Raw genomic sequence first — 57,671 nt, forward strand, 5'->3', positions numbered from 1 at the left:
CAATTGGGATGAACCAGATCCAGCCGTAGCCGAGGCTCATGACTTGGACGCGGGTGCCGCCGGTGCCGATGTTGAACGCCCAATCGGTGTCGTGCCAGTAGTCCCAGATGGCGATGTTGCGCAGACTGCTGGGCTCGACGATGCCGACGCCCATCTGGCGGCGCAGGAAGCCGGAGCTGCCGCTGGCGTCGATGTAGTAACGACCGGTGATGGTCGAGCCGTCTTCGAGTTTCAGTCCTTCGATGCGGTCGCCTTCGCGCAGGACTTCGACGACGCGGGTTTCTTCGCGGACCTCGACGCCGAGCGATTTGGAGTGGTCGAGCAGAATCTTGTCGTACTGGGAACGGTCGACCTGAAAGGCAGTGCGGGTTCGCTGGCCCTGGTACTTGGCGGGGCGGGGCTCATCCACAAACAGTTCGGGTGGGTAAAGCTGGAAATCCCAGAGATCGCGGGTGTTACCCCAGCGGAACGTCGCGCCGATCTTGATGGGAAAGTTGGCGGCCTCGACCTTGTCCCACACGCCGAGTTCGTTCAGAACGGCATTGATGGGCGGAAGTTGGCTCTCGCCGATGTGGTCACGGGGAAACTTTTCCCTTTCCAACACCAAAACGTTCAATTCTTTCGCGTACTTTTTGAGCAAAGAGGCCGCAGTTGAACCTGCAGGTCCCCCTCCGATGATCACGACGTCGTGCACCCTTCTAATATACAGTTGTTAGAAAAGAATAGGAGGATTTACGCCAGATTTGTCGTGGGTTCGATGGCAAAGCCTTTGCCGTAAACTCGCCGGAAGAGGGGCGTGGCCATGAGGGTGGTGACGATGGCCATGACGACCATGATGGTGTAGAACGTTTGCGTGATGACGCCCTGTTGGAGGCCGATATTGAGGATGATCAGTTCCATCAGGCCGCGCGAATTCATGAGCACGCCGATCATGAGGGCTTGGCGATGGGGTTCGCGGCAGAGTCGTGCGGCGGCGTAGCATCCGCCGAGTTTGCCACCAATGGCGGCGACCAGCACGGCGCCGACGATCAGCCAATGTTCGCCGCTTGTGAGCGCGCCAATTTTGGTGTTGAGGCCGGAAAAAACGAAGAAGAAGGGAAGGAATAGGTTCACAGCCAGAGGCTCGATCCGGGTTTGAACCGCCTTGGCGAGTTGGCCCTTGGGCATGGCGACGCCGATGGTGAACGCGCCAAAGACGGCGTAGACGCCGATGGCGTCGGTGAACCATGCGCCCGCGAACAGGATGAGCACGACCAACCCGAAGGTGGACTGGGAGATGCCCTTCTCGTAGTCTTCGAGGGTTTCGAGGTGGGCGATCAGCTTTCGGATGAGCGTGAGAGCGACGGTCACGAATAGGATTCCGCCGCCGATGGCCCATGCAGCGATGAAGACATCGCCTTTGCTAACGGCGAGCACGATAGCGAGCAGGCTCCAGGCGGCTACGTCGTCCGATGCTCCGGCTCCGATGGCGAGGGTTCCCAGCGGGGTGCCGGAAATTCCCGCCTCGTAAATGATGCGGGCGAGCATGGGAAAGGCGGTGATGCACATCGCCGCGCCGACGTAGATGGCGGCGATGGACGGCTGGATTTGGTGGCCGAACATGTCGGTTCGGTTCTCTAGGAAAAGGAAGTAGACGGCGCACCCGAGGACGAACGGGAGGATGATTCCGGCGAGTGAGACACCTAGGGCCGCGCGTGAACGGGAGCGGATCAGTCCGAGGTCGAGCTCCAGCCCGATGACGAACATGTAGAGGATCAGGCCGATTTGGGCGACGACATAGAGAATGGTCATCGACGGGTGGCGGGTGCCGCCATCCGATTGGGGGAAGAGGTATTGCTGGGTTGACGGAGCGAGGGCACCGAAGACCGAGGGGCCGAGAACCACGCCTGCGATCATCTCCATGGTGACCTGCGATTGACCGAGAAATTTTTGGCCGAGCCAGCCTAGTAGTCGGCACGTCGTGAGGACGACAAGGACCTGTAACATGAATCGGAGCATCATGTCGAGGTCGGACATCCACCTACGTTACATGACGGGCGGCGGTCTTGTCTATCGGTCCTGGTTTGGAAGTGGTCTTGAGGATTTTCCCCTCCCGTCTCCTGACATGGGTCAGGAGACACCCTCCACCATTTTCGCTACGCGAGAAATCGGAGAGGGAATTGGAATCGACTTTCCGATTCCGTTGGCCAAAGAGACATTCGATCGTCTACATCGAACTTGGCAACTCGTCAGGGCGTTCAACTTCCCGCATAGCCTTCGGCTATACGGGCCACCCGGGGTTTGGCGACAGGTGAGGTGGAGATTTGCGCGGGCTATGCACTTGTGAGCGAGACGCTCACTGCTCCGTTTGGCGAGACAAGTCTCGCTCGCGAAAGCGCGGATGAATCCGCGCAGTCCACATGAGCCGATCTCCTTAGATCGCCTTTTTGGTGGGCTGGAAGCCCACCCTCCCAATCGACTCCACCTGCTTGCCGCGGTTGGTGGGCGAGACGCCCACCTTCCCAGGACGACACCATGCTCGCGGTTACTCGAAGGTGATGGTCGTGTCTTTATTGAATCGCACGCCAAATGTCGTGCCTTGCTTAAGCGTCACGTCTTGCGCGTATGTGTTGTTGTGCGACTGCCCGATGAGGAAGCCGATCGCCGCGCCAAGGATGCCGCCCGCGAGCAGGTCACCGCCAGTAATGGCGGCGGCTACGACACCAACCGCCGCCCCGGTCGCCACATAATTGGTCGAGGTGTGTCGGTAGGCGGGAGCCGCCATCAGGCGCCCTTTGTCGTTGGTCACCGACCGCTTATCGATCTTCATCGTGGTGGCTTCGATTGGGAATCGTTCGCCGTTGGCCAGCACGAGCGTGTCGGCGGACAGTTCCAGTTGACCAGCGGTTTTGCCTTGGCGAGCCCGCGCGGCGCTGACGTGCCCCTCGACCTTGGTGCCCTTGGGGAGGCCGAAATAGTCGGGCTGTTTGCCGGTGTCGAGAGTCGCCGTGAATTTGTCGCCGACCTTGGCCGTTTTGGATTCCAGCTTGTTGTCCAGCTTGACCTTGAGGACGCTTCCCTCGGGCTGTTCCGAGGTTTTCGGCATTCCGGCGAAGCAGGTCGATGCGATGATGCCGACTGCGAAGGCGGAAACGATCTTGGACGAATTTGAAAATCGATACACGTTCATGTCTATACCCACGGGCTCCATGGCCTCATCTGTAAGGACAGTTGAATTGGAGAATCTGTTACCGAAGTCCTAGGTCTTCGGGTTCTTTTTGAGTTCGATCCGCTTGCGAACCTCAGCTCGGAAGCGGTCCCATTGATCCCTTGGGGCGTCTCGGTTGGGGTGGCCTTCCATTCCGAATTGTTTAGCGGCGATAATTGTGGCCAAGTCTTGAACGCGGAAAGTAGGAAGGAACGGGTGCAGGTTGAGGAGCGCCAACTCCCCACGTTCTTTTTCCAAGGAAGTTGCCACATCCTGGTCTTCGAAGAACTCTGCCAAAAAGTTGAGAAGCTGTGTTCGATTTCTTTCACCTACGCTCCACCAATTGGTCGAACCAATGAGTTCTAGCCGAAGATCGACGTCGGCGCGTTTGGTTGCCTTGAGAAGCGTCTGCCACGCCGCCGGGGAGCCTGCTTTGCAGGTGAGCAGTCCAAAGGATCCTGCGGACAGTAGCGATTCATCTCCTGGCATAGACTGCGGTAAACGATCGAGTGCGTGAGTAAGCTCGCTCTCAAAGGATCCCTTATCCAACTTGCTCAGTATTTGTAGTGCGAATTGGGATTGGTCGGGATTCTTACTCCTGGCTCCTCGGAGGCATGCTTCAAACGTGACGGGAGACGGCAAAGCGGACTGCACCATGGCTTCCAGAAGTGGCGAGGTTTGGGTCTTTTTGTTCTTCGCTAATATCGCGTTGTAGGTCTGAAGAAGAAGTTCTGGGTAATGCCTTTGGGCGATCAAGAGCGCTGCTTGCGGCAATTGGTCCGAATTGGCCAGAGATGTGCGGCACTTCTCGAAGTCGCTGAGCTTTGACACTTTGCTCCACCATGCTTTTGCCTCGGACTGCCGCTGATCCAAGGTGGGGCTGAAGGGCCAAGTTACAGGGTCCACAAGTTTGAAAAAGTGTTCGGTCAGATTCGTGCAAATCTCTCCAACCGTCACGATGTGCCCCGTCATGTTGACAATGGTTCCCGAGAGCTGTGCCCGCGATAATCGCTCATCGGAGAAGTGCTTGATCAGGTGGGGAACGACCTGATAACCCAGAGATTCCAAGTCTAAAAGTTGTGGGAGGGAATGTTCTCTATCGTCATAATTTCGTTCCAGCGAGAGGCCGTCGTAGGTCATCTCGCTAAGATGATCGATGGCAATCTCGATGGGATCAATACTTGAGTCTTTCGAATGAACCGCCAAGTCAAGGTTCTTGACAATTTTCCAAGCCGGTCGCTGGGTCATCTTCGAATCCTGCGTACCCAGCTGCGTGAGTTCGTTCAAGACCTGAATGCGATCGGTCTTGGGGTCTACCAGTGAGTTGATCCAGTGCTGAAAGGCGAGGTAGTGCATCCTGGTCTGCAGGGAAGACCCTTGGGGAGGCGTCAGTTCATAGGAGCCGGACGGGGGATTTTCAGCAACATTATTGATGATTGCTAATGCGAACGCGTCGTGGTGTCGGATTCTTTCGATGACCGCCACCGCGAGCCCACCGTCCTCTCGAAAGACGCCGCCACGAGACTCGCCAAAAGAGAGATCATCAAGATTGGGCGGCTTTGGGTTGACGATTTGTACTGGGTTAGCTAAGACTTCTCGTATTTGGGCTGTGCCCAACATGAGCGTGGATTCGTCGTATTCGCCCTTAGTACCTTCAAGAAGGTACGCGCATTCCGATCTTTCGCGCCATGGACGGTTGGTTTCCAGAGTCCACACGGCCCTAAATTTGACCAACGGCGCATCGGGCGGTGGCACTGGTAGGTGTAGGCTACGGTACTCGGCGACGAGACCATCCAACTCGGCCAAGGTCACAGGGTGGGACGTTTGGGTGGACGCGATCAGTAAGCTGGCGAATAGGCTTACCATGAGCCCATTATACGAGCAGTTTTTCCGGCAAGACGAATCGGTCAAAATATGATCCGTGCCTGAGACCGAATCGCTGATCCACGCCTATTTCGATGCCTTTAATCGTCACGACTTGGAGGGCATGCTGGCGACCTTGGCCGACGACGTGGCGCACGACATCAACGAAGGTGGACGCGAGGTTGGGATCGAGGCGTTTCGGGCGTTCAAGACGCACATGGACGAGTGCTATCGGGAGCAGATTCGCGACTTGTGCGTGATGGTGAACGGCGATCGCGGAACGGCGGAATTCACGGTCGATGGCTCGTACATCCGGACCGATGGGAGCTTGCCAGCGGCGACGGGGCAAACGTATTCGATTCAGGCGGCGGCGATCTTCGAGGTTGCGGGCGGGAAGATTGCGCGGGTGACGTCGTATTACAATCTGGCGGGCTGGATCAAGGCGATTTCTTAGCGCTTGAAAAACCCTCAGCAGCTCCGCGGACCCATTCGAAAATCGATCCGATTCCTCGCCGCTGAGGGAGCGAAAAAAGGGGCGGGCCTCCCGCCCGCCCGAACGGAATTTAGGGGCTCGTTTGTCGGCGTTTTCGCGCCAGACCAAGGGCAAAAACTCCCAAAATCAACATGCTCGACGGCTCGGGGACGGGTGACCACATGACGGCTTCATCGCGATTCAGCGTGGTGTTATGGGCAAGGCCCACGATATCGCCGGTGGCGGAATCGATCCCGAAGGCGAGCGAGGTGCTGTAGTTGGCGGGCAGGAAGCTGTGGAGATCGATGCCACTTCCGGCAGTGCCGGTCCAAAGGAAAGCGTGGAAGTCCAATGTGGACAGGCTGTTCCAGGCCCAACCGGTTTGCTTATCGCCCGAGATGCCCCAAGCCTGGCTGTAGAGGAAGCCGGAGGGCTGAAGGTCGACGTACGAGCTTGCGGAGCCATTCCAAAGGAGAGCGTGGTTACGGTTCGAGGTGATGGTCCCGTAGCCGCTGCCGACCTGCTGTCCACCCTGGACTCCCGCGCCGAACGTTTCGGTGTAGCCGGTCGGATTGAGGTCGACCACCGACGCGGCCGTCCCTGACCAGAGCAGGGCATGGTTGTGACCGGTTCCATTGGCACCGTATCCGACCTGGTTTGCGCCGGAAGTGGCCCACGCGGCGCTGGACGAAAAGCCGACGGGATTGAGATCGACGGCTGACGCGGCGGTGCCAGACCAAAGCAAGGCGTGGGTTGAGCCGAACATGGTGGTGCCCTCGCCGACCTGGTTCGTCGCCGATGTAGCGCGACCATGGCTCTGGGTGAAACCGCTTGGGTTGAGATCGATCGCACTCGCGGCGGTTCCGCTCCAAAGACGGGCGTGGTCCTGCCCGCTCTGGGTGGAGTAGCCGATTTGATGGCTACCCGAGGTGCCCCAAATCTGACTTTGCGATGCGCCGCTGGGATTGAGGTCGAGGACCGATGACGCCGTGCCGCTCCAGAGAAGGGCGTGCACATTTCCGCCAACGGTTCCAAACCCGGCTTGGTTGGGGCCGGAGATGCCGTGAGCCTCGCTGGCCGAGAATCCGCTGGGCTGGAGAAGGGTGACGGAATACTGCGCATCAGCGGCCGCCGAACCAAAAATCAGGCCAGTCAACGAAACGAATGTTTGAAGGTTTTTTAGCATATCAACTCCAAAGACGAGGTCATTATATTACGATTCTGAATATTACGAAACGGAATATTTTCATTCTAGCAAATTTGACGGGTTGGCGAGTTCTGAACTAGAATGGTTCATGCCCCGCTCACGCCTTTCGCCGATGGAATACACAGTCCTCGGGATCGCGTGGAAGCGTGGCCCCTGCACGACGTACACGCTGATGATGGAGCTTTCGTCTTCAACGTCCACGTTCTACAAGAAGCGGGCGGGGACGACGTACCCGCTGGTCGAGCGGCTGATCAAGAATGGCTATCTTGACCAGTCGTCGGAAACGGGGGCGAGGGGCGAGCGGCTGGTCGAAATCACGGACACAGGCCTTACTGCCGTGAGCGGCTGGCTCACCGGGCCGATCGAGTTTGGCGAGGCGGCGCACACGGTGGACTTCCTACGCCTGCGGACCTTCTATTTGGGGGCGATTCCGCCTGCGGATCGGGTGGCGTTTTTGGACGGATCGATCGAACAGTTGCGGGCTCATGAGGCGTCGTGCCAGGAGGCCATTGTTCGGTATCGGGAGATGGGCGATGAGTTCAGCTCGATGGCTACCGAAGGCGTTCTGTATGAGACCCGGGCGCGGATCGCGTGGTTGACGGATTCGCGCGAGCGCTTCTTGAGCCTGCCGATGGGCAAGCCCAAGAAGTGTTAGGACGGCAAAATCCCGCGCGTTTTATACTGTGTTATGTTTCATGGAAACGTTTCTCCAGAAATTGCGGCGGGTTTATTAAAGCTAAAGGAGCGGATCGACGCGGCGAAGATCCCGCCTTCCAAGCTCGACGAATCGATCAATATCGCCACCTGGAACATCCGTGAGTTTGGCAAGAAACGGCGGTCGGAGGCGGCGATCCATTACATCGCCGAGGTCATCGGCCAGTTCGATTTGGTTGGCATGGTCGAGTTGCGCGACAACCTATCGGACCTGGGGCGTGTCATGGCGATTTTGGGACCTTATTGGAAAGTCGTGTACTCCGACATGATTCCCGATGCGGGGGGAAATCGGGAGCGAATCGCCTACCTTTACGACGAACGGGCGGCACAGTTCAACGGCCTCGCGGCCGAAGCCAACGAGCCTCGGAAGAAGAAGGGCTTTGAGTACATTTCGGAGGAGTCTTTCTGGCGTGCCCCGTATTTGGCTTCGTTCAAATCGGGAAGCTTCGACTTCATGGTCCTCACCACGCATATTCGGTGGGGCGATAGCAATGAGGCTCGGATCGGCGAACTCGGACGGCTGGCGGATTGGATCGAGGCGAAACGGACCCAGACGACGAAAGAAGACAAGGACTTGTTCGTTATGGGAGATTTTAACATTCCTTCGACCAACGACGAGATGTTTGCGGCGATCACGAAGCATGGCCTGGAGATGCCGCACGCACTGCAGAAGATGACGTTTGGGAGCAACCTCGAGAAGAACAAGCGGTACGACCAGATTCTGCACCACCCGATCTACCCCGAAAACTTCACGAACTTTGGCGGTGTGCTGGACTTCTATGTCGATGAAGCGCACATCCCCGAGCTGTTTCCGGGTGGAATGTCGAAGCTGGACTTCACGTTCCAGATGTCCGATCACCTGCCGCTTTGGATTCAGGTGAATACGGACATCGACGGGTTCAAGCTAGAGCAGATTATTCAGAACAGCTAGCGTCGCGGCTCGAAATAGACGCCGATGTCCGCGATGTGCGGGGTGTCCTGGGCGGCTTCGATGGAGAGGCGAATCTTCATCGTGCGGACGGATGGGATCGCGTGCATCTGCACTCGGCTTGGGGTTGAGCCGCTGGCGAGTTCGACCCACTGCCGTCCATCCCATCGCTCGAATTTGTACGACTTGATGCGGCTCTTCTTGTAGTCATCGAATTTGCCCACCGGCTCGACGAGGACGAGGGTGTTGAGGTCGGTCGGACGCTTGAAGGTGATTTCCAGCCAGCCCTCCGAGTAGCCGCTTTCGAGGTACCAGGTGGTGCTGAATTTGCCATCGTTGGCAAAGTCCGGCCCGTAGGTGTCGGGCGAGATGTTGGCGTGGATGATCTGGCCGGTGGCGAGGTTGGGGGTCGTGATGACGAGAGCAGGGTCGACCCTGGGTGCAGGGCCGGGATGATGCCACGCCTCGCCGATTTCCTTCAGGCGAGCGACGACGTTCGGGGCAAGACGGCCCTCGCGGTTGGGCGGCGCGTTGAGGATGAGGTTGCAGTGCCGCTCGTTCTGCGGCTTCAGCCACTCCTCCACGATGCGGTGCGTCGGCTTCAGTTCGGCGTTTTCGTCGCCCTGCTTCCAGAACCAGCCATCGGTGAGGGTGACGCACGATTGAGCGGGGATGGAACTGTCTCCGGGGAGGGCCTGGCCCGCGTTCTGCTCGAACGCTTTGATGTCGGAGTAGTAGAGCGCCGAGTCTGGGTACTGGCTGGCATTGAGTTCGGAGATGAGGCAGTTGGGCTGGAGTCGCTTGACCAGCGCGTAGATTTCGTGGAACGGGACCTCGCTGTAGGGGATGCGGCTCCAGGGGGCGTCCCAGCCGTCAAAGATCAGCACGTCGATCTCGCCGTAGTTGGTCAGGAGTTCGGTTAGCTGGTCTTTGATGAGCTTGATTTTGGCCGGGTTGACGTTGAAGTGGCGGATGTCGTTGCGCAGGTCGAGGATGGAGAAGTAGAGTCCGACGGTGAGTCCGGCGCGGCGGAAGGAGTCGGCGTAGGCCTTGACCACGTCGATCTTCTTGGGCGTCTGGAGGATGCTGGCGACCTTGGTTTTGGTGGGCCAAATACAGAAGCCGTCGTGGTGTTTGGTGGTCAGACAGGCGTAGGTCATGCCGGCGGATTTGGCCGCCGCCGCCCACTGATCGGTGTCCAGATTGGTAGGGTCGAACGCCTTCACGGGGCCGGTTGGGTCGCCCCACTCGCGGTCCTGGAAGGTGGCCATGTTGAAGTGGAGGAACATGCCGAAGCGGAGGTCGACGAATCGTTGCTGAAGCTGATGGAGCGGGGTGTCCTCGTGGTAAGGCGTCATCATCGGCGTGACCTCTTTGGGCGCGAACAAGTGGGTGGGTAGAGCGGCGCTGGCGGCAAGACCGGCGATGGATTGGCAGACTTCTCTCCTGGTAGGCATGGCAACAAACTCTCTTTAGTGTGCGATGGATTTGAGCTTAATCAGATTGGTTCATCTCTTCATTAGTGGTATAAAATCGCAATGTCGATCTTGCTGGATGTTCCGCTGACTGAGCCACCGGAGATCGTGGCGATGGGGCGTAACGCGCACGGCTTTGAACCGGTGGATCGCTACTGTTTGCCAGACCTGTGGAGCCTGCACCTGTACGGCTACGAGGCGCGGGTGCGGGTGGACGAGCGGGAGTTCGAGGTCCGTCCGGGTTCGATCGGCCTGACGCCGCCGGGTTCGACGCTGGAGACGCACTACCGCGGGATTTCGGTGCATATCTACGTGCACTTTCGGGCACACGGCGACTCGCGGTTGCTTCCGATGATGCACGATTTGGGAGATCGATACGACGAGATCTATCGCCGCTTGTACGCCGCCCATCGCTTCCAGGAGCGAGAACCTCGGCGCGTTGCCTCGTGCCTGTGGGACGTGTTGTGGGACCTGACCGACGTTGGCCGGGTTGACGACCACCCGGCGGTTGGACATCCGGCAGTCATGGCCGCGGTCGAGAGGATTTCGAAGCGGCTTTCTGAGCCGATTTCGGTCGAGGCGCTGGCCGAGGAGGTCGGAGTCTCGACCAGCTATCTGGCGAAGTTGTTTCGGGCAACGTATGGCGAGACGGTGGTGGCGTTCATCCGCCGTCAGCGGGTGGAGCGGGCGATCCACTTGCTCCAGCGCTCGACTTTGCCGATCAAGGCGGTGGCGGCTTCGGTGGGCATTCCCGACCTCCAGCACTTCAATAAGCTGATTCGGAGCGAAACGGGGTTGAGTCCGCGGGGTCTTCGCGAGAGCCGAGCCAAATAGTTCGTATTAGAAGTGCCACTCGCCGTGCTTGACGAGCTTTCTTAGGCCATCTAGTGATCCGCAGAGGTTGGCCCGAGGTTGGATGGCGACGTCGGGGACGTCGTCGCGGAAGACGTCGGCCCATGTCTTGAGGCAGTCGTAGCCCATGACCTTTTCGATAGTGGGATCGAGAAGGCCCGCGACCATGACAGCTTGCGAGGCGAGCGGCCCACGACCGATGATCGCCACGTGCTTGCCGTGCTTTCGCATGGCTTCGGCGGCGCGGACGATCTGCCAGCCGCCGGTGAATGCCACCGACCGTCCGGCGTAAACTGGGTAACGAAGGTCGAAGCCAGTCAGTTCGCCCGTCCCCAAGATGTCGAGGAAGAGGGTGTTTGGCGGCATGGCGGGCATGCTCGCCATCTCGGTCGCCTTGCCGTGGTCGGCAACAACAATCGTTGCCCAATCGCTGTTCTTTCCGTCGGAAACGAGGATGCCGGGCGTGATGAGGCCAGGTTCGGATTCGAACGACACGGAACGGGTTTGGGACGTGCCGTTTTCATGCCAATGCATGTCGGTTTTGGGCGGTCGGCCACCGTTGACCGAAATGAATTCCTCCAGCGCGGTCGCCTTTGGCGCGTTCGAGAGAGACTCCATCGAGAGGTCGCGCATGGTGCGCTCGCCGTCGAGCGGAGGATCGAGAACAAGGAGTTGGTGGTCCTGGGGATCGATGGCTTGGAGGGCCGGTTGCGGCACCGGCGAACCGTCGCCTTCACTCTTCAGATACTTATTGAAGAAGCCAATCGACGACTCGCGCATGAGTTGGTTGTAGTCGTGTCCTCCGGCGTAGATTTGGCCGTACACGTCGTCCTGCTTTCCGAACAGCGTCCACGCTTCCTTGAGCTTTTTGACGGTTAGGCGAGTGGCGTCGGGCGGAAATTCGCCGTCCTGCTCGGCTCCCATAATGTACACAGGCTTCGGGGCTTGGATCGCCATGACATCCGACCGATCGCCGATCTGCGACGTGGCGGGGACGTGGTTGCACAGGCATCCGTTGTCGGGGGCAAGCTCCATGCTCGCCATGTACACAACGGGCACGGCGGCCTTGTAGCGATCATCGGCGGCGAACGTGTACAGCGTGGCTAGGCCGCCGCCGGACGCGCCGGTCAAGCCGATCCGCGACATGTCCGTATCGGGGCGCGTCGCCATGTAGTCGAGGGCGCGCATGGCGTCCCACACATAGTATCCGGTGGTGTTTGCGCCTCCTTGCACCAGTTTGAAATCGTTGTGGTTACCTTCGGCTCGCCTCTCGATGAGGCTGTTTCCTTCAAAGCTCCAGCCGGGGCTGTCGATGGCGATGGCGACGTAGCCCTGCAGGGCCTGGAAGGCGCACCGAAGCTGGATGCGGTCTTCGTCTTTCTTGTGGGCCCAGTGGCCATTGACGTTGACGATGACGGGGTAGCGAGCCTTGGCGAAGCGGTCGGGCACGTACACGTGGGCGGTCACATAGAACTTCGGACGACTCTCGAAGACCACCTTTTCGATGTGGTAGCCCGCGCGGGCGATGGTGCCGGTGACGCGCGCATTCAGCGGCGTTCTCGGTGGCATCGGGTCCAAGCCCAGCGACCGCATCAGCTCCTTCTTGCGCTCGACGCGAACTCTTTTGAAGGCGGTGAGGTTGGGCGGAGTTGGCCGCTTGGCCATCTGGATGACTTGGTTGCGGACGAATTTTTGGGCGATCGCCTGCCCTTGGCCTTCGAGGACGTCGTCGTTCATGGTCGGACCTGGGATGGGGGTAAAGCTATCCATACCTTGCTCCTGGGCGATGGCTTCGCCGAGGGTTACAAAAGGTATGTCGTGGGAGTTCATGAGGTCGGGATGGCACGAACTTGTGTACGCGCCGCCCTCGCTGCAACTGTCGATCAGGACGGTGGGCTTTTGCTTGCCGCCAAGGCTGAGGAGTTTAACAAAGTCGATGGCGGCGTTGGGCAGGTGCATGTTCTGCATTAGGCGAGCGGTGGTGATCCAGATTTCGCCCTGACCGTACTTGAGTCGGGCGAGGCCCCCGTTGCCGAAGATGTCCCAGCCGTCGCTGGCGGCGAACCGTTGCCACATCGCGCCAGGGAATGCGGCCCTGACAAGGCCGAGTTGGTCGCCGGGATCGAAGGTGTCGCTTTGTCCGGCCTCGACGCGGAGCGGCTTGGGGAGCCAGTCGAGTTGGAACTTGCCGAAGTCCTGCTGGAGGATCACGAGCTTCATGCCTTTGCTCACTGGCTCGAGCAGTTTTCGCTTGATCGACTTGCTGAACTGGAGGAAGTTCTGCGCCCGCGAGCCGATGAGGATCGCGCCGAATTTGTCGGGGGTGATGATGGACGGCTTGAGGTAGGTCATCGCCTCGCTGGCGTTGTAGATTTGCGGCGTTGGTCCGGGGAGCGAGGGGACGACAAGGTAAGGAGTATTCAAATCCGCGTCTGGAATCTGGATGCCAAGGCCGTCATAGTAGACCTCAGCCGAGATTGCATGGCCGAATCGCTCACGTCGAAAAGTAGCTTCGAAGTGGTCATCTACTTTGACCATGGGTATTCGATGAAAGAATGTTGAGCTTGGCAGTGGCTTGATCTTAAGGAATGCCTTTTCGGCGCTAAAGGTGGGAGAAGTTATACACCGAATCATGCTTCCTTCGACCTTCCAATTCAAACTGGAATTGTCAGGAAAGTACGTTATGTGTTCAATCTCCTTAAGCTTTAGTTCAGGTTTGGTAGGAAAATTTTGGCCACGCTGCGGCTCGGGAAACTTGGCCACCTCGGCCTGAACCTTTTTGAATTCTTCTGCCCAAGTAAAGGTGTTGGTGTGCATGCGAAGGCGCTCTGTAAAAGGCCGGTAGTAGGTATTCGCTGCGATTTGACCATAAGAGGTAAGAGCCCGTTGATACTCCTTAAAGGTTATTAAGCGGTCCTCAAAGTAGGGAGATACAGAACTTGTAGCACCTTTAACTCTAGCCTCGTAGTAGTTAGTCAACGCAAGTTCAAGGCCGAGGGCATTTGCAACCTCTTTAGCACGTGAATTCTTTGGCTTTGGCTGATAATCAGTCAGCCAACCTCCATATCCTGCCGAAAAATATCGAGCGTCGAGCCCATCGGTTGCCTTATTCGCAAGTGCCTCCTGCGGCGACATCGATATCGTTGAGTCAAAACCCTCGGTCGTAAGGAAGGAGTTTGTATCGCCACCCCACTCTAACTCTGGCGCATGATTGCGATGGTCGGGTCCCAGGCTGAATGCCATGTACGCTTCGGGAACCATGATGCTTGCTTCTTTCCACGCATCGACCAATTTGCCATCTTTGTCACCGAGCAATTCCTTCGCCCGAGCATCGAACACGTCGTCCGGCGTTTTGGGGTCGTAGCCCAGTCGCCCCCACGTCATCCAGTACATCTCGTCCCGCTGATGGATCCAGTCGCAGTATTTGTCGGCGGGGTTGGCCAGGTAGTAGTCGGGTTTCTTCGGGTAGTAGGCATCTTCGCCCTCGATGGTGTATCCGCTGGCGGTGCCGATCTTCATCTCGCCGATGGTGCGGCGTACCCACTGCGGGTTGTAGAAAGGAAAGATTCGGTGGGTGCCGTTGGCTCGCACCTGCCACACGATCTTGTACGGCTCGCTGGGCCAGTTGCCGCCGCCCGTCGCGGGATTTCCGGGCCACGTCTTCACGCCTTTCGCGCCGGAATCGCTGAGGTAGTCCTCGTAGGAGTAGCTGTACCAGTTGGCCATGCGCCCGCCGGCGACCATGTAGGGCGCGCCCCACTGCTCGCCGTTGTATTTGATCTCGACGGTGAAATCCTTACTTGCCCTAGCGAGAGGGAGCACTCGTTGTTTGCGGGTGATCCAGCTTCGGGTGACGATGGGAATATGTCGGCCGCTGGCTTTGACGGCCTCGTCGTAGCATCGGAAAAACGACTCGCTCCGCCCGCTTTCGCCGATGCGGTAGCCGATGGCGTCGAGGCCGGGTGCACGGCGGATCATCTGCTCGACGACCTCCTTGGTGTACTTGTAGATGTTCGCCTCGCTGGCGTCGTAGCCCGGATTCGGGTTCTGGGGAATCTTGAGGTTGGCTTCGTAGGCCATCAGGCTGACCCTGATGCCGCGCGCGTGGGCCATGTCGATGACGTGGTTGAGCTGGCGGAGGTCCTGATCCTTGACGCTTTGGGTGACCCCGACCTTGGGGAACGATGGGCTGGTGACGAAGTAGGCGTAGAGATTGGGGGCGTTGGTGACGCTGATGTCCCACGCGCCGTGGATGTCGAGCCAGTTGAGGCGTGCGTGCGCCATCTGGTCCAGCAAGGTGGTCCAATAGTTCTCGTTTTGGAACCACCAGCGGTTGGGGTCAGTCAGGGCGGCGGGGTCGAAGTCGGTGTCGTTCTTGGCGTAGTTCCAGGGGAGGGTGAGGAAGAGGTTCAGGCCACGGTCCTTGAGGAACGGCTGGTTTTTGACGCTGGTCTGCCAGGCCATGTCGCCTTGTTGATGAAGGCGCTCGGCGAATTCGAACGCGCCGTACATCGCGCCGACCGGGTCGCTCCCGACGATGCGGACCTTTCCATTCTTGGCGGCGATCTCGTAGGATTCCTTCTCGCCACCGCTTTTGACCTCAATGGAGACGTTTTGGGCTCGGTCTTTGGCCTCGCGAGCGACCTCGGCGCGAGCGAAGTCGAGCGGGGTCTTGGGTTGAAGCGTGATGAGAAGCGCGGCGGCGAGCATCCTAGGGCGTATGGTAATCCTTTTTCGGGGGGAGGGCAAGGTCTGGCGTCAGGGCGAGTGCGAGTGCGAGCGCAGGGCGTCCAGTTGAAAAACTGCCAAGGTCCAATTGGCCATGCCAGATTAGCGAGTCCGGAGAGTGTTGAAAGCGCGGATCAATCTACGCACTCCCGCATGGGCTAATCTCCATTACTCGGCTTGCCCAACAGCCGCCATCGCTGGCGAACCCAGTTCGAACAAGAACTCGTCTTTGAACCGGAAGCCCCAGCCCGGCGAGGTATGCGGGTAAGCCATCCCGTCCTCGACCCTGATCGGGTGGTCGATCAGCCCGTCCACCCAGTCGAGAATCTCGGCCCCGCGCCCGTTGGGCACCGTCATCAGGAGCGGTACGTGGTACTGCTTGTAGAAGTGCGGCACGATCGGGATGTTGTTCGCCTGGCAGAGGTCGGCGGAGTCACGCCACGCTTCCACGCTTCCCAGGCGGAAGAGGTCGGGTTGCCACAGGTCCACCGCGTCCCGAAGGATCAACTCGCGAAGCGCCACCGTGCTGAATTCGCGTTTGCCGATGGCCAGCGAAATGCCGGTTGTCTGCCCCAATTGGCGATATCCCTCGAAGTCGGTGTGGGGCAACGGCTCCTCGAACCAGGTGATGCGGAGCGGCATCGCCGCCTGCGCCAACTTCGTCGCCGTGCTCACGCTCAGGCCCTGGTTGGCATCCATCATGATGTCCACGTCCGGCCCGACCGCTTCGCGGACGAGGTGCAGACGTTCGATGTCGCGCTCGATGTCGGCCGATCCAACCCGCATCTTCAGGCCATGAAAACCCCGCGCCACCAGGCTTGAAGCCTCAGAAATTAACTCCTCATTGGAATAGGAAAGCCAGCCGCCGCTCGCATAAACCGGCACTCTGTCCCGGTGGACGTTGAACATCTGCCAGACCGGCTTTTCGACGGCCCGCGCCCGTGCATCCCACATCGCGGTATTGATCGCCGCCAGCGCCCATCGATTGATGCCGGTATTGCCGAAATATTCAGCTTGGCTCTCGTAGAACTGGATGAATTCCCTCGTTTGGTGAACGTCCCAACCGACGACCAGGTCGGTGGCATCGCGCAACGCTCCAAGGATCGCGTGAGGCGAATAGTGAAACGCCAGCATGTACGACTCGCCCACGATTCCGCTCTCTAGGTGGATCCGCGTGACGATGAAGGCGATTTCGGGAAATTCGTGGGTGCTGTCGCTAATCGGACGCGACAGCGGCGACACGGCCTTATAAAGACTGACCCCACGTATTCTCATCGGTGCTCACCCAAGCAATAGAATAACTTTATACTAACACGCAAACTGCCATGAGCCACCTCGCAATCGAACCTATTCGCACCGCATTGGTGCTCATCGATTTTCAACACCTGAATGTGAATCGCCCGTTGGTCCCTCTTTCGGGTGCCGAAATCGTGGCGAACGGGGCGCGCTTGGCATCGGCGGTACGAGAATCTGGGGGCACGGTGGTGTACGTTCGCGTGTTGGTGGGCGAGATATTTCGACCGCCGGTGGATGTGGAACGACCACGATTTTCGGAGCTTCCGCCGGACGCCTGCGATATTGTTCCCGAGGCAGGAATGCAGGAGGGCGACTTGCTCGTGACCAAGCGTCAGTGGTGCGCGTTTTACGCCACCGAACTCGACCAGCACCTTCGGCGGCGCAATGTGAAGACGATCCTGTTTGGAGGGATCGCGACCAATTTTGGGGTGGAATCGACAGCGCGCGGGGCGCTCGACCGCGACTACGAAGTGGTGTTTGCATCCGACGCAATGTCCAGCCTCAATGCCGAAATGCATGACTTTTCGATCACCCGGGTTTTCCCCATGATCGGGCGAGTTCGGACCACCGACGAGATTATCGAGGCGCTGAAATGATCGCAGTCGCCCTTGCTCTCACCCTGTGGCAGACGCCGCTTTACGAAAGGGAGGACCGGAAAATCGAAGGGTGGTCGGTTCACATCCGTAAAGAGCTTTTGCGCGACGAAAAGGACCTGACCGAGAAGGCGCTGACGATGATCGGCGACCAACTGAAGAAGATCAAGCAGGTGGTGCCGAAGGCCGCGGTGGCCGAGTTGCAAAAGGTTCCGCTCTGGCTATCGCCAGAGTATCCGGGCATCGTTCCGAGGGCTGAATATCATCCTGGTGCGCAATGGCTGAAGGAGCATGGTCGCGACCCGATCATGGCCAAAGGAATAGAGTTCACCAACATCCGAATCTTTGCCGCTGAGGTGAAGCGGATGCCGATCTTCGTGCTCCACGAACTCGCGCACGCCTACCATGATCGGGTTCTGGGCTTTGATGATCCGCGCATCAAGATGGCATTTGAGCATGCTCAGTCGAGTGGTAAGTACGACCACGTCCTTCGGTCCGACGGCAAAACGGCGAAGGCGTACGCGATGACGAATGAGCGCGAGTACTTCGCCGAGGGCACCGAGTCGTACTTTGGGCGCAATGATTTCTATCCGTTCGACCGCAAGGACCTGAAGGAAGCCGACCCCGAGCTTTTCGGCATCATGCAGGCGGTGTGGACAAAGCCGAAAGGCTAGGCTGCGTCGTATTGCGGGAGTTCGTTGACGGCGCGAAGGTCGAGGGCAAAGGTCGTCCCTTCTGGGCTCGTGCGAAGCAACATGAGGTCTCCGCCCATCAGGTGGGCGAGGTTTCTCGACAACGCAAGTCCCAATCCCGTGCCCTCGGCCGACTGGTCTCCCAATCGCTCGAACGGGGCAAAGAGTCGTGAGACATGCTCGCCGGGGATGCCTTGGCCCGTGTCTTCGATCTCGAGGCGGAACGTCTCGGCGTCGAGCATCGAACATCGAATCGAGATTTCGCCATCTGGTCGGTTGTACTTCACGGCATTTGAAAGTAGGTTTAGCGTCACCTGCAAGAGGCGCTGCTGATCGGCGTGAACCGCCAGGTCTTCGAGTGGCGTTTGACAAAGCCGGAAGGCCACGCCGCGCTGGGCGGCGATGGGGCGGACCATCGAGACGGCATGCTCAATGACGGGCTTGACGAGCACCGGCTCAACTTCGACGCTCAGCTTTCCAGATTCGATCTTGGCCAAATCGAGGATTTCGTTCACGAGGTCGAGTAGATGCTGGCCACCCTTCAAAATCGCCTCGGCGCTGTCGACCGTCTTGGGATCGGGCGCTCGCATCTGCAAGAGTTGGGCGAAGCCGATAACGGCATTCAACGGCGTACGAAGTTCGTGGCTCATGTGCGACAGGAATTCGCTCTTGGCCGCGTTGGCCTGTTTGGCCTCCTCGATAGCCTGCGTGAGTTCGAGAGTCCGAATTCGGACCGCCTCCTCAAGGTTCTCGTTCAGTTGGCCCAATTCGGCGCGCTTGGCCACGTTTGCTTTCAGTACCTTGCGAAAGGCGTCGGCCAAATCCGACAGTTCGTCGTTGCCTTTCAGGTGTACCAGGTCCGGTTCTTGCGAGTTTCCGATCGACCAAGTAAGCCGACGAAGCCGTCGAACAATGAAGAAGTCGATGACAAAGAAGAACGCGGCGCTCAGGACTAGCGTACCAATCACCAGCCATCGGAAAAGTTCATGGAAGGTTTCGATTCCCTGGGCGTGAAAGTTGCGCTGAACGGCGATGCGCTGGACCCAGATGGGTTGTCCATGCTCGTCTTTAACCGTGTAGTAAGCATAGGCGACGTCGGGCGAAACGTAGGTCAGCGTGTAGGGTGTATCGCCAGCGGTATCGCTGACCGACTTCTTAAAATTGGGCCGAACCAGAGCCTCGGCAATGGATACGTCCGTGATCTGAACCTTCAGACTCTGCGAAATCTTGGCGAAATCGGTGGAGGTCATGTACTGGCCCCAGACCAGCCAGCCCACGCTCTTGCCGGTGCCATTCGTCTTGGTGATCGGGCGGATCGTGACGTTGAGGGGGAAACCTTGGTGCTTGAGGGTGAGGGCTTTGCGGGCCGCAAACTTCTGAAGGCCGGCGGGCGACGTTAGGTCCAACTCCGAAATCAGTTGGTCTACGGTCGGCTTTGGCACGCCAGCTATTCGTGGGGCTGCCGACGCACTCACGATCTTTCCGTCGTTGCGGACATAGATCATCAAGTCGATTTTGTTCGAGGCGACCTCGCTTGGTCCCAGGTTCGTCTTGGCGAACGTGGCATTGCCGTCCTGAACGTACTGGTAAGAATCGTCCCAGCAGGACCAGTCGAAAAGGCGTTCGTAGAGGAGTGTTCTCAGTTGTTTGTCGGCGTTGGCTACCCGTTCGACGTTGAGGCGAACGTCATTTGCTTCCATCCGGGCATAGCTACCCATCAGGATGTTCCGAGAGCAGGTGTAGATGGTCGTTCCCAACAGAATAAGCGACACGACAACCGCAAGCAAAACCTTAGCCCGTATGCCTAACCGCAATCGCATTTCCGTCCCTAGAAGCCGAATGAATCCGCACTACAGAACGTTCTCGTGCAGAATTCGATGGGTTAATTGTTGGTTCCCGAATGGTCATTCCCCACAAAGAATGGTTTAAGGTTCAAAACCTAGTATTAGATCAATCGCAGCAGGTGGAGCGATAGGATCAGCGCGTACCCAAGAAAGACAAAGGTGAAGAGGCAATTGAGCAAAATGTGGCCGATTTGCATAAATGGACCTCGCGGCCAATCCTCCGTGCGGAAGTAGAACGCATCGGTCACCAGACGGAATCCCCAGAATAGGCAGATGACGGTGGAGATCGCCACTCCGGCTCGTGTGCCGTGGAGGATGTCGTCGCGGAGGACCAGGGTTAGCACGCCCCAAGCGACGATGGTGAAGACGATGAACGACCCGTATGTCCACATCAGCTTTTGATTGAATGGGCCAAGCCGAGGAAGCTCTTCGCGCCAGCGGAGGCGGCCCGGTACTTGGAAGCTGGCGAGCAGCACGAGCAACTGGGCGACGCCGAGGCCGATGATGAGGATCGAAACGGCTCGCTCGACGCCAATCGCGATGAGGCGATCATGCGTCCATTGGACGAACGGAACGATGATTGCGGCGCGGAAGGCCTGATGGAAGAGCAAGGGAAGCGGCCCAAGCACTACCGCCGCGACCCAAAGCGGACCCCGGAACGGGAGGCGACGTTCGATCAGAACCAAGAGACCTTGCAAGGCGAAGTAGGCCAGCGGCCCACCCCAGCCCGCTCCTGCCGGATAGCTGATGGCGAGTTCGTGGAGGATGCCGGAAATGAGAAACGTGCCGAAGATTGCGCCGCGTACGCCGACGGTTCGGGTGAGGAACGGAGTGAAGAAGATTCGATTCATTTCGACGAATGGCCGGTTCCATCGACGGGACCAAAAGTCGAGAAGTGAGGTCGAGCGCCACGGCGCGTCGAATAGCGGACGAACCTTCCAGCCGAAGGCCCTTGCGACTTCGGTCAGGGCATCTGAAAAGCCAAGATGAACCGCAAGGAGAATGGCGGCGATGGCCAACCAACCGAATGAAAAGTTCGGGGCGAGCCCGGCTAGAAGGAGGAACCCACCGACCCCGACAAATAACCGAACCATGCCAAAGCCAAACCGTCGACCGTCCTCGACGAAAGGCACTCGCGCGGCCAAGAAGGGCCGCGCATCGATACCGGGCCAGGCCAATAGGTACGCGAGCTTGCCCAGCCAAGGTCCGGTTCGAAGTTCATCGCGGGGATGGAGCAGAAGTGCGGCGACCTTGAATGCGAACAGCAAAACCAGGCTGGTCAGTGCGAGTCGAGCTGATGGGCCGAGAGCGTTTCGGCTAGCTATCGCGGCTCCAACCACCAAGCACGGAAGGGCAAAAGCGAGACCGGATCGCGCGGACCTCGAACGGATGGAAAAGGCGAAAAACCATGCCGAAAGAAGTGTTGCTAGCGATCCGGTCGCGAGGATCGGCCATTGAAGCTCGAGTCCCATACTGATGGTGTACCACAGAAATGGACAAAAGTTATAGAAATTTCAATAATTTCTGAAATCTAGCCCTTTTCAGCTTGTTCGAAGGCTTCGTGGAAGCTGACGAGCGTACTGTCGGCGACGTCCGAGACCGCGATGTAGGTCATGCCTTCGTGCTTCCATTCGTTGAAATGGTAGCCATTGAGGCCGCCGGTGTCCACCGTTCGATTGGAATTGAAAACATAGAGGTTCACAACGTGCTTCTGGTACCCGTAAACGTAGACGGGCACGGTCTGACGGTCCACGTAGTCCAGCCGTCCGCCCTTCAACTCGAAGCCTTTGTCCTTCAGGTCGTACGGGGTAGGCGAGTAGTCGATCTTCCCGATGAACCACGGCTTGACCGTGTGACGGTCGCTGGACACCACATCAATGAGATGGTTACCCTGGAGTGACCGGGTGTGACTGGCGATGAGATCGTCGGCAAACCCTGGCGAAGCGGGGAGCGTCAATCGTCCCACATAGAACGCGGCGAGCATTCCAGCGAAGGCGACCACCGGCCATGGGTTCCACGAAATTCGCGGTCGCGGCCGGACCGACTGGCGCAAAGAATCGGGTGCCGAAAGGCGAACGCCGTTTATTAGGCCGGAAAGCGAGCTCAATTCAGCTAACGCCTCTGAACAGCCCGCGCAGGTTTCCAGGTGCTGCTCAATCGCGCGTGACTCGGTCAGCCCAAGTTCGCCGTCGTGATACGCGCTGAGCAAGGGTCGTACGTCGTCGCAGGTCATGTGCTTGCCTCCAATCGTTGCTTCAGTTGGGCGATAAGTTGCGCCCGCGCCCGCGATAGCCTCGACATCACCGTGCCGATCGGAACCTCCAGCACGGTCGCAATCTCGTGGTAGTTCATCTCTTCAAACTCCCGCAGGACCAGGATTTCGCGGTACTCCATCGGCAGTCGCCCCAACTCCTCCCGAACCATTTCGTGACTGGCCGCGCGGAGGGCGGCATTGTCGGGCCGATTCGTCTGTTCGCTCTCATGCTGATCTAGGTCCTCGGTCGCCATTGGCTCTGGCATTCTCTTTCGTTTTTCGAGATGCCGCAGGCAGGTGTTCTTCACGATCTTAAAAAACCACGCCCGGCTATCCTCTCCGCGAAACGATCCGAACGACTTGTAGGCTTTCAACACCGCCTCCTGTACTGCGTCTTCGGCATCCTGCGGATTCCCCATATAGGAATGCGCCAAGTTGTAGGCGCCATCGAGGCGTCTCATGATTTGCCACTCGAAGAGTTGGTCATGGCTCCGCATAGGTCGGATTGGCTTGAGGCTACCCACTCATGCCATCGGGGGCCTCAAGAGACGACCACTTTGCCCACCATGTGGGCATGGAGCGAGCAGTAATATTCGAAGGTTCCGCCCTTGCGGAAGGCGAACTCGAACGTGTCGCCGGTATCCAGAACCTTCGACCGAAAGAGTCCATCCTTATGAACCACGGTATGAGGGATGTCATCCCGGTTGGTCCAAACCACCCCCGATCCGGCGGTTACCCCAAGGGAGGTTGGGCTGAAAGTGAAATTTTCGATGGAGACGGAGTTCGACGCAGCATCGGTGTCCTTCAGCGTCGAATCGACGATGGCAAGATGGCTGTCGTGCTCCATGTAGTGAACCGAAGTCAGACCAAGGAGTCCTCGAAGCTCGCTGGCGGGCACGATCATCGGGCCAGGACCCTTGGCTTGACCGGGTTTGGGCTGGGGAAAAGCGGTAGAGCAGGCGGTATGGAAAGTCATGTTGCCCTCCACTTTCTGCATCGTTTGGTGGATGTGGCCGTTAAGGACCGTGACCGATCCGAATCGCTTCAGCAGTTCGAGAGCGCGGGTGCCGTCGTCGGTCCCCCATCCCCATTCGGGATAGACGGTCCAAAGCGGTACGTGGGCGAATACGACGATTGGCGTGCTCGACGAGAGACTCTGAACATCTTTGGCTAGCCAATCCAGTTGGGCTTCGCCCAACTGGCCCATGCCGCCCGGCTTCAAGTTCATTACGTTCACCAAGGCGATGAAATGGACACCGTGATGGTCAAAGCTGTACCAACCGTCGCCAAGCGCCTTTTTGCCGTACCGCTCGCGGTAGTTCTTGCCGTTGTCGACCAAAATGTCGTGCTCGCCGGGAACAAAGAATCGCTCGCCGACGCGGACGTCCTTCAATATCTGGTCGAGGGCGTCGAACTCCTCGTCCTTCGATAGGTGCGAAAGGTCGCCGGTGTGAATCAGAAGATCGGGTTTGGCGTCTGCGCCATTGATTTTGCCGACGGCGGCCTGAAGCGTGCCGAGGACGTCCTTGTTGGCGTCCTTGCTGAAGCCGATGTGGCTGTCGCTGATCTGGACAAACGAGAAGGAAGACTCGGCCATCATCGCGCCCGCCGCCTTGGCGACGTTCTGATCGAGGGCGATCTGGGAGAGATTGAAAGACCGGGGAATTCCGCCGACCATGCCGAATAGCACGCCCGAACCCGCCCATGCCATGCACTTGAGAAAGCCTCGCCGGTCGATGTCGTCGTCCTGGCGAACGGCCTCAAAAATTTCGTTCATGCTCTTCCAATCCGCATGGGGTCGGGTTTATTCCCATTGCGCGAAATTCCCGGCAAAAGTTCGAGGCTCCGGGACGCGAGATTTGTCAAAAACGGGACTCAATTAGGTTCAAACCCCGGGACCAAAGGGTGGGGGTGGGAAACAGCCCGCTGCTCGCGAGAGTCAAAAGGAGAAAGGCTAGAAGCCTAGGAGGAAAACCCATGAACAGCTTGAAAATGATGAAAACAGGGAAGGTCCTTGGCCTTGCTACTCTCGCCGCGATGGCCGCAGTTGGCCAGGCGAGCAACATCTACGTTTCCGTGGATGGACAGCGAGTCAACTTTGAAGGAACAGAGCCGACGATGATGGATAACCACGTGATGGTTCCGCTTCGAGGCGTGTTTGAAAAAATGGGTGCGACTGTCGATTGGGACGGTGCCGACCGCACCGTCATGGCTCAACGAGCCAACACCCGCGTCGAACTTCGCATCAACAGCACCGAGGCTTACGTCAATGGTAAGGCTGTGGCCGTCAACTATCCGGCGGTCATGGTCGGCGGTTCGACCCTGGTGCCAATTCGATTCATCAGCGAATCGCTGGGCGCCTACGTCGACTGGGACGAAGCTTCCAACACCGTCATGATCGACACGACCGGCAACGGCAATGGGGCGATCAATACGGCGGGCGAAAAGTTCTCGGAGCCGTCTTATGTTCTTTCCGTTCAGCCGAAAGGCAGCGTGCTGCCGCTGAAGTTGGACAACCGAATCTCGTCGGACGACGCCAAGAAAGGTGACAAGTTTACGGCGACGGTCGATACCAACGGTGGCAATGACTACTTCGGCCTGCCAGAAGGCACTCGCGTCGAGGGTCATGTCAACTTTGCGCAGGCGAAGAAGGGCGATACTCCGGGCGTGCTCGGACTCGACTTCGACTCGATCATCATGCAGGATGGACGACACATTCCGATCCAGGCTTCGCTGATCGGCCTCGATAAGAAGAGCGTCACGAACGAAGACGGACGCTTGATCGCCAACAAGAACGACACCAAAGACGACATGAAATATGTCGGAACCGGTGCAGGCGCAGGTGCGCTGATCGCGCTGGTCACGAAAGGCAATGTCGTCACGAGCAGTCTGATCGGTGGCGCCCTTGGTTACCTGTACCAAAAGTATGTCGGTAGCAAGCAGGATGTCAACAACGTGGTCCTCGACCGTGGAACGCCGATCGGTATGCGATTCGACCAGGAAGAACGAATCAAGGTTTACAACAACTAACCAACCGGTCGATCATGCGAAATGCTCCTCCCATGTATGGGGGGAGCATCGCTTTTTGTCAGGGTAAAAAGCCGAACCAGCCCGGTTCATTGACGCGAAGCAGGCCGAAGAAGTTGGAGAGGCTTCGTGAGTGAGCCATCTCTTTGTCGTGGGCCACGGCCGCCTCGCCCAAAAGGATTCCGGCCTCCTCCTTTGCACTGACCGACTGATGCGACTTCTCGCGCCACTCCCACATCTTTTCGATTTCGCCGCTGGCGACCCAGAACCCGCCGCACTTCTCACACGTGTCGAGGATGATCGGCGAGTTGTACATGTAGTGGTACTGCACCAGCCGAATGTCGCAGTCGGGACAGAGCATCCGCGATTGCCCTTGCTTGGTTTGGGAGACGTGGTCGGTCGTCAGATGGTCAAGTTCGTGGAGAGACTCGGGCTTCGCGGCGAGGATTTTTCGCAGTTCGTCGGCTTCGAACCATGTTCCGCCGCACTCGGGGCAGACACTCAGGTTGAATCCATCGACGGTTTTCACCGTCATTTCACTGAGGCAATTCGGGCACTTTCGACTCATCACGTAATCCTTCGGTAACGTGACTATATCACTTGGCCGCAAAAAACGGGCGCATCCGTCGCGGGTGCGCCCGAATTGCATGTTGGGCTATACGTTAAACATCTTAGCGATCATCGGGCCGAAGATCGGCGGCTCGTAGTTCTCGCCTCGGCTAGCGGCCATTCCACCCATAATGTTGATCACAAGCGCGAATATGATGACTACCGGAAGAATAATCAAGCCGATGAGGACTGCCATTAAGATTCCCGAAATAATCGAACAAATTGTCATGGCGATTTCAAATCCGAGGGCCATCGCCGCGTGTCGCTTGGCGAACGGCTTGTCGTTCGAGATCAGGAAGATGATCAGTGGAGCAAGTAGGCCAAAAATGATGGATAGGAACCACGCGAGCATCGCGTAGGTCTTCTCGTCTTGGGTCACCATACCGCCTGCTCGAGGATAAGCGGCTGTTGGCGCGGACATAGGTGGCGTCGGAGCAGATTCGGTCGGTGCGGAAGTTGCTTCGGTTGCAGGCGTCGAAGTGGGTTCCGGAGTCGGCTCCGGGGCATCCGAGTTTGGTGGCATCTCAGACATCTTAACTTTAGGACGCAAGATAAAGCGATTTAGGCGTAAAAAAGTAAGAATCAGGTTAGAGTTGAATTCGGAGAACCTGAGAACGGTCCTGCCAAACTCGCTCGACAACCTTGCCGACGCGCGAAAGCAGATGAAGGACGCGGTCATTATCGCCCACGATTACAGCCCGCCAATCGAGGATTCCGACTTGGCGACAATGGTCGGCCAAGGCTTGAATGAGCGCGGTTCCCACGCCGGTGTTCTGCCAAGAGTCGATCACGACAATGGCGACCTCGCCGACCTTTGGATCGCGAGTATCGCGATAGACCCGCGCAACGCCGACACCCTCGCCCTCCTCGCCATCGTCGTCGATGGCCCGGCAGACATAAGCGATGTGGGTTTTGCCGTCGCACGCGGTCAGAAAGTCGAGTTCGGCATCCGTAAAAGCTCGACGATAGTGGTGGAACCGCTGGTAAAGCGTGGTCGGGCTCATTTTGCCTAAGCCGATCTGCAGATGCTCACGATCGACCGCCGAAATGGGGCGGACTCGGTAGCAACGGCCATCGGACGTGAGGGGCACGATACTCTTACTACGACGCCAAGCCCCCCATGAATCACTTAATGGGCCCCATGTCTCTTACCAGTTAAGCGTGAGCAACATGTCAACCGAACAATTTGAAGTCGTCATCGTGGGTGGAGGCACCGCCGGCGTCGATATGGCCGCCCGACTTCGCCGCCACTTTTCCCCCGCCTCGATCGCCCTCTTGGAGCCGAGCGAGCACCACTATTACCAGCCGCTTTGGACGCTGGTCGGGGGCGGCGAAGCCACGAAGGAGCAGTCGATGCACCTGGAAAAGGATGTTTTGCCCCACGACATCACGTGGATCAAGGAGCGCGCCGCCGAGTTCGTGCCGAGCGAGAATCTGGTCGTTACCGACGGTGGACGCCACCTGACATACCGATTCCTCATCGTAGCTCCAGGAATCAAGATCGACTGGGCGGCTATTCCCGGCCTGCCCGAAGCATTGAAGGATGATCCGCGTGTTTCGTCGAACTACGACTACAACCTGGCCGAGAAGACTTGGCGAGCCGTGCAGAACTTCAAAGGCGGACAAGCGCTCTTCACCCATCCGGCCACACCCGTCAAGTGCGGCGGTGCGCCGCAGAAGATCATGTACTTGGCCGAGGACTACTGGCGCATCCACGGCGTGAGACCGAACGCGAAGGTCGACGGATTCTTCTCGACCGGCGGCATCTTCCCGATTCCAGCGTACGCCAAGACCCTCAACGAGGTTCTCCAGCGCAAGGAGATCACCATGCACTTCCGCCGCGACCTGATCGAGATTCGGCCCGAGACGAGCGAAGCCGTGTTCCGCAACCTCGACGCGCCAGACGAGATCGAAACGGTCCGATACGATTTTATGCACGTGACACCGAAGATGTTCCCGCCCGATGTGGTGGCCAAGAGCCCGTTTGCGGTAGCCGATGGTCCGACCAAGGGCTGGTTTAAGGTGGACGTGAAGACCCTTCAGAACCCGGACTATCCCAGTGTCTTCGCCCTCGGCGACTCGGCCGCGCTTCCGACGAGCAAGACCGGCGCGGCCGTGCGCAAGCAGGCGGTCGTGGTGGAAAAGAACCTGATGTCGGTGATGAAGGGCGAGAGCCTGACCGCTGAGTACAACGGCTACACGTCGTGCCCGATCGTGACCGGCTATGGCAAGCTAGTGCTGGCCGAGTTTGGCTACGACGACAAGATCATGTCCAGCTTCCCGTTCGACACGACCAAGGAGCGTTGGTCGATGTATATGCTGAAGAAGCACGGCCTGCCGGTGATGTACTGGGATCTGATGATGAAGGGTTTAGCGTAGGATTTAGGGCGGAGGGCTCGCTTCGCTAGGGCAAAGGGAGCCTGTGAACGAAGTGAACAGGTGGGAATGGAATTGGCCGCCGTGAAATTGGGAATTCCACTCCCTCCTGTTTGCCTAGGGTCTGCTCACCGCTCCCTCGGCCAGCGAAGGAGAATTGGCTCCCAAGAGCCTAGCGTGGGTAGGATTTCGCTCCATTTTGGGAGTGCGAAAACCTATTTTGGCTTTGTACCTTCGAGGCGAAGAGAAAGATCAGAACCATCCTTCAACTTCCGCAACTGATAGAATAAGGCTGGGTAGTCACAATGTTGTCCACAGCCCTCGTCGCGATCCTCGCCCAGACGTCCAGCGCCCAAGACTTTGCCTTCGGTGCCGACCTGTCTTTTCTGCGCCAAGCGGAGCAGCACGGCACCGTCTTCAAAGACACCGACAAGCCGATGCCCGGCCTGCAGATTTTCCGCAACCATGGCTACAACTGGATCCGCCTTCGCATCTTCGTTGATCCCAAAACCCTTCCGAACTCGCTCGACTACACCATTGCCGAGGCCAAGGACGCCAAGAAGCTGGGCTACAAATTCCTCCTCGATTTTCACTACGCCGACGACTGGGCTGACCCCGGCAAGCAACCGATTCCCGCCGCTTGGCGTGGCCAGACCCATCGCCAGCTCACCCAAACCGTGTTTGACTACACCCGCGACACGATTCAGGCGTTCCGCGAAGCCGACGTTCTGCCCGATATGGTGCAGGTCGGAAACGAAATCATCAGCGGCATGCTGTGGCCGGACGGCAAACTCCCCGACCATTGGGACAACTTCGCGGACCTCGTCAGCGCGGGAGTTCGCGGAGTCGCGGCCGGAAGCGGAGACGGACCCAAGCCCCGCATCATGATCCACATCGACCGAGGCGGCGACATGAAGGGCACGAAGTACTTCTTCGACCATCTCAATGCGTACGGAATCCCGTACGATGTCATCGGCCAATCCTACTATCCGTGGTGGCACGGCTCGCTGATGGACCTTCGCGCGAATCTCGACTTCATGGCCAATACGTACAAGAAGGACATCATGCTAGCCGAAGTCGCGTACAATTGGCGTCCCGGCGAGTACATGCGTCACCCAGGGCCGTTCCCTGAGAGCCCGGAAGGGCAAAGGCAGTTCCTCGATGAGGTGACGCGCCTGGTGCTTGCGACGCCGAACGGCCTTGGCAAAGGCGTGTTTTGGTGGGAACCAGCGGTGGAGGGTCCGTTGCGTCGCCGAGGAATGTTCGGCGATGATGGCAACGCCCTACCGGTCGTCAGCGTCTTCGACAAGTGGACTCGGCACTAGTCTTCGTTCGCGATCGCCCGCGTGACGTGATGGTTAAAGCCCCGCAACACCAGGCGCACGTTCGGGTGCGTGATCCCATCCTCGATTCGGTCGTCGCCAGAAAGCATCTGCACCAGCACGGTTTTCCGAATTTCGTTCGAGCGATTCGGCATCGAGCCGTGGATGGTGAAGTAGTGGAAGAACACGACGTCGCCCGGCTCGGCTTCGATTGGCGTCGCCTCCTCGATCGGGTACTTCGACAGGATTTCTCCGTCCGCGTGCCCGTTCGATTGGTCCAGCCGACCTAGCTTGTGGGTGCCCGGAAAAACCCGCAGACATCCCATCTCGTCCGTCGCTTGGCTCACGTGGATGACTCCCGCGATCATCGAGTCCTTCACACTCGGAAAGTAGTCCCAGTCCTGGTGCATCGGGAACGGCGCGCCGTTTTCCGCCGGTTTTTGGAACAGTTTGGTGTGGTGGAGCACGATGTCGGGGCCTAAAATCGCCTCGGTGACGTCGAGAAAACGCTCTTGAAAGAGCGCCAACGACCAAGCCGCCGAGAATTTCTGCACGTTGTGCGTATGCGTCACGACCGTGTCGGCGACCCCCATCTTATCCATCGCCGCCCCGCCCCATCGCGCATTGGTGTTCTCGCCCGAAGCGTTCAACTGATCGACGATCCGATCGAAGTCGCGCTCAAGCTCGGCCACCTCGGTGGGCGAGAAAACGCCTTTGGCGAGGTAGTAGCCCTTCTCGAAAAATTCCTGACGAATTTCTTCGGCGGACGGTGCGACGATCGTGTTGCTCATGAGAGTAGAATAGATGAGAAATCTAACGCCTAGCCAGGCTAAAAGGCGTCAATATTCGGAGGAAAATGGACACGCCAACTTATCTGCTCACCGTTGAACCTGGCGGCATCTGCATTTTCGACCGGGAACCGACCAATTCTCAGCACAGCCACCCCTATTGGGAGATTTGTTTGGTCCTGCGTGGCACCGGCGAATACATCGAATCTGGCGCGACCTACCCGGTCGGCCCCGGCGTTCTGTTTGCGTCTCCGCCCAACGTGGTTCACGAAATCCGGTCGCCCAAAACGCGCGACCTCGAACTGTTTTTCGTCTCCTTCACGACCAAAGGCTCGCCGGGCGGCATGGGCGACGAGGACGACCTGGTGGTGGAGGCGTTTCTACGCGGGCACGAGGTTTTGCTACCCGACATGTCTAGCCTTCGGCCATTCGTCGATCTCATCCTCGGCACCGCCAGCCAAGGGATGCAGAACAAACTCGCCCGACTCTTCGCGCTGGAAGCCATGGACCGCCTGCGAACCGGTCCAAAGTCGACCACCGAACGGGTTGCCGTCTCGCCCGAAATCCGCCGGGCCTTGGAGTTCATCGACTCTCAATGCGACCGCTCATTGACCATTGGTGAGGTCGCCGACCACGTCTCCCTCTCGGCCCGCTCGATCCATCGCCGGTTCGTCACGCAACTTGGGCACAGCGTCGCGAAGGAGATTCGCCGCCGAAAGATGCGGCGCGCCGCGCACCTGCTCCTCATGGGCTACTCGGTGCAGGAGGTCGCGCACACAGTCGGCATCGAGGACCCCAGCCAGTTTTCTGCCGCCTTCCTGGCCGAAATCGGCTCCCGGCCGAAGAAGTTTCAGCAGACTTATCTACCGGGCAATCTTCGGTAAACCTAGGTTCGCCCTTGCGATTCGAACGTCGGCTTGGTCGACGACATTGTCGCCATTGAGGTCACAATTAGCGCCGCAAAATCGGTCGACATCGTCGCCAAAAATCCACCGATGGGAACCACTACGAACCCCGAGGTAGCTCTTAATCTCCGACACATCCCACTCATCGATCTTGCCATCGCCATTGACGTCGCCGATGATCGGTTTCAGATTCCCAAGGTCCACGGTCTGCTTGACGGAGAAATCCACATTGGTGGTTATTGGTAGCATGCCTTGGCCAGAAACCGTGACCCGATATTTGCCCGAGGGGGTTTGAAACAAGACAATCTCGGCAACACCCTTCCGGGTATCGACTGAGGTCTCCTCAATGTCCTTCTTACCATCGAGGCTGGCCACTCGAAAAGTGACTTCGCGGTCGCCCAGTATTCCGATCGGTCGGCAGGTAAGACTAAAAGGGCTTCCAGCAATCGCGAGGCTCGCCAGGGTCAGAACCATGGTGCCATTATGCCAGAAATGTCCTGTCCTTCCTACTGGTGCGTAAATAACCCGATCATCGCACCACTTGCCAGCACGTGACTCTTCATCGCTGCCACCACGTCCGCCTTCGATGCTCCCGCCGCCAGAGACAGCTTGGTATCCAACGCAAACACGTGAAAGAAATAGTGGTGCGTGCCGGAAGGTGGCTTCGGTCCAAAGTAGCCTTGCTCGCCCGCGCCATTGACTCCCTCCACCGCGCCGGACGGCGCTTTGCCTTCCTCGATGGAGCCGGATGGGTCGATGTTGAACACCACCCAATGCACGAATGGCGAACTGCCGGGCGCGTCCGGGTCATCGACGATGACTACCATGCTCAAAGTGCCGGAAGGCGGCCTTGACCACGAAAGCGAGGGCGACACATTCCCACCTTCCTTGCTAAACTTCGCCGGGATTTCCTGGTTCGCGCTAAACGAGCCCGACGTCACTGTGAGAGTCGCGCCGCCGGTCGGCAGTGGCGGCTCGGCGTGGCCACAACCGATCAGCACGAGGGCCGAAAGGGCCAAGATGGTTTTCATCCTGACCCCATTATGCGACGGAATCCTACGACCGTGTATTGCGTCGTCGCAGCAAGCCCAGCCCGCCGATCGCCAAGACGACGAAGCTCAGTGGCTCCGGCACTACGTCCAGATTGTCCAGCGTAAAGATCGCGTGGGAGTACGCCGTATCGTTCGATAGTGAGCTAGTCTGAGCGTTTGTATCGAGCATGTAGGTGCCCTCCGTCAGGGTTCCGTTATACGAAAAATCGCTTCCGTTCGGAAGGGAAATGGAGGACCATACGTTGCCCCAATTTCCGTTCGTCAGCTTCATGATTCGCACCTCGGCGTGCGGAACGTTGGGCCCCGCCGAGAGCCAATCAGCGTGCCCGGACAGGGAATAGTTCATGCCCGCCGCGCCTACTTCAAAGGTGAGCGACAAGCGATTTGAGCCGCTGGAGTTTGACGCATACGAACCCGAGCCCGGGCCATCGCTGGCACAAACGAACTGTGAGGTCAACGCTCCCGAGATGAAGTCGAAGTTCGACATCGACCCCGAAATGGCATAGCTCTGGCTCACCAGCGCGTTGAGGTCGGCATACCACGGGGACTGCAGATACATGCCCGACTTATGACCGTCCAACGTAAGGGCTGGACTGCTCGATGCCTCCAGCGTGGTCGACAGGAAGTCGTCGACGACCGGCGTCCAATCGAGGCTTTGGCCATAGCCGCCCGAATAGTGCATCGTCGTGTCTCTTGCCGTCAGCATTTGGGCCATCCCCATTTGCGCCATGGCCGCGGATCCAATTAATACAAGGAATAATTTGCTCTGATTCATGTCTGAACTCGGCGCCGACGTACGGCGTCGAGCCTCCGACACTACTCTACAAACCCGACCGTCACAAAACCGTCACAAGTCTACGAAACCCACGTCTGACCCATCTCGACGACGACCCACTCGTCGCCGAATTTCTTGACGATGCCCTGATAGCCGGTCCCGTTCAGCCCGCCGTAGGCGGTCGAGATTTCGACTGTCGCGATGGTCTTGTCCGCATTCCACTGGATCGGCGAGACATTGATCAGGCCGATACCCTGCTCGTAGCACATCCCCAGCGGCAGGGTCCATCGCTCGCTATTTTCGGGAGCCCACATCACCGTGCCGCGCCGTCCCGGCATCTCGAACGACTTCATCCCTTTCGGTCCGTAGAACAGGGCCGGACCCTCGCTATCCGAGTCGTGATATCGCGCCTCGAACGCCGCCGCCAGCACCTTTTCGTCTTCGGTTAGTGTGCGGTTGGCCACGTTCGGCCAAGGGTCCACCCCGTCCAGATCGCCGTCGCCGTCGGTGTCGGCCTTCTGGGGGTCGGTCCCCAGCCGCTTCTCTTCCAGGTCGGTCAGCCCGTCGTGATCCGAGTCCTTCGATAGCTCAGGATTGCCCACTAAGAGCTTCACCCAATCGGTTTTTACGAGTTCCTTAGCCGTCTTGCCCGCGATCTTCGGTTCGGCGGGCGGATTCTTGACCCAACGGCTGATGCCATCCAGCGAAACGCCAGTGAACAGTGGGTTCGTCCACTTTCCGTTCACCTTTTCGGCGAGCCACAGGTCGCCCGCGCTCCCCAACACGCCGCTCGTCAGCAGGCCCCAGGTGCGCCCGCTGGCGTCCTTCTTCTCGGCTTCGGGCTTGGTGGTTGTTCCGAATTCGCCCGCCCCCAGATAGCCGGTCAGGACTCGCTCGCCGATCGGCCGCAGAAGCTCGCGATGGTGACGTTGCTTCAACACTTCCTGCAGGCCCTCTTCGCCGCCGGTTCCCGCTAGGTGCCAGTACGCCTGGATACGCAGTTCACTGTCCGCCTTCGGGTCGCGAAGGGCCTTCAGCATGAACGCGATGGCCCGCGGGTCCTTGCTTTGGATGATGTACGATCGAGCCACGTACGTCGCCGACTCGTACAGCTCGAAGCCCGGCGTTTTGACCCCTTCCAGCTCATTCAAAAAGAACGGAGTGATGACCTCAGGGTCGCCATGTTGAGCCAGCAAACCAAGCAAAAAGGGCTTGGCCGAGCTTTCCTTCGAGGCATTCTTCAGTGTGTCCAGCAGGTCGTTCGTCCGGTTCTTGCCCGTCACCTTTTCCAGCAGGTCGGCGAGATCGTGGTACTTGCTGTAGAGGGCGTACGAGTCGATTTTCTGGTTCTTTTCTGCCACGTCGTACTCGTCGCACACCTTCATCAGTCGATGCAGGACCGGCGGAAACGCGTCGTCACCCAGGCTCATCAGCCGAGTCTTACCCGCGGAATCGAGGTCGTCGAATCTGGCGACCATCTGCTCCGCCAGAGCCTGACGACCCTTCGAGTCGGTCGGTATCGGCGTCTCCTCTCCATGAACGTAGCGAAGCAAGCGGGTGCCATCGAAGCACACCAGCGATTTTCCGTCCGTCCACACCGGCTGAGGCGGCATTGATGCGGGACCGCCTTTGAAAGCGACCTTCCCTTTGAGGTCGCAGATGTAGGCTGTGTTTTCACCCACGATGAACGTCGTTTGGCCCAAAATCGAACCGTATTGGTACCCGCCGCTCATGTTGTGGCTCCCGGTTTCTTTTGACCAAATCACCTTGCCGGTCTTAGCGTCCACCTCGGCCACGTAGCCATGGTCAAGCCCAAGAAAGAGCCCGCCGGTGACGCCTCCATACTCGCCGTAGCCGAATTTCGGGAGTGTCCAAAGAACCTTTCCGGTCTGCAAACTACGGCCCACTGAGCCCAAGTTGGTTTCGATCCAAACCACGCCGACAACTGTGGGCAATGTGCCCTTGAACATATACGATTGTTCCTGAACCCAAACCTGCTTGCCAGTTTTCGGGTTCAATCCCACCACCGAATGGCCCGAGTGAACCGCGAGACCGGTCGGGCTTGCGACAATCGCTCGGGGTGTTTTGTTGTCCAAGGACTGCTTGTCGGCCTTCCACGGCGTCGAGGTCCACCGTGCTTTTCTCGTCGTTAGGTCCACGGCGGAGACGGTGGTCGGCTTGAGGGAAACGTAGAGCGTGTTGCCGGCCAGAGCGATGGCCGAATTGCTGGTTATCGGCCCCATCTGCCATGCAATCTTGCCCGTCTTGAGGTCAAGGGCGTAGAGATGCGACGGCTTGCGGTAACCGCTCGCCGACACCAGCACCTTATCTTTGGCGAGAAGCAGATGCTCGCCCGACTCTTCGTTGGGGAGTTGGGTGCTCCAAAGCCGTGCCATGGTGGGCAGGGAAAAGGCGTTGCACTGGTTGCTGTTCACGGCGATGAAGACGTTGCCAGCGACGATCGTTTCTGGATTGTAACTGCTGGAAAAAACCGGTACCGTCGCCTCGCGCCTGTACGGCGGCATGGGCGGATGAACGGACGACGAGTCGGTGGCGATGAGAAGCCAAATCATACGAAACCCCACCTCATGATAACAAAGGTTAGTGCCTGATGCCATCCAAAGCGTTCAAGCGATGCGTTGAGGATGGCCAAAATTGGGGGCACAGGCGTCTAGTCTGTGAAAGCACGAAGCCATTTGGGAGGGGCGGGCATCTTGCCCGCCAAGAAAGATTTTTGAGGTAAGAGCCTCTGAAATCTGCGCCACGAAGGATTGGATTTTGAGGTGAGGACGCCGGAATGGAGGGGATCTTGGCAGCAACCCCAAATCAAGCCGATCACTACACTAAATCACATTCGAGCGGCCCCAGCTCTTCGATGGTTGAGACCGAAAGAGGCGCGGATGCTCGTGGTAAAGATGCAAATAGACCGGCAAAAAGGTCTCCATATCGTCCGGAAGCGCAACGGTGTCGCCGTTCATCATGTGCGCATAGCAAATTGCATCGATGTTGACGACCATCCGAATTGGAATCGACTGCTCCTTCCACCCGGCGTACCAGGCGATCTCGCCGTTCCGCTCCTCCATGTACCAGCCCTCGCTGAGGTCACACCTTGTTCGAAAGTAGGCGTAACCCAAGAAACAAGCTGATGCGACGAATGGAATCCAAAGTGGCGTTCGCCCGACGGAAAACCCCCAAAACACGAGACCGGCGACGATTGCGCAAGTCCAAATGATGGGCTTTTTGAGCTTGGCGGCGGGATATTCGACGCGTCGCGCCGGAGCCTGGTCCGCCGTGGTACCGCTCGACTTCTGCCTCATCCAATCCTCATTGTACGAGGCCACATATGGTGAAAGTAGATAGAAGGGGCAAGAAGACTGCCCCTCTGGGAGTCGTGAGGGTTACGCAGTTCCCGCCCAGAGGAAATGAACAAAGCGAATCGGGACAGCTCACGGAAAAGTTCGGAGGATGACAGCCCCCTGGGAGTTGCGAGCGTCTCGCTCGCAAAGTAGTCCCCATTCTTAGATAAAGAGGACTTGGCATAACTACGCTACACCTTTGTTGCCAAAGGAGTCGGTGAAGGAAGTGAACTGGGGGAGTATTTCAAAGACCTTAACCCGGACGACGGTAACCTAACCCCACCGTGATCTCCGAATCCGACCACGAAGGGTTCACCTCCTATCGCCTCTCCAACGACGCCGTCGAACTCCTCGTCGTCCCCGAGATCGGCGGAAAAATCGTCTCTCTCAAACGCCCTGATGGCCGCGAGTGGCTGTGGCGCAATCCCCACCTGTCCCAGCAAAAGCCAATCTACGGAGAGAGCTTTGTGCAGCTCCACGATACGGGCGGATGGGACGAATGCTTTCCCACCGTCAACCCTTGCACGCTCGCGAGCGGAGTCCAACTTCCCGACCACGGCGAACTCGTCACCCAAGCCTGGCAAGTCGATCAATCTACCGACCAAAGCATCAGCCTCTCCGTCGAAGGCGTCCGCCTCGACTACCGATTCTCCCGTTCGATCTCTCTCGAAGACGATGGCTTCAGTCTGACCTACCGCATCGAAAACCAGTCCCAACATGACCTCCCATTCCTTTGGTGCGCCCATCCGCTCTTATCCATCGAACCTGGGATGACGATCCATCTCCCCGGCGCTCCAAAGGGCAAACTCACCTACGCAACCGAACGCCACGCCGACGGAACCGAGTTTGTCTGGCCCTACCTCGGCGGTCTCGATCTCTCGGTTCCTGATCCAGAAGCAAGGATCGGACTCAAATCATTCGTCGGACCGCTCGACGAGGGATGGGTCGCGCTCCGAACGCAACAAGAACAATTCACCCTTTCTTTTAACCCCAACAAAATCTCCCATGTCGCCTTCTGGATGAACTATGGCGCATGGTCGGGAAGCGGCAGTGAGCCCTATCGCAACCTCGGCATCGAGCCGTGCATCGGCGCGTTCGACTCGCTCTCCGAAGCGAACCCCGCTCCCGTCATTGCCGACAATGCCAGCCTCGAATGGTCCCTCAAAGTCGCCATCCGTCAGCTATAATGTACACGTGTACTCAACGTACACGCCAAGGTGTATGACCAACGTTGTTCGAGTTCGCCGTGAATCCGTAACCCTGCCCACCTACGAGCCCGCCGCCCCGGATCGCAATCCAATGTTCCTCGAACGGCGCGTCTACCAGGGCAGTAGCGGCAAGGTCTACCCCCTGCCCGTCATTGACCGCATCGCCGAAACCGCCGTCGACCGCGAGTGGGACGCGATCTACCTCGACAACGGCCTGGTCGAAGTCATGCTCCTTCCCCAGATCGGAGGCCGAATCCACGCCATCCGCGACCTCACCAACGGCTACGACGCCGTCTACCGCCAGCACGTCATCAAGCCCGCCCTCGTCGGCCTCGCCGGCCCTTGGATTTCCGGCGGGATTGAGTTCAACTGGCCCCAGCATCACAGACCCTCGACCTACATGCCGACGGAAGTCGCCATTGAAAACCACGAGGATGGATCGGTGACGGTTTGGATGTCCGAACATGAACCGATGAACCGTATGAAGGGCATGCACGGTGTGTGCCTCAAACCAGGAAGCAGTGTCGTCGAGATCAAGGCTCGGCTGTACAACCGCACCCCGTACACCCAAACCTTCCTCTGGTGGGCCAACATTGCCACGCGGGTTCACGAAGCCTACAAATCCTTCTTCCCGCCCGACGCCCACCTCGTCGCTGACCATGCCAAGCGCGCCGTCAGCGCCTATCCCCTTTGCGAGGGCTACTACTACGGTGTTGACTACGGAACCCGCGGCCAAACCGGCGTCCCCGAGGACGAAAAGCCCGCCGAATTTTTGCCGAAACATTGCGGCGGCGACGGGCCCGACTACGCCCCAAACGACCTCTCTTGGTACGCCAACATCCCCGTCCCGACCTCCTATATGTGCATCGGCACCGACAAGGACTTTTTCGGCGGCTACGATTTCTTCGCCGAGGCGGGCCTGATGCACGTCGCCGATCACCACATCTCGCCCGGCAAGAAACAATGGACCTGGGGCAATCACGAATTTGGCTACGCGTGGGATCGAAACCTCACTGACGCCGACGGTCCTTATATCGAGCTCATGGCCGGCGTTTTCACTGACAACCAGCCCGACTTCTCATTCCTCGCGCCCGGCGAGACCAAGGCGTTCAGCCAGTTCCTGTACCCCTACCAAAAGATCGGTCCGGCCCAGTTCGCCACCACCGACGGCGCGATTTCGATCACCCAGACCCAGGTTGGTGTTGCCGTCACGAGCAACCGAACGGCCACCATCAAGGTTCGAACCAATGGCAAGGTTGAAGCCTGGGATGACGTTGTTCTCAGCCCCAATCAGCCCTGGATTCAACCTATTGAAGATGCCGATTGGGTCGGTGTTTATGTGGGTGGGCAAGAGCTTCTCTCGTATGAAGCCAAGCCTGAGCCGGGCCGCTCGCTCGATCCCGCTACTGAGCCGCCCCAACCATCGGAGATCGACTCGGCCGACGAACTTTTCCTCACCGGACTTCACCTCAGCCAGTACCGCCACGCCACCCGAAGCCCCGAACTCTATTGGCGCGAAGCCCTTCGCCGCGATCCGGGCGACCTCCGATGCAACAACGCTATCGGCCTCGTCCACCTCCACAAAGGCGAATTTGGACTCGCGCGCGAGCATTTCCAACGGGCGGTTGAGAGGTCGACGTTCCGCAATCCTAACCCCTACGACGGCGAACCGCTCTACAACCTCGGCCTCGCCCTCCGCTTCCTGGACCGCCCAAATGAGGCCGAAGAAGCCTTTGCCAAAGCCGCCTGGAACCGGGCATGGCAAGCTCCAGCGTTCCTCGCCCTCGCTGAACTCGCGTGTGCCAGACAGGATTGGAAACGGACGGAGGGGTACTTAAAGGAGGTTATCCAACGCCACACTCAGAACCTGAAGGCGCGAAATCTCTTGACGACCGTGCGAAGGAAAATGGGTATCGATGCCACCCCGATTTTGACTCTCGCTGACGATCAACTGGACGTGTGGGCTCGGCACCTGAGCGGTCAGTCGGCTTTCGCCAACAACGGAATTCGACTTGACATCGTGATCGACCTCATGCGGTCCGCACTCTACCCCGAGGCCCTCGACATTCTTGAGAATGCGGACAAAGCCACGACGGACGGGACCGCCCCGATGGTCGCCTATTACGAGGCCGCGGTTCGGACTAAGTTGAACCTCGACCCGACCGACGCCTACCAAAGAGCCCAGAATGCCTGTCCCGACTACTGCTTCCCGTCCCGGCTCGAGGATATCGCTGTTCTGCAAGCCGCACCGAAAACTGACCCCCGTGCCCCGTTTTACCTAGGCAACCTCTTCTACGATCGCAGGCGGTACGACGAAGCCATCGCGTGTTGGGAAAGGTCCGTCGAACTCGACGCGTCCAACTCCATCGCTCACCGAAACCTTGGCATCGCCTACTTCAACGTCCGGCGAGCCGTCGATCAAAGCCTCGATGCCTACGATAAAGCCGTCCTCGCCAATCCTGACGACGCCCGTCTTTGGTACGAGCGCGACCAGCTTTGGAAGCGGGTCGGCAAACCCGACGTTGACCGACTTGCAGCTCTTCGTCAACGCCCCGACATTGTCGAGCGGCGCGACGACCTCACCATCGAATTCTGCACCCTCCTCAACGAGGTCGGCGATGTCAACGAGGCGGCCGCCATCCTTGCGCATCGCCGCTTCCAACCCTGGGAGGGCGGCGAAGGCATGGCCCTTGGCATCCACACCCAAACCCACCTCAAGATCGGACACCGCGCCCTCCAACAGGGCGACGCTGAAATGGCAAAGCGCCATTTCGAGGCCGCGGCATACCCGCCCGAAAATCTGGGCGAAGCCCGGCACCTGCTGGCCAACGCCAGCGATGTTTGGCTCGCGATGGGCGACGCCTGCGTTGCGTTGGATCAACGAGAGGAAGCGGAAAAGTGGTGGCGTCGCGCCGCAGAATTCCGTGGCGATTTCCAAGAAATGGCTGTCCAGCCCTACTCGGAATTCACCTACTTCCAAGCCCATGCGTGGCAACGGCTCGACCAGCCGCAGAAGGCCGTCGCCTTGCTCGAATCGCTTAAGAAATACGCTAAAGACCTGAGCGAATCCGTCGCGAAGATCGACTACTTCGCGACCTCGCTCCCCACGATGTTGCTCTTCGAAGACGACCTTCAGGCCCGCCAAGACGCCCGAGCCAAGCTCCTCGATAGCCTCGCTGACAAGGGCCTCGCCGAGTTAGCCAATCATCCGCTGACTCCGCATCGATGAAGCCGCGATGCGGAGGCTAAAGGTACGGTCGTAACGACCGGGTCGTCCCGATCCTCGGGACTCCTCGGACCTTTGACCGTATCGGATCGTCCAGGGCCTACGCTCTTCTTGATCGCTTTGGCTCTCAAGTCGCGCCTCGGGCCGTTGGCCCTTGGTTTGAACCTGAGCCGAAGGCTGGCAATGGCAACCATAGCTTGAGGAAGCCACTACTAGGCTCTGTCTAGGGATAGCAAAAGAATCGGAAGCTAATTCTTCCCACCCGTCGTCGCGATCCCCTGAATAAACGTCCGCTGGGCGAAGAAAAACAGCACGATGATCGGCAACGTGAACACGATCGAGGCCGCCATTAACTGCGTCCACTGACCGCCGAAAGCACTCATGAACTGCTGAAGCCCATACGCCAGTGTGTACTTCGACGGGTCGTTGATATAGATCAGCGGGCCCATGAAGTCGTTCCACGTCCCAAGGAACTGGAACAGCGCGCAGGTCGCCAGCGCCGGCTTCGCCAGCGGCAGAACGATCCGCCAAAAAATCCGAAACTCGCTCGCTCCATCCAGCCGCGCCGACTCCGCAACCTCCTCCGGCAGGGTCCGAAAGAACTGCGTCAGCAGGAACACGAAGAACGGCGTCCCGAAGAACGCGGGCACCATCAGCGGTAGGTAAGTCCCATACCAACCCAGCTTCCGAAACATCTCGAAAACCGGGATCATCGTCACTTGCCCCGGCAGGGCCATCGTCGCGATCAGCAACGCAAACAGCGGTCGACTCAGCCGAAAATCGATCCGAGCAAACCCGTACGCCACCACTGCGCTCGACAGCACTGCTCCGAGTACGCACACCACACACAATAGCAGCGTGTTCTGCAGGTACAGGTCGAACGGCACCGCGTTCAAAGCCTTCGGATAGTTGTCCCACACCAGCGGATGCGGGATCAAACTGCTCAGACTGAATGTGCTCCCGCTCGCCCCGGTGTACACCTGGCTGTCCGCCTTCAGCGAGGTCGAAACCATCCAGATCAGTGGCAGAGCTGCGAATACCGACATCGCCATTAGCACCAGGTGCGTAAAGAACCGGGACAGCTTACTCATCGTAACCCAACCTCTTGCGCCGCACGATCTCCTCGTCCACCGACGACTGCACCTGCTTCACCGCGTCCTCCGGCGAAATCTTTCCCCGCAAGGCCAAATCCTCCACCTTCTGAACCGTGTCGTTCAGAAAAACCTGATACGCGACCGGCGGCTGAGCCCGGATATTTGGACTCTTGATCGCCTCCACAAACGTGCCGAACTGCGGATGCTCTTTGATGTACTTCTGGTAGATCGGGGCGTTCGCCACAGCGTCGTTCGGCGGTAGCCATCCGCCCCAAACGTAGAACTCGGCCGCGACTTGCGGGTTGGTCATGCCCGACCAATACTTCACAAAGTCCCACGCGCCCGCCTTCTCCTTGGCCGACCGGGGAATGATCATGAAGTTTCCGCTTCCGAGTCCCGCGCCTGCCGATCCGCCCTTTGGCGGTGGCACCAGCGCCGTCGCGTAGTCGAGCTTCGGCGCATACTTCGCGATCTGCTCCACTCGCCACGGACCGTCCATGTCCGCCGCGTACGCGCCGATGATGAACGGCCATCCGCCCGCAAACGACGACGAATTCAGTCCCGATTGGAACCGCGAGACCGCGTCGTACCCGTCCCGTTGCCGCAACGCCACCAGGCTCTGCAAGCACTCCAAATTCTTGGGATTCCCGATCGTCAGTTCGTCCTTGTCGAAGTCGTAGAACCCGCCGCCGAACAGCGCCGACGTCTCCGCCCAGTTGCCGGGCATGAACCCCAGCCGGGTGATGTTCCCGTTGGCGTCCCGCTGGGTCATCTTCTGCGTCACCGCGCAAAGCTCCTCCCATGTCTTGGGAAACTCCTTCACGCCCGCCTCCCGAAAAGCCTCGGGCAAGTAGAAAACACCCTTGACCTGGAGGCCGATCGGGATCCCGTAAGTCTTGCCTTTGTACTGCCCAACCCGCTTCACGATCGGGTATGACTCGCGCTCGAACTTCTCTCGCTCGGCGGGCGACATGATGTCCTCGAATGGCATCAGCATCCCACCCTCGGCCCATGTCGGAATGACCGGATTCCACTGCGCCATCACGTCCGGAGGGTCGCCGCCCATTGCGCCCAGGAGGAACTTGGTGTCGGCCCCGGCTGGCACCGAAAGGGCGATGACTTCGTACTTGGACTGGCTCTTGTTATAGCGATCCACGATCCGGTCGATGACGACCTTCCACTCCGCCGACCACATGTGCCAAAACCGCACCGGAATTCTCCCCGGATACTTGCGTTGGATCGTCTCTCGGCTCTCATTGTGCGGTCGGGCAAACAAAAACGCCCCGCCCAGCACCAAGACCACGACTGCCAATACAGTCCTAATGGGCTTAACCGCCATAGTGGACCCACCTCCGTTGTGACCGGAACAAGAAGCCGGTGAGCGTGATGATCGCGAGGAACAGAATCCACGCCATCGCGCTTGCATATCCCATGTCCGCGTACCGCCAAGCGCGGTCGAACAGGTACAGCGCGTAAAACCGCGTGGAATCCTCCGGCCCGCCGCCCGTCATGATGTACGCCTGCGTAAAGTACTGCATCGCCCCGATCACGCCCATGACCAGGTTGAAAAAGATGACTGGCGAAAGGAGCGGCAAGGTGATCTTGAACAGCTTGCGGATTGGGGAAGCGCCGTCCACAGTCGCCGCCTCATATAAATAGGTGGGAATATCCTTCAGACCCGCCAGGTAGATGACCATGCTGTTGCCCACGCCCCAAAGGCCCATGAACACCAGACTCCATAGAGCCCATTTCGGGTCGCCCAACCACGCCGGACCCGTCACGCCCAGGCGACCCAGAATCCCGTTTACGAGGCCGATCTGCGGGTTCAAAATCCACGAAAAGATCGCCGTCGAGGCCACCGTCGGCACGATGGACGGAATGAAGAACACGGTTCGATAGATCGTGATGCCCCGAACGTTGATGTTCAACAGCAAGGCCAGCGCTACCCCGAGCACGATCCCAAGCGGAACCGAGATCAGCGCGTACTTCAGGGTCACAATCGCCGAGGTCCGAAACACTTCGTCGTGCCGGAGCAGGCTGTCGTAGTTGGCCAACCCCACCCACTTTGGCGGACGAACGATGTCGTACCGTGTGAACGAAAGTTGAATGCTCCGCAGAAAGGGCCACGCCGTGAACAGCAGGAACCCGATCAGCCAAGGCGAAACAAACGCCAACCCCACCAGTTCCCGTCGCGTCTTTGCTTTCATGGGCGTCTCGTCAAGTGGATCAGCGCGCAGTCGCGCGATGCCAACTCTAGATCGAGCTTGCCCGATGCGACGGTGTCTTTGCCCGTCCAAAGGTCATGAAGATTCCACTTTCCCGTCCCCAAGCCGCACCGCGCAAAGTCGATCGTCTTGGTCGCCGGGTTCTTCCGGTCAAAGTTGAATAGCGCGATGTAGGCGCTATGGGAGTTTTCGATCCACACAAAATGATCGCCCGACCCTTCGCCCATGTTGCCGTAAACCGGCCGGAACTGCGGCGTCTTCGCCGCCAGCCGAATCGCTTCCTTATTGCCAAAGATCGTCCGCACTCGAGCGATGGCCGCCGCGTCGGTCAGGTTGTCGCCCTCGATCATCATGCCGCCGCCGATCACCGAAGCCGTGAACCGGGTTCTCGCCTCCTCCATCAGCGTCGGCTCTTCGCCCCGGGCCTGGTACACGCAGGCGCTATCGGGGTCGTCGAAGGCGTACAGCCGCCCCGCCTGCCACCACGCGTAGTTCTGCGAATTTAGGAAGTACTCGCTCGCGCCGATGTTCGAAAACACGTCGCACGAGATCCGTCGGCTGTGCCCGTACCCCTGCGGAAACAGCGGCGCGATGCTCAAACTGATGAAGAATGGCCGCCCAATCTTCGACTGTTTCACTTGGTCCACCAGGTGTTGCATGCCCACTCGGTACGCCGCCGTGCCCGTCGTCGCCTTCGGGTCGTAATGCTTGCCCTCCAACGATCCGTGGGTCAAAAAGTCGAGCTTGATATAGTCGAACCCTTGGTCCACAAAGTCCTTCATATTGGCGTCGATTCGCGCCAACGTGCCTGGGTGCGTGGGGTCCAGCGGCCATCCGCCGTCCAGCTTTGGCAAGAGTTCGCCCTTGGCGTCCTTCAGTTGCAGGTCCTTGAATTTGTATCCGTCGATCGCCTTCCAATCCGGCTCGCCCCAGTTCACGAACGGCGTCCAATAAATGCCCGCCTTCAGCCCCGCCGCGTGGCATTTCTTCACAAAATCCACCCGCTGTTCGCGCGTCAGGTTGTCCCAAAACGAATCGAAGTTGATGTAGGCCGTATCGCCTGTTCGGAGCCAGGGGAGCTCGGTATGGACAAAGTTCAGGGCCGAAACCGCATCATTATAGGTGACCTTGTCCTTGTGCCCCGACCACGAATTCCAGCCCATCGGCACCGGCCCCTTCCATGGCAGTTTGGGCTGAACCATCGCGTTCAAGTCGCCGTATCGCTCTAGGCCAGCGCGCCAATCGTCGGTGGGGCTGACGACGAAACGAGGCGAATGAATCGTTTTGCCCGCCACTTCGCCGTGCGGGTCCCTGTCATGCGTGAATTTGCCCGTCGCCCCCGCGAAAACCGTCAGTCTTCCGGCTCGGTCGAACTGGATCGCCGACTTCCAAATGTCGTGGTCTACGGACCCCACGATCAACCCTTTCCGGGTCGAATCGTCGTAGATTCCGCCGACTTCGTAGCTCCCTTCCGGCTCGACATCCTTCCACCCATCCGACCGATACTTAGCGTAATTGTCGTTATCGTAAGGAGTGAAAAGGCATTGCAGGGGAGCCATGTGCGGCATCGTCGCCGAAGCCGCCACCAACGCCGCGATGTAGTTCGAACGCTGTTCGGACTTGCCCACGATGTCCAGCGAGACAAAAACCTCGTGTCCGTACACCGAGATCGTTTGCCGAAGTTCCGGCTTTCCATCCTTGCGGTGGTGGATGACCAGCCGACGGCCCTTTCCAAACCGATCGCGAATCGAGACCACGTCCACCGTGTGCGTCGTCGCCTCATCCGTTCGGTAGGTTGTGCCGTCGCCCAGTTTCACCTCGCCGTACGCCGACCGAATAGCCGCCCGATTCCCGCTCCAAGCGAGATCGAATCGGCCCGTCGCTCGCGAGACCGATACCGAAACTTGTTCGGTTCGAACGTCGACGTTGTGCTGAGGAGAATGAGTGGCGGCAAGCAAGAGAAAGGGAATCATGGTTGAAGGACTTTGACCTGATCCGCAGCCGGACCGTGGATCTGATGGTGAGTGACTTTGCCATCGCGCCAGGTGACATCGACGGTGAGCCCGCCGCGAACCCGAAGGCCACGAAAGCTCCCTTCTTTCCACGCCGCAGGCAAAGCGGGAAGGAGCCGAATGGTGTCGGCGTCGCCCTGAACGAGCATTTCGGCGATGGCGGCCGTCGCCCCAAAATTAGCGTCGATCTGAAACGGCGGACAGGCAGCGAGCATGTTTGGATACGTTCCCCCACCGCCATCGTAGCGGATTCCTGTATCCAATTCCAAATTCAACTGACGCTTCAACAGCTTCCAGGCGTGGTCGCCCTCCCGAAGTCGAGCCCAAAGCGACGCCTTGTGAGCCAGGCTCCAGCCAACGCCGTCGTCGCCCTTACGCCTCAGCGTCACCTTGGCCGCTTCGGCCAGATCGGGAGTCGCGTCGGGCGAGATTTGGTCGCCTGGATACAAGCCATAAAGGTGGGAAAGGTGGCGATGGTGGACGTCCTCTTCGTCGTAGTCCTCCAGCCACTCCATCACCTGCCCATGCTTGCCAACCCGCGTCGGCGCGAGCTGAGGAAGGGCCGATGCAACCTCATCGGCAAACTCCGAATCTGTGTCCAACACCTTGGCCGCCGCGATCACGTTGGTGAAGACTTCGCGCACGATCTGCGTGTCGCAAGTCGGACCCATGCAGTTCGCAATTGGTTTGCCCGTCTCCGGGTCCAGAAACTTGCTTTCGGGTGAGTTCGAGGGTCCCGTCACCAGCCAGCCGTGCTTGGCGTCCTTGGTGAGGATGTCGAGAAAGAACTGCGCCGCTCCCTTTAGAGTGGGATAGACCTGCTTGAGGTACTCGCGGTCGAGGCTATAGGCGTAATGATTCCAAAGGTGCTGGCACAGCCAGCCGCCGCCCGTCGTAAAAGATCCCCAAGATGAGTATTCGCCGGGCGGTGTGAAGTGCCAAGGGTTGGTGATGACGTGCGCCACCCATCCGCGCGCTTGGTAGTACGCCTGCGCTGTCTTCTCGCCGTTGGGCACCAACTTGGGAATATAGTTCAACAGCGGTTGGTGGCAGTCGCCGAGATTCACCGCCTCAACCGGCCAATAGTTCATCTGAACGTTGATATCGAGGTGGAAATCGCCGTTCCACGGCGTCTGAAGCTCTTCGGCCCATATTCCCTGCAAGTTGGTGGGAAGCGGGCTATCCGGTCGTGAACCCGAAATCAAAAGGTACCGACCGAAGTGGAAAAGGAGAGCCGCCAGCGATGGGTCGCCTTCTCCTTTGATATTGGCTTTCAGCCGCTCGACCGTCGGCTTCATGGCCAGCGGGCCGGAGGGCAGGGAGAGTTCGACCCGACGGAAATACTGTCGGTGGTCCTCGATGCTTTTCGCTTTCAATTCGGCATAGTTGGTCGAGGCAGCCGCCTCAATTTGGGTATCGACCGTGCGCTCAAAATCGGCGTCGTTGAGGCTCGTCCCAGCCGTAAAAATCAACACCGCTTCGTTGGCCCCTTCGACGAAGAGGTTGGTCCCACGTGGGCCGACTCGTCCGCCTTGTGCCACGATCCTCAAGCGACCCTTGAACCCAACGCCGGGGTCGAGCTTGCCTTCAATGACCAAGTCGTTGCCGTCCACCCGAACCGTTGCCGCCGCCTCGCGTTGGAGAGAGGCTGAAAATGAAACCGTTCCTAGTCGATCGGCCGTCAGCCGATACACGAAAGCCTGTTGGGGAACCGAGACGAACGCCTCCCGAGTGAAGTGAACACCGCCGGAACGATACGAAACCGTCGCTACCGCCGAATCCAAGTCGAGAACACGTCGGTAGTCCGAAAAACTGGACCCGGCGAGCTCGATCAAGAGATTCGCAAAAACCTGATAACAGCCGAACAATGGCCCCGCGCCACCTGGCCCCTTGCACGTAAAATGCGCCTGGGTCATTGCTTCGGCCTCCACGTGCCGACCTTCGGCCATCAACTGGCGAATCTGAGCGAGGAAAAGATGGGCATCTTCCCGGTCCGCGTCTTGTGGTCCGCCCGACCACATGCCGGACTCATTGAGGACGACCCGTTCGGTCTTTGGGTCCCCAAAGACCATCGCGCCAAGGCGTCCGTTCCCAAGAACCGACGATTCGAAGAATCGCGTCGCCGGTTCCTGAGCCCAGATGCACTTGGCGGGATCGACCGTTACGTCAACCATTCCAATAACGGTAGGTGAAATAACATCGAACGTTATCGAGTGGCTGGAGGCGCAGGATTGCCGTCCGAAGGTCGGGCCATCGGTGGGGGACCGCTGCCAGGCTGCTTCTTGATGATCTTGTTCGCATCGTAATCCTCATTCGAATTACCGCAGCCCGCGAGGGCCAAGATAGTAGCGCCAACGACTAACAGAGAGACAATTCGCTTCATCCAGTTATTTCCACTCGCCGATTTGGGACATCCAGTACGTGACCGCCGGAGCGCCGGGCCAGTCGCTGCCCGTCACGCGGACTTTGTACATGTCGTACACGTCATCGGCAAACGACTTGAAGCCGTTCATCGTCTTGACGTGGCCGTCAAAGAACGAGAAAGCGACCTGCTTTGCGCCGATGCCGCGAGCGTAGGAGACGTTGTTATTGGCATTGCCGCACCAGTACGAATCGCATCCGTAAGCGAAATAGCGAGAGTAGATGTTCGGGAACGGAGTTCGCGTGCCCATCGTCATCGCCGTGCCGGCAAGGTTCTCCAGCGAGCTGGATTGCCCCGATCCGCCGCGGACGTAGACCGGATAGCCGTCCCACGTGTACGCGCGCTGATAGACCGTTGCGTCTTCGCTCTCAACGTCGGTGTCGCCTTGGTTTTCGTTCTTACCGGCGTCGCAGTTAAGGGCGTAGGCCCGCGGGAATCGGCTGGTTTGGTCACCCGGATAGGTGTTGCCCCCGTCGCTGAAGTTGGCCCAGTTGCCATCGTAGGTCGGCGCGGAATAGATGCCACCGTCGCCCTGCGTGGCGTAGAACGTGCCGTCGGCTTTCGGCTGTCGGCCGCCGTTCTTAATGTACGGAAGAATCGAATCCTTCCACGTCATGCCTTGATACCGTGGGTGGCTCCAGTTCATCTGGTAGACCAACACGAGGGCATCGTCAACATCGCCCTGATACATGATCATGCCGAGCGACATATTTTTGATATTGCTAAGCTCGGAAGTTCTCTTTGCGGCCGCCTTGGCCTGAGCGAATACAGGGAATAGAATGGCTGCAAGAATTGCGATGATGGCTATTACAACGAGAAGCTCGATGAGTGTAAATGCTTTTTTCATATAACTATCTCTTCTTTGAGGCTAGTCCGTCGGGCTTCAGGGCGCCGAGGATTCGCGTACGACGAGTTCGGGGATAAGAATCTTTTGTTGGAGCGGCGCCTTCGGATCTTTCATCTGGGCGTCCAGGAACTTCCAGGCGAGTGAGCACATCTCCTCGATCGGCTGTCGAACCGTGGTGATGGGAACCGGAGCGGTGGCCGTTTCGCGGATGCCGTTAAAGCCGACGATGGCCACATCCTTGCCCACTTGTAGGCCACGCTTTTCCAAGGCGATCGAAGCCGCCAGCGCCATTTCATCGTTCATGCACAGCAGGGCTTCTGGCAGTTGCTTCTGGTCGAGCGTCTCGTCCAGAACCTGCTTGATCGCGCCAAACGTCGTGGTCTGGACGCCGATGGTTTGCGGCTCCAGTCCGGCCTCAGTCATGCAGGCGCAGTAAGCATCGAATCGCGGACCACTGTTGATGAGGTCCGAGGTCCAGGGCGCAACGTAAGCAACGGATTTTCGACCGGTTTCGATCAGGTGGTGCATCGCCTTCTCGGCTCCTTTGTAGAGATCGACACCGACGAAACTTCGCGCTTCCGACCAGTACGCGCCCATGCTCACAAAAGGCATGAGCGGAGCCAAGCTGTCCGCCTGCGTGGCGAACGCCTCCACCGAAGCCGAGTTATCGAAAGCGATGATGCCGTCCACCGGAACGCGGAGGGCTCGGTCGAACGAATGGGCCCAGTTGTACTCTTCATCCACATCCGTAACCGCAAGGGCGCACTCTGTGCCGCGAAGCAGGATTCGCATCAGCTCCAGAACTTCGCCACGATAGGGCGAATACTCCAAGCTCATCCAGAAACCGACCAGTCCGGTTCGACCGCTGATCAGCGCACGCGCCGCCGAGTTGGGAAGGTAGCCGAGTTCCTGCGCCGCCTTCAAAACCCTCTCGCGGGTCTCCGGCGCAATCGCGACGTCGGTGCGGCCACTCAGGACGCGCGACACGGTCGCCCCCGAGATATTGGCCATTCTTGCCACATCGTCCCTCGTTGGGCGTCCAGTCCCCTTCGACTTTACACGTGTACTGTACACGTGATCATCATAACACAAAAACCAAAAATGTTGATGTCATTTTTGTGTTGGGATTTCTAGATCGGGGTGATTTCGAATACGGAACTGGTCAGCTCGACGTACTCGGGGAGTGCCAAAATGTGCCGAAAATCGAGGGTCGCCTCCAGGCCGCTGCCACCCACCGTGTTGATCTCTTTCACTCGGTAGCTTTGCCCTTCGTCCAGCCCTCGCAAGGCCAAGTCCGAAGCCGCAACCGCCGTCGATGCGTACACGAACAGGATCGCCCTTTCGCCCAATCGGAACAGCAAGGAGCACCGCGCTCCATCGTACGGCGACTCCAGCCGATGCAACTCGCCAAACTGCACCACATCCCGAATTCGTTTGTACGTCTCGATCGCCGACTTAGCGAAGCATCGATCGCTCTCCGAAAGCTGAGCGACATCGACGTCCATCCCCAAACTGCCACTCATCGCCACGTCGAAACAGAACTTCAGCGGCCGCTCACCCCATCGGGTCACATGGTTCGCCAATGCCATCGCGGGGAAGAAATGGCTGTATCCCCACTGGATGAAGATTCGCCGCACCGGGTCAGTCATGTCGCTTGGCCAAACCTCGTGCGCGCACCGCATCGAGCGGTAATCCACCCGTCCGCCGCCGCCCGAACACATCATCACCTCCACCTCGGGATGGTCCTCCTTCAGCCGATCCATGATGTGATCCAGCGCCTTCGCGTACTCGATCTGCAGATGCGATTGCCGATTCGCTGGGAGGTACGGCGAACCCGGCTGGGTCACGTACCGATTGCAGTCCCACTTCACGAACGAGATTCCGGGGTACTGCAAGAGGGTCTCGTGCAGAACGTTATAGGCAAAGTCTCGCACTTCGGGGTTCGCCAAGTCGAGGATCATCTGGTTCCTCTGCGGCTCGTACGCCCGACTCGGCTGCTGGATCAGCCAGTCCGGATGCCGTTCGCAAAGCTCGCTGCCGGGGTTCACCATCTCGGGCTCAAACCACAACCCGAACCTTAAGCCCAGTTCCTTCGCCGCATCCGTCAACCGAGAAAGGCCATGCGGAAGCTTCTTCGGGTCCGGCATCCAATCGCCGAGGCCCTGATGGTCTCCATCGCGGGGATATTTGCTTCCGAACCAGCCGTCATCGAGCAGAAAAAGCTCCATGCCGAGGTCCTTCGCGCCCGCAAAAAGCGATTCGATTTTGGCCTCGTCGAATTTGAAATAGGTCGCCTCCCAGTTGTTCAGCAGAATCGGCCGCAACCGGTCACCGTCCCGGATCACCCGCTCCCTCATGTACCGGTGAAGCTTTCGCGAAAGGTCACCCGACCCCTCGCCGCTCCAAGCCCAAATCATCGTCGGCGCGTCGAGCGCCTCGCCCGGTTGGAGATGAAATCGCGATCCGCGCGGGTTGTATCCACAGGTGGCTACCAGGTTGCCTTTTGGCATCTTCTCGAACACGAACTGGAAGCTGCTGGGCCAAGCCAGCGATCCGCCAAAAACCTCGCCTTCGGTTTCATGCAACGGTCCGTTCGATAAGATGAACCACGGCGATGTGAACTGATGGGCGCGCACCATCAGCTTGGAATCCAGAACCTTGATGCCGGCTCCCAGCCGCTCCGTTTCCATGTTCGCCTCGTCTGCCCAGTCGCCCCGAAACTGGGTCAGGTGCCAATCCGCCTTCCCAAAGTCGAACGAGCTTGATGCCATCGACTCGACTACGATCTCGCCAGCCTCGTGGTTCTCGATTCGGACCGAGGTTTCAAAGATGTCGGTCTCAGCGTTGGCTCTGATGGAGAGGGCGACTCGACAATCGTAAACTTCGTCCTTCAGCGTCACCTTCAACTCGTCTTCACCGTACTTCGCGTCAATTACTCGAAGATCGGTCGAGGTGTTGCCATCGGCATGAATGACTGAGATCGCCGGTTCGAAAACCCACCCGTCGCCCGCCGCAGGGTAGGCAAGCGGAAGGGAAGCGCTGTGGTCGATGTTTCCAAATCCCTTTAGCCGCAGTCGACGCTCTTCATCGACGATCAAAGTCAGTTTTGTAGTCGCCGTCGAAACGACGAAAGTACGGCTTTCGCTCAAAGCAATCCCCTCGTGAAACCAGTGCGGGCGGGCAGGCGGGAAAACATCGCCTGATAGTCTACCAATGCTTTTTGATCGGCCCCGGGCCGCAAATTAGCTTACGAGGAGCCATTTCAAGCTCAAAAGTAAGGTGAATTAGCTTCCCAGATATTGCTCTTCGGTGACGGGTTCCAGCCATGTCGCCGTTTTCCCATCTTGGGCGTCCTGAACCGCGATGTGCGACATCGACGTGTTAACAGTCGCGCCATGCCAATGCTTTTCGCCAGGTGCGAATTCGACGATATCGCCAGGGTTAACGGTCTGTTTGACCCCTCCCCAGCTTTGAATCCATCCCATGCCGGCGATGACCAGAAGCGTTTGCCCGACCGGATGCGTATGCCAATGGGTACGAGCGCCGGGATCGAAGCTCACGGTCGCACCGACAAGGTTTGACGGCGAATCACCTTGGAAGGGCATGTTGAGGATCACATGGCCAGTGAAGTATTCCGCCGGGCCGACTTGTGTCGGCTCTGAACCGATGCGAGTTATCGTCATGATGGGCTCAATATATCATTTTATCGGTGCCATATGTGGATCGGATGGTCGAATTGCTTCGAGATTCCTCAACAGAAAACGGGCTCGAACTTCAAGACCCACTTCTATGGCACAGGACAACGAATGTTAAATGATGACTTATCGCACTATTCAGTTCCAAAGTAATGTCATTAGTCGAGAGAACGTTTACCTGATCCGTGGGCTCTGCTATTCGGAAAGGTGATATTTTGAAATCACGGAAATTGTGGGCACTCGGGCCATCGCTTCTCGCTAAGTTTTTTCCCAGATGGTTAGGGAAAAGGTCCTAACGATTTCGAGGACAAAAGGGCTTTTTCAGGGACGGACGCAACTAAGATTTGTGATGAAGTTTGAGGGTCAAAACTTAAACGCTTGAGTTTATTTTCCCGTGCGAATAGGCCATCTTCTAGCCTGAATCTGGGCCATTAAAGTTTTCCACACCCTCGTTAAATTACTTGGTTTGGCCGGGGTCTCAGGCATATAATCCCGACTACTTCGCGACCAAATATGTATCTTTCTTTGATGACATGCTAATGGGCATGTTTTGGGGGCAATTTATTCAATTTGAGTACTTCGCGAAGTACATGGAGATTGCATGCCGACTCTAACTTATCCTGGTGTTTATCCTGTGGAAGTCCCCAGCGGCTTGGCGACCATTGTTGGCGCACCTACGTCTAGGGCGGCCTTCATTGGGCGAGCAGCTAAGGGCCAAACAAATCTCGCCACTTTGATCACCAGCTTCGCCGATTTCGAGCGCTTTTTCGGCGGGCTCGCTTCGTTTAGCTCGATGAGCTTTGCCGTTCGGGATTTCTTCCTCAATGGCGGGTCGGAATGTGTGTGTGTCCGACTGTACAAGGGATCAGGAACGACCATCGTTCCTCTCAAGCTCTTCACGACCATCACCTCTGTCCCGGCGGACTTCACGACCTTGACCGAGTACTCCGTCATCTTCCAGGCAGCGAACGAAGGCCGATGGGCAGAGGGTATTCGAATCACGATTGACAACAACGTCTCGGCCGCTTCGCTCGCCCTATTGGGTGTGGTCCAGAACAAGGCTTTCAACATGACCGTGTTGGACCCGGTTTCCGGCGTTTCGGAGTCCTATTCGAACCTGGTTATGAATTCGACCCATGTCAACTCAGTGATCACGGTTCTGGCTAACCAGTCGGCATTGATTCGGGTTCAATCGAACGCGGCGACGGTTGATGCCGCTACGGTTCCTACCGCTGGTCTTACCGACAAGCTGTCGCTCTGCGAGAGTCTGACCAGTATTACGAAGAACGACGGTTCCATCTCGGAATCGACGCGCACCACTCGCCTTAGCGCGATCGCCACGGCCCAGGCTGGCTACGTGACGGAGCGGGTCGCTAGCGACGGTTCGGACTTGGACATGTCGACCTTCCTCCCGGCCAACGCGCAACGCGACAAGAAGGGTTTATACGCCTTCGAGCAGGTCGATATTTTCAACATCCTCTGCATCCCGCCATACAAGGCAACCAGTTCGGTGCCCAACCAGGATGTGGATGTATCGCTGGTCAGCGTGGCCGCGGACTATTGCGTCCAGCGGTTTGCGTTCCTGATTCTCGATGCGCCGTCGGCGTGGACGATGCCCAACGGTAGCAGTTCGGCCGGCGTGGTGGAAGGCATGAACAATGCAACCGACCAACTCGGCACGCGATCAGACCATGCGGCGGTGTTCTGGCCGAGGCTGAAGCAACCGAACCCGTTTAAGAACAACATGTCCGAGAATTTCTCGGTCGTTGGCGCGGTCGCCGGTGTCTTTGCTCGAACGGACTCCGAAAGAGGCGTCTGGGTCGCTCCAGCGGGGCTTCATGCGGTGTTCAACAACGTTCCCGACCTGGCCTACAACATGACGAACGGTGAGCAGGGTCTGCTCAATCCGATTGCGGTCAATGGTCTACGGATCAAGATTCCCACCGGACGGGTCGTTTTTGGCTGCCGCACGTTGGCGGGCGATGATCGCGTAGTTTCGGACTACAAGCAGGTTCAAGTTCGCAGAGTCGCCCTCTTCTTGGAGCAGAGCATCACCCGCTCGATGGAGTGGGCCGTCCACCAACCCAACGAGGAGGTGACTTGGTCTCAGATTCGCCTCAGCATCGGCGCGTTCATGCGCGATCAGTTCCGCAAAGGCATGTTTGCCGGATCGACTCCGAAGGACGCGTACTACGTGAAATGCGACTCGACGACGACCACCCAGACGGATATCAACAACGGGGTGATGAACGTCGAGGTCGGATTCAAACCCCTTAAGGCCGCCGAATTTATTGTGCTGCGGTTCAAGCAAATGATTGGAGATGTGCAGGTTTAAGCCATGGCAGAATTTACGGTAAATCAGAAGAGGTTCGACCCCTATAAGAACTTCAAATTCCGAATCAAGTGGGATGGAAATTTCGTCGCTGGCGTCAGCAAATGTTCGATGCTGAAGCGCACGACGGAAGTGGTGAAGCACCGCTCTGGCGGGGACCCCAGTACCAGCCGAAAGAGCCCTGGGCGAACCGAATTTGAGGCGGTGACCCTTGAGCGGGGCGTGACCCACGACCGGGCGTTCCAGCAATGGGCGGCCAAGGTGTGGAACTTTGGGGGAGGCCCCGGCGCAGAGTCGTCGCTGGCCGATTTTCGCAAGGATATCACCATTGAGGTTTACAACGAAGCGGGCCAAAAGGTCATCGCCTACAAACTGCTTCGCTGTTGGGTTTCGGAGTACCACGCGCTTCCCGATTTGGATGCGAACGCCAATGCCATCGCCATCGAGTCGATCAAGATCGAAAACGAAGGATTCGAGATGGATACGGATGTAGTGGAACCGTCTGAGCCGACCCTCAGCCTGTAATCGACGCCGATTCGCGCGTATGAAGGAAGCCGCTTTGCTCGACCTATGGGAACGGTCTGCCGGTAAGTCGCCGGTGGAGCGTTCCCTGGTGCTGGCCTCATTCGAGGGGCCGGTCGAGAGCGGCGCGTCTCTGGGGCGGGTGGCTGGCCATGTGCTGGACCTGCGGTCGCGGTTGTTCGGGCGGCGATTTGAACTCATGTCGGCTTGCCCGGAATGTGGTGAGCCGGCAGAGGTCGAATTCTCGGAGGACCAACTGCCGACGCCGACATCCGAGGATCAGACGGTCGAGGTGGCGATGGACGGCTACCGAGTCTTGGCCCGTCCGGCGAACAGCTTGGACGTGGCCTATCTGTTGCGGTTCGATGAAGTGGAGGTAGCCGAACTGGCGCTGCGCAAGCGGTGCACACTGATGGCTGAGTATGAAGGGGTCCCGGTCGAGGTTGAAGAAGTTCCGAACACGATTTGGGCCGCGGTAGAGGACGCGCTCGACGCTTTGGACCCACTGGCGACGGCCGGTGTGAATCTGCAATGTCCAACGTGCAGTACCGAGTGGCGAGCTCAGTTCGATGTGACGGCGATTGTCTACCGAGAGCTTTCGATCCACGCTCGGGGAATCCTCGGCCAGGTGGATGCCCTCGCTCGGGCGTACGGCTGGACGGAGGATGCGGTGCTCGCATTGAGCCCGGCCCGGCGGCGGTCATATCTGGACATGGTGAAGGCATGAGCCGATACTTCCGCGACATCGCAACGCGCGCTCTGGGCCTGGCTCAAATACTTTCTTCAACGGCCTTCTTCTTCCGCGATGAACCGGATACGCCGGACGCGGAGGAATTCGTTGAGGATGACAGCGAGACTGGGCGTCCGGGCGACCGGATCGTCGAGCGGCAGATCGAGCGTGACCACATCATTAAGAGCGAATCTGAGCGAGTCGAAATTCAGCGGACTCATTCCGAGTCGCACTTGCAAACGGAAGCCACGACGAACCTTGAGAGGGAAGTCGTCAATCGGGAGCCGGGCGAGACCGTGATTCGTGAGACGGCACCGGGACCAGAGGTTCGCCATCGGGAGACCCTGCGCGAACTGTTGCGGGAAGCGAACCGAGAAACGGTGGAGCGCATCCACATTCAAACTCAGCGGCTGGAACGGCTGAGCCGGGAAACACAGACCCAGATCGAGCGGACGGCGGAGCGTGAAATCCGCCACGCGGACCGAATCGAGCGGTTACGGACCGAGGTTCGGGCCGAAATGGAGGCGGCGACCATACCGGCACCAGCGCCCGAGTCGGTGGTCAACATCAGCATTGGCCGCATCGAAGTGCGGTCAAACGCCCCGTCTTCGCGCACGACGCCTGCCTCCGAACCAGCACCGAAACGGGCGATTTCGTTGGACGATTATTTGCGTGAGCGCAGCGGAGGCAACCGATGAGCAATCAACTGGCATTCGCGACGGTCAGCTTCGTGCTTCAGCAACGGTTGAACCAGGTGGTGGGGTCGGACGTGTCGTCGGCGACCGCGACCAACACGCGACCAGACGGCACCGGCGCGTCGCCGTTGCCCGCGCCTGGGGTCAACATCTATCTGCTTCAGGCGACTTATAACGGGCCGATGTCGGACCCGTTCTTGCCGACGATGTCGGCGGATGCCACCCGCGTCGCTCGTCCGGTGGGGGCGTTCGACCTGACCTACATGTTCACATTCCACGGCGACGACTCGAAGTGGGAGCCGCAACGCGTGCAGGCCAGCGTCCTGCGCCACATTCACACCAACCCGG

At 58.6% G+C, this 57,671-nt stretch carries 48 protein-coding genes (2 of these 48 only partly in view); 17 read left to right on the forward strand and 31 right to left on the reverse strand.

Annotated features, from left to right (window positions below):
* The 4 genes from GC165_06570 to GC165_06585 all read right to left on the reverse strand — a co-directional run.
* Positions 1-709, reverse strand: partial view of a hypothetical protein gene (locus tag GC165_06570; protein MBI1332526.1) — the 5' portion only. It extends 1,025 nt beyond the left edge of the window; 709 of the gene's 1,734 nt are visible here — the first part of the coding sequence; it begins with the start codon at positions 707-709; the stop codon falls past the left edge of the window.
* A gap of 23 nt (positions 710-732) precedes the next feature.
* Positions 733-2,016 carry a cation:proton antiporter gene (locus tag GC165_06575; GenBank protein ID MBI1332527.1) on the reverse strand — a complete coding sequence of 428 codons (1,284 nt, stop codon included), beginning with the start codon at positions 2,014-2,016 and terminating at the stop codon, positions 733-735.
* 508 nt (positions 2,017-2,524) lie between these two features.
* Positions 2,525-3,190 (reverse strand): hypothetical protein, encoded by a 666-nt coding sequence (locus tag GC165_06580; GenBank protein ID MBI1332528.1) that lies wholly within the window; start codon positions 3,188-3,190, stop codon positions 2,525-2,527.
* A 48-nt stretch (positions 3,191-3,238) separates the two neighbouring features.
* A complete protein-coding gene (locus GC165_06585; GenBank protein ID MBI1332529.1) occupies positions 3,239-5,053 on the reverse strand; it encodes a hypothetical protein in 1,815 nt (604 codons plus the stop codon).
* Between the two features lie 55 nt (positions 5,054-5,108).
* Here GC165_06585 and GC165_06590 point away from each other — a divergent pair, with 55 nt between their 5' ends.
* Positions 5,109-5,504 carry an isopropylmalate/homocitrate/citramalate synthase gene (locus GC165_06590; protein MBI1332530.1) on the forward strand — a complete coding sequence of 132 codons (396 nt, stop codon included), beginning with the start codon at positions 5,109-5,111 and terminating at the stop codon, positions 5,502-5,504.
* Between the two features lie 109 nt (positions 5,505-5,613).
* Here the strand turns inward: GC165_06590 and GC165_06595 are convergent, their stop codons facing one another.
* Positions 5,614-6,708: a PEP-CTERM sorting domain-containing protein gene (locus GC165_06595; protein ID MBI1332531.1), complete on the reverse strand. Its 1,095-nt coding sequence runs from the start codon at positions 6,706-6,708 to the stop codon at positions 5,614-5,616.
* Positions 6,709-6,817: 109 nt separating this feature from the next.
* Here GC165_06595 and GC165_06600 point away from each other — a divergent pair, with 109 nt between their 5' ends.
* On the forward strand, positions 6,818-7,384 hold the full coding sequence (locus GC165_06600) for a hypothetical protein (protein ID MBI1332532.1): 567 nt from the start codon (positions 6,818-6,820) through the stop codon (positions 7,382-7,384).
* Between the two features lie 33 nt (positions 7,385-7,417).
* Positions 7,418-8,374 (forward strand): endonuclease, encoded by a 957-nt coding sequence (locus GC165_06605; GenBank protein ID MBI1332533.1) that lies wholly within the window; start codon positions 7,418-7,420, stop codon positions 8,372-8,374.
* On the opposite strand, the gene GC165_06610 is transcribed toward GC165_06605, so the two are convergent.
* Positions 8,371-9,828, reverse strand: a complete 1,458-nt coding sequence (locus tag GC165_06610; protein ID MBI1332534.1) for an alpha-L-fucosidase — start codon at positions 9,826-9,828, stop codon at positions 8,371-8,373. The genes GC165_06605 and GC165_06610 overlap by 4 nt on opposite strands.
* Before the next feature lie 81 nt (positions 9,829-9,909).
* Here GC165_06610 and GC165_06615 point away from each other — a divergent pair, with 81 nt between their 5' ends.
* Positions 9,910-10,680 (forward strand): helix-turn-helix domain-containing protein, encoded by a 771-nt coding sequence (locus GC165_06615; protein ID MBI1332535.1) that lies wholly within the window; start codon positions 9,910-9,912, stop codon positions 10,678-10,680.
* Positions 10,681-10,686: 6 nt separating this feature from the next.
* Here GC165_06615 and GC165_06620 read toward each other — a convergent pair whose 3' ends face one another.
* Both GC165_06620 and GC165_06625 read right to left on the reverse strand, forming a co-directional pair.
* Entirely contained in the window at positions 10,687-15,408 is a 4,722-nt protein-coding gene (locus GC165_06620) for a prolyl oligopeptidase family serine peptidase (GenBank protein MBI1332536.1), read from the reverse strand.
* Between the two features lie 186 nt (positions 15,409-15,594).
* Positions 15,595-16,701 carry a mandelate racemase/muconate lactonizing enzyme family protein gene (locus tag GC165_06625; protein ID MBI1332537.1) on the reverse strand — a complete coding sequence of 369 codons (1,107 nt, stop codon included), beginning with the start codon at positions 16,699-16,701 and terminating at the stop codon, positions 15,595-15,597.
* A 50-nt stretch (positions 16,702-16,751) separates the two neighbouring features.
* Between GC165_06625 and GC165_06630 the strand changes: the two genes are divergently transcribed.
* Both GC165_06630 and GC165_06635 read left to right on the forward strand, forming a co-directional pair.
* On the forward strand, positions 16,752-17,318 hold the full coding sequence (locus GC165_06630) for an isochorismatase family protein (GenBank protein MBI1332538.1): 567 nt from the start codon (positions 16,752-16,754) through the stop codon (positions 17,316-17,318).
* On the forward strand, positions 17,315-17,989 hold the full coding sequence (locus GC165_06635) for a hypothetical protein (protein MBI1332539.1): 675 nt from the start codon (positions 17,315-17,317) through the stop codon (positions 17,987-17,989). Before GC165_06630 ends, GC165_06635 begins: the two co-directional genes overlap by 4 nt.
* Here the strand turns inward: GC165_06635 and GC165_06640 are convergent.
* The 5 genes from GC165_06640 to GC165_06660 all read right to left on the reverse strand — a co-directional run bounded on the left by GC165_06640 (position 17,986) and on the right by GC165_06660 (position 23,882).
* Entirely contained in the window at positions 17,986-19,827 is a 1,842-nt protein-coding gene (locus tag GC165_06640) for a hypothetical protein (GenBank protein ID MBI1332540.1), read from the reverse strand. The two genes, GC165_06635 and GC165_06640, sit on opposite strands and share 4 nt — an antisense overlap.
* A 125-nt stretch (positions 19,828-19,952) precedes the next feature.
* Positions 19,953-21,323 carry a hypothetical protein gene (locus tag GC165_06645; protein ID MBI1332541.1) on the reverse strand — a complete coding sequence of 457 codons (1,371 nt, stop codon included), beginning with the start codon at positions 21,321-21,323 and terminating at the stop codon, positions 19,953-19,955.
* 59 nt (positions 21,324-21,382) lie between these two features.
* The gene (locus tag GC165_06650) at positions 21,383-22,084 is read right to left on the reverse strand and encodes an anti-sigma factor (GenBank protein MBI1332542.1); all 702 of its coding nucleotides are present in this window, start codon (positions 22,082-22,084) and stop codon (positions 21,383-21,385) included.
* A complete protein-coding gene (locus GC165_06655; GenBank protein MBI1332543.1) occupies positions 22,081-22,602 on the reverse strand; it encodes a sigma-70 family RNA polymerase sigma factor in 522 nt (173 codons plus the stop codon). The genes GC165_06650 and GC165_06655 overlap by 4 nt, the downstream gene beginning before the upstream one ends.
* Positions 22,603-22,646: 44 nt before the next feature.
* Positions 22,647-23,882, reverse strand: coding sequence for a metallophosphoesterase (locus GC165_06660; protein ID MBI1332544.1), 1,236 nt, complete (start codon positions 23,880-23,882; stop codon positions 22,647-22,649).
* Positions 23,883-24,082: 200 nt separating this feature from the next.
* On the opposite strand from GC165_06660, the gene GC165_06665 reads away from it, so the two are divergent.
* Complete coding sequence (locus tag GC165_06665; protein ID MBI1332545.1) at positions 24,083-25,135, forward strand: hypothetical protein; 1,053 nt, start codon at positions 24,083-24,085, stop codon at positions 25,133-25,135.
* A gap of 58 nt (positions 25,136-25,193) precedes the next feature.
* Here GC165_06665 and GC165_06670 read toward each other — a convergent pair whose 3' ends face one another.
* From GC165_06670 to GC165_06680, 3 genes are read right to left on the reverse strand one after another with little or no spacing between them, the layout of a single operon-like run.
* Positions 25,194-25,781, reverse strand: coding sequence for a hypothetical protein (locus GC165_06670; GenBank protein MBI1332546.1), 588 nt, complete (start codon positions 25,779-25,781; stop codon positions 25,194-25,196).
* A 6-nt stretch (positions 25,782-25,787) separates the two neighbouring features.
* The gene (locus tag GC165_06675; protein ID MBI1332547.1) at positions 25,788-26,420 is read right to left on the reverse strand and encodes a DUF4870 domain-containing protein; all 633 of its coding nucleotides are present in this window, start codon (positions 26,418-26,420) and stop codon (positions 25,788-25,790) included.
* Complete coding sequence (locus tag GC165_06680) at positions 26,329-26,832, reverse strand: GNAT family N-acetyltransferase (protein ID MBI1332548.1); 504 nt, start codon at positions 26,830-26,832, stop codon at positions 26,329-26,331. The genes GC165_06675 and GC165_06680 overlap by 92 nt, the downstream gene beginning before the upstream one ends.
* A gap of 79 nt (positions 26,833-26,911) precedes the next feature.
* Here GC165_06680 and GC165_06685 point away from each other — a divergent pair, with 79 nt between their 5' ends.
* On the forward strand, positions 26,912-28,120 hold the full coding sequence (locus tag GC165_06685; protein ID MBI1332549.1) for a pyridine nucleotide-disulfide oxidoreductase: 1,209 nt from the start codon (positions 26,912-26,914) through the stop codon (positions 28,118-28,120).
* A 302-nt stretch (positions 28,121-28,422) separates the two neighbouring features.
* Positions 28,423-29,442, forward strand: coding sequence for an arabinogalactan endo-1,4-beta-galactosidase (locus tag GC165_06690; GenBank protein ID MBI1332550.1), 1,020 nt, complete (start codon positions 28,423-28,425; stop codon positions 29,440-29,442).
* Here the strand turns inward: GC165_06690 and GC165_06695 are convergent.
* Positions 29,439-30,230 (reverse strand): phytanoyl-CoA dioxygenase family protein, encoded by a 792-nt coding sequence (locus GC165_06695; GenBank protein ID MBI1332551.1) that lies wholly within the window; start codon positions 30,228-30,230, stop codon positions 29,439-29,441. The two genes, GC165_06690 and GC165_06695, sit on opposite strands and share 4 nt — an antisense overlap.
* 65 nt (positions 30,231-30,295) lie before the next feature.
* On the opposite strand from GC165_06695, the gene GC165_06700 reads away from it, so the two are divergent.
* Positions 30,296-31,111, forward strand: a complete 816-nt coding sequence (locus GC165_06700) for a helix-turn-helix domain-containing protein (protein MBI1332552.1) — start codon at positions 30,296-30,298, stop codon at positions 31,109-31,111.
* Here the strand turns inward: GC165_06700 and GC165_06705 are convergent.
* The 5 genes from GC165_06705 to GC165_06725 form a co-directional block, all read right to left on the reverse strand.
* Complete coding sequence (locus GC165_06705; GenBank protein ID MBI1332553.1) at positions 31,091-31,606, reverse strand: hypothetical protein; 516 nt, start codon at positions 31,604-31,606, stop codon at positions 31,091-31,093. The two genes, GC165_06700 and GC165_06705, sit on opposite strands and share 21 nt — an antisense overlap.
* A 32-nt stretch (positions 31,607-31,638) precedes the next feature.
* A complete protein-coding gene (locus GC165_06710; GenBank protein ID MBI1332554.1) occupies positions 31,639-32,163 on the reverse strand; it encodes a YbhB/YbcL family Raf kinase inhibitor-like protein in 525 nt (174 codons plus the stop codon).
* Between the two features lie 25 nt (positions 32,164-32,188).
* Positions 32,189-32,890 (reverse strand): hypothetical protein, encoded by a 702-nt coding sequence (locus GC165_06715; protein MBI1332555.1) that lies wholly within the window; start codon positions 32,888-32,890, stop codon positions 32,189-32,191.
* Positions 32,891-33,039: 149 nt separating this feature from the next.
* Positions 33,040-35,577, reverse strand: a complete 2,538-nt coding sequence (locus GC165_06720) for a PQQ-binding-like beta-propeller repeat protein (GenBank protein MBI1332556.1) — start codon at positions 35,575-35,577, stop codon at positions 33,040-33,042.
* Between the two features lie 225 nt (positions 35,578-35,802).
* Positions 35,803-36,276 carry a hypothetical protein gene (locus tag GC165_06725; protein MBI1332557.1) on the reverse strand — a complete coding sequence of 158 codons (474 nt, stop codon included), beginning with the start codon at positions 36,274-36,276 and terminating at the stop codon, positions 35,803-35,805.
* Between the two features lie 323 nt (positions 36,277-36,599).
* Here GC165_06725 and GC165_06730 point away from each other — a divergent pair, with 323 nt between their 5' ends.
* A complete protein-coding gene (locus tag GC165_06730) occupies positions 36,600-37,502 on the forward strand; it encodes a hypothetical protein (protein ID MBI1332558.1) in 903 nt (300 codons plus the stop codon).
* Positions 37,342-40,752 carry a DUF5107 domain-containing protein gene (locus GC165_06735; GenBank protein MBI1332559.1) on the forward strand — a complete coding sequence of 1,137 codons (3,411 nt, stop codon included), beginning with the start codon at positions 37,342-37,344 and terminating at the stop codon, positions 40,750-40,752. The genes GC165_06730 and GC165_06735 overlap by 161 nt, the downstream gene beginning before the upstream one ends.
* A gap of 245 nt (positions 40,753-40,997) precedes the next feature.
* Here GC165_06735 and GC165_06740 read toward each other — a convergent pair whose 3' ends face one another.
* The 9 genes from GC165_06740 to GC165_06780 form a co-directional block, all read right to left on the reverse strand.
* A complete protein-coding gene (locus tag GC165_06740) occupies positions 40,998-41,840 on the reverse strand; it encodes an ABC transporter permease subunit (protein ID MBI1332560.1) in 843 nt (280 codons plus the stop codon).
* Positions 41,833-43,269 (reverse strand): extracellular solute-binding protein, encoded by a 1,437-nt coding sequence (locus GC165_06745; GenBank protein ID MBI1332561.1) that lies wholly within the window; start codon positions 43,267-43,269, stop codon positions 41,833-41,835. Before GC165_06745 ends, GC165_06740 begins: the two co-directional genes overlap by 8 nt.
* Positions 43,172-44,050, reverse strand: coding sequence for an ABC transporter permease subunit (locus GC165_06750; GenBank protein ID MBI1332562.1), 879 nt, complete (start codon positions 44,048-44,050; stop codon positions 43,172-43,174). The genes GC165_06745 and GC165_06750 overlap by 98 nt, the downstream gene beginning before the upstream one ends.
* The gene (locus tag GC165_06755; GenBank protein MBI1332563.1) at positions 44,047-46,041 is read right to left on the reverse strand and encodes an alpha-galactosidase; all 1,995 of its coding nucleotides are present in this window, start codon (positions 46,039-46,041) and stop codon (positions 44,047-44,049) included. The genes GC165_06750 and GC165_06755 overlap by 4 nt, the downstream gene beginning before the upstream one ends.
* Positions 46,038-48,254 (reverse strand): glycoside hydrolase family 95 protein, encoded by a 2,217-nt coding sequence (locus GC165_06760; protein MBI1332564.1) that lies wholly within the window; start codon positions 48,252-48,254, stop codon positions 46,038-46,040. The genes GC165_06755 and GC165_06760 overlap by 4 nt, the downstream gene beginning before the upstream one ends.
* Positions 48,255-48,467: 213 nt before the next feature.
* Positions 48,468-49,349 carry a prepilin-type N-terminal cleavage/methylation domain-containing protein gene (locus GC165_06765; protein MBI1332565.1) on the reverse strand — a complete coding sequence of 294 codons (882 nt, stop codon included), beginning with the start codon at positions 49,347-49,349 and terminating at the stop codon, positions 48,468-48,470.
* A gap of 36 nt (positions 49,350-49,385) precedes the next feature.
* Positions 49,386-50,360, reverse strand: a complete 975-nt coding sequence (locus tag GC165_06770) for a LacI family DNA-binding transcriptional regulator (GenBank protein MBI1332566.1) — start codon at positions 50,358-50,360, stop codon at positions 49,386-49,388.
* A 119-nt stretch (positions 50,361-50,479) separates the two neighbouring features.
* Positions 50,480-52,498: an alpha-galactosidase gene (locus GC165_06775; protein MBI1332567.1), complete on the reverse strand. Its 2,019-nt coding sequence runs from the start codon at positions 52,496-52,498 to the stop codon at positions 50,480-50,482.
* Between the two features lie 135 nt (positions 52,499-52,633).
* Positions 52,634-53,032 (reverse strand): cupin domain-containing protein, encoded by a 399-nt coding sequence (locus tag GC165_06780; protein MBI1332568.1) that lies wholly within the window; start codon positions 53,030-53,032, stop codon positions 52,634-52,636.
* Between the two features lie 613 nt (positions 53,033-53,645).
* Between GC165_06780 and GC165_06785 the strand changes: the two genes are divergently transcribed.
* The 5 genes in view from GC165_06785 to GC165_06805 are tightly spaced (at most 19 nt apart) and all read left to right on the forward strand, a layout consistent with a single transcriptional unit that may run on beyond the window.
* Positions 53,646-55,379 carry a phage tail sheath family protein gene (locus GC165_06785; protein ID MBI1332569.1) on the forward strand — a complete coding sequence of 578 codons (1,734 nt, stop codon included), beginning with the start codon at positions 53,646-53,648 and terminating at the stop codon, positions 55,377-55,379.
* Between the two features lie 3 nt (positions 55,380-55,382).
* The gene (locus GC165_06790) at positions 55,383-55,901 is read left to right on the forward strand and encodes a phage tail protein (protein ID MBI1332570.1); all 519 of its coding nucleotides are present in this window, start codon (positions 55,383-55,385) and stop codon (positions 55,899-55,901) included.
* Positions 55,902-55,920: 19 nt separating this feature from the next.
* The gene (locus GC165_06795; GenBank protein ID MBI1332571.1) at positions 55,921-56,625 is read left to right on the forward strand and encodes a hypothetical protein; all 705 of its coding nucleotides are present in this window, start codon (positions 55,921-55,923) and stop codon (positions 56,623-56,625) included.
* Complete coding sequence (locus tag GC165_06800) at positions 56,622-57,326, forward strand: hypothetical protein (GenBank protein ID MBI1332572.1); 705 nt, start codon at positions 56,622-56,624, stop codon at positions 57,324-57,326. The genes GC165_06795 and GC165_06800 overlap by 4 nt, the downstream gene beginning before the upstream one ends.
* Positions 57,323-57,671 carry the 5' portion of a DUF4255 domain-containing protein gene (locus tag GC165_06805; GenBank protein ID MBI1332573.1) on the forward strand. It continues 872 nt past the right edge of the window, so the window shows 349 of its 1,221 coding nt (coding positions 1-349); the start codon lies at positions 57,323-57,325; the stop codon falls past the right edge of the window. Before GC165_06800 ends, GC165_06805 begins: the two co-directional genes overlap by 4 nt.

The organism is Armatimonadota bacterium, assembly GCA_016125185.1.
Lineage (GTDB): Bacteria > Armatimonadota > Fimbriimonadia > Fimbriimonadales > Fimbriimonadaceae > Fimbriimonas.

Coding starts and splice junctions, on each gene's coding strand:
- GC165_06705 (MBI1332553.1), bottom strand. CDS start 31,606: ATGGTTCTGACCCTGGCGAGCCTCGCGATTGCTGGAAGCCCTTTTAGT.
- GC165_06695 (MBI1332551.1), bottom strand. CDS start 30,230: ATGAGCAACACGATCGTCGCACCGTCCGCCGAAGAAATTCGTCAGGAA.
- GC165_06600 (MBI1332532.1), top strand. CDS start 6,818: ATGCCCCGCTCACGCCTTTCGCCGATGGAATACACAGTCCTCGGGATC.
- GC165_06635 (MBI1332539.1), top strand. CDS start 17,315: ATGATCGCAGTCGCCCTTGCTCTCACCCTGTGGCAGACGCCGCTTTAC.
- GC165_06650 (MBI1332542.1), bottom strand. CDS start 22,084: ATGACCTGCGACGACGTACGACCCTTGCTCAGCGCGTATCACGACGGC.
- GC165_06595 (MBI1332531.1), bottom strand. CDS start 6,708: ATGCTAAAAAACCTTCAAACATTCGTTTCGTTGACTGGCCTGATTTTT.
- GC165_06670 (MBI1332546.1), bottom strand. CDS start 25,781: ATGCAATTCGGGCGCACCCGCGACGGATGCGCCCGTTTTTTGCGGCCA.
- GC165_06710 (MBI1332554.1), bottom strand. CDS start 32,163: ATGAAAACCATCTTGGCCCTTTCGGCCCTCGTGCTGATCGGTTGTGGC.
- GC165_06615 (MBI1332535.1), top strand. CDS start 9,910: ATGTCGATCTTGCTGGATGTTCCGCTGACTGAGCCACCGGAGATCGTG.
- GC165_06750 (MBI1332562.1), bottom strand. CDS start 44,050: ATGAAAGCAAAGACGCGACGGGAACTGGTGGGGTTGGCGTTTGTTTCG.
- GC165_06580 (MBI1332528.1), bottom strand. CDS start 3,190: ATGGAGCCCGTGGGTATAGACATGAACGTGTATCGATTTTCAAATTCG.
- GC165_06640 (MBI1332540.1), bottom strand. CDS start 19,827: ATGCGATTGCGGTTAGGCATACGGGCTAAGGTTTTGCTTGCGGTTGTC.
- GC165_06610 (MBI1332534.1), bottom strand. CDS start 9,828: ATGCCTACCAGGAGAGAAGTCTGCCAATCCATCGCCGGTCTTGCCGCC.
- GC165_06780 (MBI1332568.1), bottom strand. CDS start 53,032: ATGACGATAACTCGCATCGGTTCAGAGCCGACACAAGTCGGCCCGGCG.
- GC165_06625 (MBI1332537.1), bottom strand. CDS start 16,701: ATGAGAATACGTGGGGTCAGTCTTTATAAGGCCGTGTCGCCGCTGTCG.
- GC165_06740 (MBI1332560.1), bottom strand. CDS start 41,840: ATGAGTAAGCTGTCCCGGTTCTTTACGCACCTGGTGCTAATGGCGATG.
- GC165_06715 (MBI1332555.1), bottom strand. CDS start 32,890: ATGCTGACGGCAAGAGACACGACGATGCACTATTCGGGCGGCTATGGC.
- GC165_06785 (MBI1332569.1), top strand. CDS start 53,646: ATGCCGACTCTAACTTATCCTGGTGTTTATCCTGTGGAAGTCCCCAGC.
- GC165_06720 (MBI1332556.1), bottom strand. CDS start 35,577: ATGGCATCAGGCACTAACCTTTGTTATCATGAGGTGGGGTTTCGTATG.
- GC165_06795 (MBI1332571.1), top strand. CDS start 55,921: ATGAAGGAAGCCGCTTTGCTCGACCTATGGGAACGGTCTGCCGGTAAG.
- GC165_06735 (MBI1332559.1), top strand. CDS start 37,342: ATGGCGCATGGTCGGGAAGCGGCAGTGAGCCCTATCGCAACCTCGGCA.
- GC165_06620 (MBI1332536.1), bottom strand. CDS start 15,408: ATGCTCGCCGCCGCGCTTCTCATCACGCTTCAACCCAAGACCCCGCTC.
- GC165_06660 (MBI1332544.1), bottom strand. CDS start 23,882: ATGAACGAAATTTTTGAGGCCGTTCGCCAGGACGACGACATCGACCGG.
- GC165_06765 (MBI1332565.1), bottom strand. CDS start 49,349: ATGAAAAAAGCATTTACACTCATCGAGCTTCTCGTTGTAATAGCCATC.
- GC165_06690 (MBI1332550.1), top strand. CDS start 28,423: ATGTTGTCCACAGCCCTCGTCGCGATCCTCGCCCAGACGTCCAGCGCC.
- GC165_06655 (MBI1332543.1), bottom strand. CDS start 22,602: ATGCGGAGCCATGACCAACTCTTCGAGTGGCAAATCATGAGACGCCTC.
- GC165_06605 (MBI1332533.1), top strand. CDS start 7,418: ATGTTTCATGGAAACGTTTCTCCAGAAATTGCGGCGGGTTTATTAAAG.
- GC165_06745 (MBI1332561.1), bottom strand. CDS start 43,269: ATGCAAGCGCGATGGCGTGGATTCTGTTCCTCGCGATCATCACGCTCA.
- GC165_06790 (MBI1332570.1), top strand. CDS start 55,383: ATGGCAGAATTTACGGTAAATCAGAAGAGGTTCGACCCCTATAAGAAC.
- GC165_06585 (MBI1332529.1), bottom strand. CDS start 5,053: ATGGTAAGCCTATTCGCCAGCTTACTGATCGCGTCCACCCAAACGTCC.
- GC165_06760 (MBI1332564.1), bottom strand. CDS start 48,254: ATGGTTGACGTAACGGTCGATCCCGCCAAGTGCATCTGGGCTCAGGAA.
- GC165_06665 (MBI1332545.1), top strand. CDS start 24,083: ATGAACAGCTTGAAAATGATGAAAACAGGGAAGGTCCTTGGCCTTGCT.
- GC165_06725 (MBI1332557.1), bottom strand. CDS start 36,276: ATGAGGCAGAAGTCGAGCGGTACCACGGCGGACCAGGCTCCGGCGCGA.
- GC165_06800 (MBI1332572.1), top strand. CDS start 56,622: ATGAGCCGATACTTCCGCGACATCGCAACGCGCGCTCTGGGCCTGGCT.
- GC165_06685 (MBI1332549.1), top strand. CDS start 26,912: ATGTCAACCGAACAATTTGAAGTCGTCATCGTGGGTGGAGGCACCGCC.
- GC165_06770 (MBI1332566.1), bottom strand. CDS start 50,360: ATGGCCAATATCTCGGGGGCGACCGTGTCGCGCGTCCTGAGTGGCCGC.
- GC165_06630 (MBI1332538.1), top strand. CDS start 16,752: ATGAGCCACCTCGCAATCGAACCTATTCGCACCGCATTGGTGCTCATC.
- GC165_06645 (MBI1332541.1), bottom strand. CDS start 21,323: ATGGGACTCGAGCTTCAATGGCCGATCCTCGCGACCGGATCGCTAGCA.
- GC165_06755 (MBI1332563.1), bottom strand. CDS start 46,041: ATGATTCCCTTTCTCTTGCTTGCCGCCACTCATTCTCCTCAGCACAAC.
- GC165_06675 (MBI1332547.1), bottom strand. CDS start 26,420: ATGACCGCGTCCTTCATCTGCTTTCGCGCGTCGGCAAGGTTGTCGAGC.
- GC165_06575 (MBI1332527.1), bottom strand. CDS start 2,016: ATGTCCGACCTCGACATGATGCTCCGATTCATGTTACAGGTCCTTGTC.
- GC165_06700 (MBI1332552.1), top strand. CDS start 30,296: ATGGACACGCCAACTTATCTGCTCACCGTTGAACCTGGCGGCATCTGC.